Here is a 57,078-nt window from a genome sequence, read left to right as displayed (position 1 = left end):
GTCTACCACACTTCCAAAAATAGAAAGATAAGGATACATCTAACAGAGGAAGTGCTTAAAAAATTTTTTTTGAAAGACAAAAGACAGCTATAAACCCTGATATATCAATGTTTCCGGAGGGAGTCTCGCCCATTCCTAAAACCACCTAACTTATATTAAGAGACGGAACTAAGACATGAGAAGCAAAAAACTCTCTTGTACCAACTTTTCCGCCGCCTCTCACTATTTGTACTTCTCGAAATCGCCTGGATAATCTGGATAAGAACTATCTTACTTATAGTGGGGGCATTAAACTCCAGTGCTATAGTTAGTACATTTTAATCTTAAAATTCCAACACTTTAAGGTAGTTTCAAGCATCTTCTCGCATACAACAGTCACGCTAGATATCACTCAAAAGCGGTTATTTTTTTATGAAGCACCGCATAAGATGTTTCCGTTATCCTTATAAGATCAAGAAGGTCCGGGAAATTGCGAGACTCCTATGGGAGAACAGTACAGGGTGAGATCCCACAGGGCGTTAGCCCGAGGAAGCTCACCGTACGCCCATGGAAAGCGAGTGATTTCCCGGACCTTCAACCTCTATTTTTGTGGCGGAAACAGTCCATACATCTTGAAACTGAGTCTTCCACTAAAGGGAGCATATATGAATATCAACACGGAACTTTAACAAAGCCTATGTCTTAAGACTTGTTTTCTCGTACTACGAGTACATCACATAAAGCATATCTAGTGATATGTTCAGATACACTGCCGATGAAGAAGCGTTCCATTAGATTCAAACCTGTGGCGCCACATATGATAAGATCGGCATTGAATTTAGGTGCTACGTCTTTTGCGATTTTTACTTTAGGGGAACCATATTCAATACTTACGGTCACATTTTTCACGCCTGCATTTTCGGCTTTCTGCTGATATTCCTCTAGTAGTTCTTTTGCATATTTCTCCGCACGTACAGCAAGTGAACGATCATAAGCTTCCACCGTAGAGAAAGCTCTAGTATCAACAACATGAGATAAAACAAGCTGGGCGTCGTTACGATTAGCAATATCAATCGCCTTTTTAAAAGCTACCTCAGCAGTTTCAGAACCATCTACAGCAACCACAATGTTTTTATATTCAAATGTCATCACGAACACTCCCTTCCTTTTCTTACCTTTATTATATCACGACTACTTTCAAACAATTTCAACTTTTTTTTGAACCTTTCCGTAACTTTTCCCTTTCATGACAATTGGGTAAAGGACAAACAAAATGACGAATGTGAGAAAACCAGGTGAAGCGGATTGGGGTAGTAAGAAGTATGTGATTCCGCCGCACATGATCAATAAGAAAGCATAAGGGTTTAAGCTTTGTGAATCTTTTAAAAGGAGCAAACTTTCACTTGTCAACCGCATTCGTTTAACGACTAAGAAGTCACTTGAAATGATAGCTGAAATCGGTATAATCATTCCGCCTAGGATTGATATGAATGATTCTGCCTCACTTACAAGAGTGGGAAATCCGCTGCAAATCACCCCGAAGGTTCCAAACAGTACCGCGCTCTGAATTCTCGATAATCGGCTGAACGTATTAAGAAGACTATAGCCTCCTGTATAGGCATTACTAATGTTGATTGAAATCATAGAAATAATAGCGGTGGTTGTAATGATCGATATTAACAGCGGTGAGGTTGTTTGGTTAGTTGAAGAAATATAAGGATTGATGTGATTGAATAAAGATGCTGAGGCGCAGCCGATGACAGCGGTTATGATGAAACCTATGGTGTTACCAGTGAGCAGCCCGAAAAAACCATGCTTAGGTGATTTAGCATACCTTGTCATGTCAGCAGCTGCATTGACTCCAGATACGTATTGAACGAAAGCTAGACTTGCGTAAAGAAGCATCATAGATCCACTTGCGGATATGTTCATTTCAAGCGTCTCCTGTGAAAGAGTACGCCCACTTGTAGTAAAGTATATGTATAAAATGGTTCCTTCTCCAATCAATAATAGAGGAAGAAAAAGAGTTGTGGCTTTTTTAACGGCTTCAAATCCTATAATGGCTAGAATTACCATAAGCATGGCAAAAGGCACAGAAAAGAAATGAAATGGGATGTCTATTCCTGTTAAACGAAGCAGCAAATGTTGAATGACCATTGTTCCACCGATGGTTTGTACACTGAACCAGTATAAAGAAGTCAAAGTTCTAATCGGAGACGAAATGTACCTCGCACCTTTAGAGCCGAGCATCGTGCGTACTGCATATTGTGCAGGAACACCAAGCCTTGACCCGGGTAAAGAAAGCAAAGAAACGAGTATGAAACCTGCTATTGCCCCGAAACTAGTGGCTAGCACCCCTTCTGAAAAAGTGAGGCCACCGTCCATGACGGCGAGGGCAGGAATAAGAAAATTACCAGCGTTAGCGGCGATCGCAATTTGAATGATGGCGAACTGGTACCATGGCGTTGCCCTTTGCTCTTTGGGCACGGCTTCCAGACCGATGGTTTCTAATAAGCGCTTAGGATGTTTGGAGGAAGTATTCAACGTTTTTTTCACTACCTTTCTAACGAAATTAATTCTACATAAACAACCTACTAAAGTAAACACACAAAAGGGTCTGATAAAGGAGGACTTTCAATGCGGCACGCAATCATTACAGCAGGAGCAAAAGGGTTAGGAAGAAAAGTGACAGAGGGTTTCTTAGAAAGAGGAAATTCGGTTACGATCACTTATTTGACAGACCGTACTAAAGTGGAAGATCTCATATCAAGTTACGAAGATATAAAGGAACGTATTCATGCTGTTCAAGTCGACGTTACTGATGCGGACGATTTAGAGCGGTTGGTCAACGAGACGATAGAACGATTCGGAAGAGTGGATTATTTGATCAACAATGCAGGTCCTTACATTTTTGAAAGGAAAAAGCTTGCTGACTATTCTACAGACGAATGGAATTCGATGATTCGTGGAAACCTAGACTCAGCGTTCCACTTATTGAGACTAACTCTCCCTTACATGAGAAAACAAAAATTCGGACGTATCATTCATTATGGTTTTCAAGGTGCTGACTCAGCGTCTGGATGGATTTATCGTTCGGCGTTCGCGGCGGCCAAAGTCGGTTTAGTCTCATTAACTAAGAGCATTGCATTTGAAGAAGCCGAATACGGGATCACTTCCAATATGATCTGTCCTGGCAATATTACAGGTGATATGAAAGAAGCATCAATTGATATAGGAAAAACATTAAAAGACCCAGATACGCCCATAGGCCGTCCGGGTACTGGGGGAGATATTGCGCGGACTATATTCTTCCTTTGTGAAGAAGACTCGGACATGATTACAGGAACGATCTATGAAGTGACTGGTGGTTTGGACGTCATTCATCGTCACCGGTAGAATCAGATGTGAGGAGATAGAACAAAGTACAGTTTTTTCTGTGGATGGGAACTTTTATAGTTTGGTGGTATAGTTGAACTATAAGGACTAAAGTCTAATACCGGTGTTTATTTGGAGGGTGTAAGCATATGAAAATCGGAATACCTATCGAAGTGAAAAATAATGAAAATCGTGTCGCTATGACCCCTGCGGGAGTAATGACTTTAACGAAGGCAGGCCATGAGGTGTTCATAGAAAAAGGGGCGGGTCTCGGTTCGGGTTTCGCAGATTTACACTACGAAGAAGCAGGCGCAGTAATTGTCGGTACTGCTAAAGAAGCGTGGGGTCAGGAAATGGTCATGAAAGTAAAAGAACCTCTCCCACAAGAATATGAGTATTTTTACGAAGGGCTTATTTTGTTTACTTACTTGCATCTGGCGCCGGAACCAGAGTTGACAAAAGCGCTGATTGACCGTAAAGTTGCAGCCATTGCTTATGAAACAGTCCAGCTTTCAAATGGTTCTCTTCCTTTATTGACTCCAATGAGTGAAGTGGCTGGTAAGATGGCTTCTCAAATCGGAGCGCAAATCCTTGAAAAACCTCATGGAGGACGTGGGGTATTATTAGCGGGTATTCCTGGAGTTCAGAGAGGTAAAGTGACCGTCCTCGGAGGAGGAGTAGTAGGAACGAATGCTGCAAAAATCGCGGTTGGATTAGGTGCCGACGTGACAATTATCGACTTAAATCCACAGCGGCTGCGTCAATTGGATGATCTTTTCGGCAAAGATATAAACACGCTGATGTCTAACCCTATGAACATTCAAGAATCACTAAAAAATTCCGACCTTGTCATAGGTGCTGTACTTATACCTGGAGCTAAAGCTCCTAAAATCGTTACGGAAGAAATGGTAAAAGAAATGCCTGAAGGGGCGGTCATAGTCGATGTGGCTATTGATCAGGGAGGTATTTTCGAAACAACTGACCGGATTACGACTCATGATAATCCCACCTATGAAAAACACGGTGTTCTTCACTATTCCGTAGCCAATATGCCTGGCGCTGTACCTAGAACTTCCACGATCGGTTTAACGAATGTAACTGTACCATATGCCTTGCAGTTAGCTGATAAAGGGCTGAAACGCTCTTGTTTAGAAAATGAGGCTTTATTAAAAGGAATCAATACATTAGACGGTTTCGTCACTTACCAAGCCGTAGCTGAAGCTCATCAGTTGGATTATGCAGCAGCTGCAGATCTTCTCAATAAATAAAACAGCAGAATGTTGAGTGTTCTGCTGTTTTTATCTTTTGTTTTTTTGTTAAAATAAAAAAAATGAAACAAATCAGATGAATAATCCGTATAGACAGGTACACAGGATCAAGAGAAAGGAGAGGTGGACACTTGGGATTTTTTTCGAAGCTGTTTTCAAATAAAGATGCTAAACAACCTGAAGTGCAGGAACGAACAGCACTTAACATTCAGGTAGGAGATATTATCACATATGATCTTGTGGATTATGAGGTGGTTGGAAAAATCACATATCGCGACGGTGGGTACGAGTGGTTCTCCTACCAGCTGCTAGAGGGAAGCAACATTAAATGGCTGGCTTCTGAGATGGACGAGGAGTTAGAACTCGGTATCTATGAAACCGTCAAACTGCCTATGAATACTTTTCCTGCTCAAATCGTTTATAATGAAAGTACGTACCATAAAGATGAGGAGGGTGAAGCGTATGTAGTCGGGGAAGGCCGAAGTCAGAACGTCAACGGCCGTACTATACGCTACGCCGAGTATATCGCAGAAGATGAAGAAACTTATCTGTCGCTGGAGTCATGGGGCAGTGAGATTGAAGTAAGTTACGGATATGATATTGACGAGTTTGAGCTCAAAATCATTGCAGGTTCCAAATAATAAGGAGGAATGAATCATGTTTAAATTTTTTAACCGAGTAAAAACTGTAGTAGGTGCAGAATTGAATTCAATGCTGGATAAAGCGGAAGACCCGGTGAAAATGCTGGAACAATTCATGAGGGATATGGAGAACGATATACGTGACGCCGAAACAGCCGTGGCGAAGCAGATTGCCAACGAGAAAATGCTGAAACGCAAGTATGATGATGCGCAAGCGCTGGCGGACAAGCGGATGAAACAAGCTGAGAAAGCCATGGAAGCTGGTAATGAGGATCTGGCCCGCCGTGCTTTAGAAGACAAAAACAGTCAGCAGCAGCAGGCAGACCAATTTAAAACTTCTTATGAGCGTGCTGAACAAGATTCGGCTAATCTTCGTAAAAAACTGGATGAAATGAAGAAAGAATACCAGGAAATGAAATTGAAGAAGGATTCTCTTAAAGCAAGAGCAGAATCTGCTCAAACACGTACGAAGATGAATCGTACCATGTCCAGCATCGGAAGTGATGAATCACGCCAAGGATTTGATCGTATGGAAGAGCGAGTGATGCAGTATGAAGCGGAAGCTGAGACTAGCGAAGACCTATCGCAGTCCAACCGTTCTTTAGATGATGAATTTGAAGAAATAGATAAAAATGATAGTGTAGATGATGAATTGGCAGAACTTAAAAAGAAAATGAATAAAGAGTAACGGCTTCGGTTGTGCCTGACGATTGGTCAGGCACAATTCATTTTTTTATGAAAGGAGGAGCTGAAGTTGAAGGATTATGTTGGATTGTTCATAGTCATCATCATCGCGATTGTCGTTGCTTATAATTCCTTCGGCAACTTCGGGAACGGTTCAAGAGGAATGTCAGGTTCAAATGCGCAAGATACATATGAAGAATTGCCCGATGAACCCTCAAGGAGCGAAGTGCTTGCTGCAATTGAAGACTCGGAGGCCACATCAATTCGTTCCGTTATTAGAGACAGCTTCCCACTTCTTGATACGGTAGAAACCAATGATGGAGATTCAGAAATTTATATGACTCAGGAGTTGACGCTACCGGAAACCGCAGAGCAATTAGAGAAAAAAATTGACCCAGAAGACATCAGTGATCGTGAGGAAGGAAAACAAGTATTATTTTATCCTAACGAGTTTGTGATTTTACAAGAAAGCGACGAGGAACCTGGGTTGGTTTTCATTGAAGTTGCGAGTGATGAATTTGTGAGAAATAATTATTCACCTAGCTTCTTCCAGGGGCTTGTGGCCTATTCACTGTTAAATAGCATGTTAGGTTCGAACAATTGGGCCAGCCAAAGAGAATCTCGCTGTCAAGCAAGCGGTGATTGCTACGGTGGTTACGGAATGTATGGAGGATCAAATTCAGGATCCGGTTCATTCAGAGGGTCCAATAATCGAGGCGGAGGTCCCGGCTCAGGAAAATAGAGGAGGCTATATTTATGGAACCACTTTTAGCTACAGTTGGGTATTTTGCAGTTGGAATATTAGTAGTCGTTATCGGGTTGTTCATATTTGAATTACTAACAAGGCAGTACAAAGATTGGGACGAAGTGAAAGCTGGAAATCAAGCAGTGGCTATGTCGATTGCTGGTAAAATAATCGGGATATGTATTATTCTTTCCTTCGCAATTTATCACAGCTATTCCATTATGGATACTCTTTTGTGGGGAATTTGCGGGGTTGTGTTGCAAATGGTTGCATACTTGCTGTTTGAATTATTTACGAGAAAGTTTTCAGTAGAGACTCAATTGAAGAGTAACAATACAGCTGTAGGTATAATATCTATGGGTGTATCTATAGGATTAGCTTTTGTTATAGGTGCAGCCATTACATAAGCTTCTTATCTGAAAGCCACTATGCCTATTACATAGTGGCTTTTCAAGTGTATGAGATACAGAGACTAACGGAGTGAAAGCAATGGAAACAGAAGGAATTAAAAGAAGCCACCTCATTTATTGGGCATCCGGGATTGTATCAATCTGCGGGATTATATTTGAGGTTTTGTTTGGAGCTTTAGGCTCTTATATATTAGGCGACGGAGTCAAACAGTACACTATAACCATCAGTCTGTTCTTAACAGGTATGGGGATAGGGGCAAGCATCAGCGAGAAAGTGATGAAGCAACTGATCGTTACTTTCATTTGGATCGAATTCATGGTGGCTTTTATCGGAGGTTTTTCAAGCTTCATGATGTTTGGGATGACCGCCTACGCCCCTGATGGAACGGACGCTTTATTCTTATATATGGTCACCTTCACCATCGGGGCGCTCACAGGCTTGGAACTTCCCATTTTAATCAGAAAAGCGAACGAAATAGGGGTAGAGCTTAGCCGCAGTACGGCAAGAGTTCTTTTTTCAGATTATGCCGGCGGTTTAATCGGTGGATTGCTATTTGCCTTTTATTTACGTCCGCAAATGGGTATGGTGAAAAGCGCATTCCTTGTCGGGTGTATTAATCTGGCTGTCGCCGCTATTGTACTTTATTTATTTCGCTCTGAAATAAAGCGTATGGCTGTTCACGTTTCTGCAGCAGTTTTTATCGGGGTTTTACTTATTGGCGGTTTATTCTTTGGGGAAGAAGTGGCCTTTTCATTCGAACAGAAACTTTATAAGGATCCAATTGTTCATAGCGAAGAAAGTAATTATCAGAAAGTGATATTAACCCGTGATCAAGACGATACAAGGCTGTTTCTGGATGGTTCTCTTCAGTTCAGCTCAATAGATGAACATCGATATCATGAAACTCTGGTCCTTCCAGCTATGGAAGCTGCTGAACAAAAAGAAAGTGTGCTTATTCTTGGTGGGGGAGACGGAATTGCTGCTCACGAAGTGCTGCGTTACGAAGAAGTTGATCACGTATCGCTTGTAGACTTGGACCCCGCAGTCACGGATCTGGCAGCTAATAATCGTCACTTAAGAGAGCTCAATCATGGTGCTTTAGGTGATGAACGGGTTGAAGTAATTAATGAGGATGCTTTTCAGTTTTTGGAAGAGTCCAATGATCTGTACGATGTCGTCATTATAGACCTGCCCGACCCTAATAATGAAAGCCTGAATAAGCTCTATACCCGGGAATTCTATTCATTAGTAAGAAATCATCTCACACCCGAAGGCGTTTCGATGATTCAGGGGACGAGTCCGGTCTTTGCAAGAGAAGTTTATTGGACGATCGACACTACGATTAGAGATACAGGGCTCTACGTAGAGAATTTCCACGTGGATATTCCGAGCTTTGGCAATTGGGGATTTTTGATGGCGAGTCGTGAACCAGTTGCAGTGGAAGATATCGAAATTACGAAAGATACAGAATTTTTAACAGATGAACTGCTTCAGTCAATGACTGTGTTTGGAAAAGATGAAGATAGGGAAATTGTTAATCGTAACGGCGAGTCTGTTTCTTTATCACCGAATACATTGATTCATCCTAACCTTATTCAAAAATATGAACAGGCTTGGCAAAATTATTAATATTTTGAAGGAGTGGTAGAGTGCAAGTATCATTTCACGGGCATTCAGTAGTAAAGGTTGAAGCAAATGGAAAAACGATTTTAATCGATCCGTTCATTTCGGATAATGGAAACACTGATTTAAGTGCAGATGATGTACATGCGGATGTTATTTTGTTGACTCATGGTCATAACGATCATGTGGGAGATACATTTGATATAGCTAAACGCTGTGATTCTCAAATAGTAGCCCCTTTTGAATTAGCAACTTATTTAGGGAATAAGGGGTTGAATGCCCACCCGATGTATATCGGTGGGAGCCATTCATTCGACTTTGGTACAGTTAAATTAACTCAGGCTTTCCATGGTTCTTCTTACGAGGAGGAAGATGGCACGACTATCTATACGGGAATGCCCACGGGGATTTTACTTACAATCGACGGAAAAACCATTTATCATGCAGGGGATACGGGTCTCTTTAGTGATTTGAAAATGATCGGGGAACAAAACTCCATTGACCTTGCTTTCTTGCCGATAGGAGATAACTTCACGATGGGTCCAGAGGATGCTCTTCTTGCAGCTGAATGGGTTAGAGCGAAACAGGTAGTCCCAATCCACTACAACACGTTTGATTTAATTAAACAAGACGGAGAAGCCTTTGCTGAAAAAGTTACTCCAGGAGAAGGGAAAGCGTTACAGCCCGGAGATGTGATAGAACTATAATCAGCATAAAAAGTCCACGACATACTCGTGGGCTTTTTTTTATGCTTTGTTTTTATTGTGAGGAATAATTGCAGGATAACTGTATCACTTGTATAATAACAATAACAGTGTAAATTACTAGTACAGTTGGAAAGAATGGTGAATTTAATTGGCTACCAAACATGAACAGATCCTTGAGCACATTGATTCATTATCTGTTGGAAGCAAAATTTCAGTCAGAGGAATCGCGAAAGCCTTAAATGTGAGTGAAGGGACGGCCTACAGAGCGATAAAGGAAGCTGAGAATCAGCATTTAGTAAGTACGATTGAACGTGTAGGAACAATTCGTATCGAAAAAAAGAAAAAAGAGAATATCGAACGACTGACTTTTGCTGAAATTACAAAAGTGGTAGATGGACAAGTTATGGGAGGAAGAGAAGGTCTGCACAAGACGCTTAATAAGTTCGTTGTTGGGGCAATGAAGCTCGAAGCGATGATGCGTTATACGGAAGCGGGTTCATTACTAATTGTGGGTAACCGAACAAATGCCCATGAACTGGCAGTGAAAGAAGGCGCTGCCGTATTAGTGACTGGCGGATTCGACACTTCTGATAAAGTGAAGAAGCTGGCAGATGAAAAGAAGCTTCCTGTAATTTCGACTAGTTACGATACATTTACTGTAGCGACAATGATCAACCGTGCGATTTACGATCAATTGATCAAGAAAGAGATTGTTCTAGTTGATGATATTTACACCCCATTAGAAGAAGCGAGTTTTTTAAAGACGAGTGAAAACGTCTCTCGCTGGCATGAATTAAATGAGGAAACACAGCATAGTCGTTATCCAGTAATTGATGCCAATAAACGTGTAGTAGGAATGGTGACGTCCAAAGACGTGATCAATCAAGAACCAACCGTTAAAATAGAAAAAGTGATGACGAAAAATCCGATGACCGTTCAGACTCGAACCTCTCTTACAAATGCAGCGCACATGATGGTTTGGGAAGGTATTGAACTGATGCCCGTCGTGGATCAGGCCCACAAGCTGCAAGGTATCGTCTCTCGGCAGGATGTATTGAAAGCATTACAGAATTTGCAGCGTCAGCCGCAAATCGGGGAAACAATCGATGATTTAGTCTCTAACCAACTTCAATTAAGCGAAGAGGACATAGAAGATTTCACTTTGGAAACAACCGTAACGCCACAAATGACGAATCAATTAGGAACCCTTTCATATGGAGTGTTTACTTCTCTCATAACGGAAGCGTCCAGTCGTTTACTTAGTAAACACAAAAAAGGAAATTTAGTAGTTGAAAACATATCTTTATTATTCATTAAACCTGTCCAGCTCGAAAGTGTAATTGAAATCAAACCACAATTGCTGGAGATTGGAAGGAAATTCGCCAAGGTAGACGTAGAAGTTCACCACAATAAATCGATTGTTGGCAAAGCTTTGTTGATGGCCCAATTAATTGACCGATAAGGAAAAACAAAAAACCGCTGAAATCAGCGGCTTTTTTGACGGAGTTTTGCATATTCGTTCTTATAATGTCTGCTCGCCTTAAATCCTAGACGAAATTGAAAAACGCCTAGTATTAAGAATAAAATACCTATGAATAGGGACAATCTAGTTTCATAAAAAAGGTACTGATTGATGCCGAATACGAAAATGAAAACACCTAAGAATATCTTTGCCTTGCTGTTCAAATATTCTTGTGTCAAAGGATCTTTCGTCCTGAGAACCATGACCTTATAGTAGATATAAAGAACGAAAGAAACAAGTATAGCAATTGGAAAAAGTATCATATGTATCTGCTCCTGCTTAAAAAATATTGTACGCTGTCCATTGTAGCTTGTTTTATTATGTTTTACTACCTGTACTTCTTAAATTGTGTGATAATAGGAAGAAGATTTGTAAAAGAGAGGGATCGTTATCAAATGTCTATTGCACAAATAGGTGAAGCAATTAATAATTTCGACACAATTATTATCCATCGCCATGTCAGGCCTGATCCTGATGCATATGGATCGCAGGGCGGACTGGCAGAATTGATTCGCCACAACTATCCGCATAAAAAAGTCTATGTTACGGGCAAAAGTGAAGAGTCTCTGAGATTCTTATTAGAGATGGATGAATTGGAAAACGAGCATTACCGGGGAGCGTTAGTCATTGTCTGTGACACAGCGAACCAAGCCCGGATTGATGACCAACGTTACTCTGAAGGATCTCTGTTAATCAAAATAGATCACCACCCTGATGTTGATGGGTACGGGGATATTAATTGGGTAGACACAACGTCCAGTTCTACTTGTGAAATGATTTTTCAGTTGTTTAAACAGAACAAGAAACTTGAGTTGAATAATAAAGCAGCTCGTCTTCTGTACGCAGGAATTGTCGGGGACACGGGAAGATTTTTGTTTCCCAGTACTACAAAAGCAACACTGAAAGCAGCTGCCGAACTTGTCACCTATGATTTTAACCGGCCCGACTTATATGACAATATGTATAGCACGCCTTTGAAAGTTGCCAAATTAAAGGGGTATGTATTGCAGAACTTTACCGTAAACCCAGAAGGGTACAGTACCATCAGACTTTCTAAAGAAGTCCTTGAAGAATATGATGTGACTTCCACTGAAACAAGTGCACTGGTAGGTCTGCTTGGTGATATAGAAGGAATACTTGCATGGGCGTTTTTTGTAGAAGAAGAGGATACGATTCGGGTGCGTCTTCGCTCAAAAGGACCAGTGATCAATGGTATTGCTGCTAATCACAATGGAGGGGGGCATCCTATGGCGTCGGGAGCTTCGGCGGAAACATGGGAGGAAACCGAAGTGATTGCCAATGAATTGAGGGAAGTTTGTGTGAAGTATTCAGAATCACTTTAAACTCCCCCTTAAGAATCCAACGATATAGATAAAAGCAGAGTGACCTGAGTCGTAATGATTAACCGTTCAACAGTAAGTTTATATTTAAAATCTTCTACTTCAAATGATTTATTCTCTACTGTAGAAATGATAAGGTCACTTTGCTGTGCTATATCTTCTATATTTTCGCCTGTAATGCTTTGCAACTGGTCTTTGACCATAGAGGAGAGCTGATGTTGAGTCAATTTATCGATTTGAAGTTCTTTGGCATTAGAGAAATTCGGTTGGACTTCCTGAATCGTCAACACTTGCTTCTTTTCTTTATCAGCTTCTTTCTCCGAGTCCAGCAGGCCTTCATATTTAGCTTCCAATGCACTCAAATCAGAAGACAATTGGATGTTTTCTTCTTCGAAATGTTCATGGAGCTGATCGTTCATAAAAACAAAAAGCACATACCCTGCGATAGCTCCTAAAATGAACCCCGCATAAAAACGCCTCCACTCTCTCCTTCGTAATTGCGGAGGAATGTACAATTAAACTACCTCCTCACCTAGCAGCAATTCAAATATGAAAAGGGCGGCTTGTACTCCTCCCATGGCTGCTACTATGATCATAACCTGCTTGAATAGATCGAAAGTCGAGCCCTCGAATATCCCCCGTTCAAAATTGCTTATGGCATCGAACGTCCCGCCAATCGCAGCCACAATAGCCCAAATTCTTAATCCTTTAGCTATTCGAAACATGGAAGTCAATGGAGCTTCTCCAGTTAAGAAACTTCCAATACTTCCGATCAATGTACCACCCATAATGACACCGAAAGCGATAAAGAAGCAGTGAATCATTGAAACCACTAATCGTTCTTCCATTTTGTCCCTCTTTTCTATGAATGTGGACACCTATATATTAACCAAGCTATTCGGAATGTTGTGGTTATATGCAGGAGGCTTTTATCCACTGTAAGAATTCCATATAATGATATACAAGAAAGAGGTGATTGATATGTCTTATACTCACTTACAAGTACATAGCGGCTATAGTTTGATGAAAAGTACCATTAAAATCCCTTCTCTCGTCAAAAAAGCAAAGTCATTAGGCTTTACATCTCTTGCGTTGACAGATGAAGGAGTGATGAGTGGAGCTGTTTCATTTTATCAAGCGTGCAGGGAGGAAGGAATCAAGCCTATTATAGGTATGAGACTTTCAGTTACATATAAAAATGAAGAATTTCCTCTCACATTATTGGCAAAAAATAAACAAGGCTACCAGGCTCTCTTGCAATTGAGCAGCCAGCTTCAATTGCTGAGTGAGCCATTAGAGATGAACAATATAAAAGATGCGGCTCCTCATGTAGCTGCTGTTCTTACGGTTTCGGACACGTCGTGGGCGAGTTCGATTTTTCATCAGACATTTGAACGAATGGAAGAAGAAATGAAAGATTGGACGTCTGTTTTTCGAGATTTTTACTTAGGAGTAAAAGATTACGGGGGCCAATTTGAAAGGCAGCTTCATAAGCCTTTAAAAGAGTGGAGTGAAAGACACAGCATACCTGTGACAGTAATGAACGATGTCAGGTATTTGCTTCAAGAAGATGCGGAGGCTTTTCGGGCTCTGCGTGCGATAGATCAAAGCACCCAAAGTGATTGGAAAGATGACACATTTGAACAGCATCAATATTTGAAATCACCTGAAGAAATGAAGGTCTATTTTAACGATTTCTGGCCTGAAGTTTTAAAAGCTAACGAGCGGATCGTAGACCTCTGTAATGTGTCTATTGATATTGATCAGCAGCTACTTCCTAATTTCCCTTTAAATGGTTCTCAAAATGCAGATGAGTTTTTAAAGAAAATATGTTTTGAGAAATTGAATGAAAAATACAGCGACCAATTTTACGAAGCCAAATCCAGACTTGAAGATGAATTAGCTGTCATTATGAATATGAAGTTCAGTGATTATTTCCTGATCGTCTGGGACTTTGTAGAATACGCGAGAAATAAGGGTATAAAGGCTGGTCCTGGGCGAGGGTCTGCTGCAGGATCCATTGTCAGTTATTTGCTCGGTATCACCCGGATCGATCCGCTAGCGTATGGTCTTCTCTTCGAAAGGTTTCTTAATCCTGAGAGGATAACAATGCCGGATATAGATATCGATTTTCCGGATGACCGTAGAGACGAAGTAATTGAATATGTTGCCGGTAAGTATGGTAAAGAGCATGTCGCGCAGATTTGTACGTTCGGTACATTCGCTACAAGAAGTGTATTACGGGAATTATTTAAAGTATTTCAGGTAGACGAAAGCGATAGAGAGTTTATTTTAAAACATATCCCGAGTGGTGCATCTCAACCTTTAAAAGAAGTCGTGAAAAACTCCCACCCTCTCAAGGAATACATCCGCTCCTCAGCGCAGCTTCAAAAAGTATTTCAAGTAGCGGCTAAGCTTGAAGGCCTGCCAAGGCATGTCTCGACACATGCTGCAGGGGTAGTCATCAGTGAACAGCCATTATCCCAATATACAGCCTTGATGCAAGGCCAGGATCACGTTCATCTAACTCAGATGGCTATGGGCGATTTAGAGGCAATCGGACTGTTGAAAATGGATTTCTTAGGACTGAGAAATTTATCTCTGATTCGAAAAATCGAAGATAAAATCAGAAAATATAAAGATAAAAGCTTTACTAGTGATGCCATTACGTTAAATGACAAAAAAACGTTTACCTTATTGCAAAAAGGCTGGAGTAACGGAGTCTTTCAACTGGAATCTCAGGGTATGAAAGGTGTTCTGAAAAGGTTGAAGCCGACACATTTTGAAGATGTAGTCGCAGTTAATGCCTTATACAGACCCGGACCTATGGAGTATATCCCGTTATATATCAAAAGAAAACATGGAGAAGAAGCCGTTCAATATCCTCATCCTGATGTGAAACCGATTTTAGAGAATACGTTCGGTGTCCTTGTATATCAGGAACAGATTATGCAGGTGGCTCAGAAAATAGCTGGTTATTCTTTAGGAGAAGCTGATTTATTAAGAAGAGCAGTGAGCAAAAAACAAAAGAGCATTTTAGAACATCAGCAACAGCAATTCGTGCAAAGATCGATTAAGAACGGGTACGAAGAGCAAGTGGCAGATCAGCTTTTTGAATGGATCGTCAGGTTTTCAAATTACGGTTTTAATAGAAGTCATGCTGTAGCATACAGTGTAATTTCCTACCAGCTTGCTTATTTAAAAGCTCATTTTCCTGCTATTTTTATCGCAGAACTTATGAACTCCACGGTAGGGGATCGTGAAAAAATAGCTGTTTTTATTAGAGAAGCAAAGGAATTTGGCTTAAAGGTAAAGCCTCCTTCAGTCAATCAAAGTTTTTCTTATGCTATTGATGAGAGTGGAAGTATAAGAATCGGTTTCCTGTCTATTAAAGGAGTAGGTTACCAGGCTGCCCAGGCCATTATAGAAGAACGCATGAACGGGCCATATAAACATTTGAACGATTTTTGTTTGCGTGTACCATCTAAAGAGATTTCAAGAGCAACGATTGAATCCTTGATCATGGCAGGTGCCTTTGATGAACTACAGCAAAACCGGGCCAGTTTGCTAGCCAGTATCGACCAGGCCTTAGAACAAGGAGAACTATTCAAAGAATTCCAAGATCAGCCAGGATTGTTCAGCTCAGACTTAGAGCTAGAGGGAGAGCTGGCGGTCATGGATCCGTTCCCCGCCTTAAAACAGCTATCGATGGAAAAGGATGTTCTTGGAACATATCTTTCAAGCCATCCATTGGAAGAACATCGAAAAGAATTGAATACCCAAGGCTACATGACGCTATCGGAAAGTTTGGAAAAAGGCTCGCTTCCTCGATCGAAAACAGCAGCTGTGGTTGATGAAATCAAAGAGATTAGAACGAAGCGCGGCGATCCGATGTCATTTTTGACGTTGAGTGATGAAACGAATGAAGTGGATGCCGTTTTATTTCCAGAGGCTCACAGAGAAGCGAAAAAATGGCTGAACGAAAATCAACTGGCATTGATTGAAGGAAAAGTAGAAGATAGAAATGGTAAAAAACAGTGGGTTATCAATAAGATTTATCCGTTCAATGAAGAAGACTTTCCAACTCAAGAAGCAAAAAGGTTGTTTATAAAAACTTCAATAGAGGAGAAGCAAGAAGTTATTGCAAGGCTCAGGAAGTTAGCTGCGTATTTCCCGGGTAATACACCGGTCATCATTTTCACTTCGGAAGATCGGAAGACTGTCCAGTTAGATGAATTATTTGCTTTATCGGCTTCTGAAAGCTGTCTAGATAAACTTTATGAATTTTTCGGTGAGGCATCTGTAGTACTAAGGGATGCGCGACAAAATCACTAGTTTTCAAAATTCTAAGGCCAGTTTTTTGATAATCTTTACACAGCTTTTTCATCTGTTATAATTAAGAAGTTAATGGTGGTCAGACCACCGGTATCGGCCTATTTCAACCGTTTTAAAGGAGCGTGGACCTGTGTCAAATTTGCGAGATGAAGCACTGCATATACATCGTGCTAATAAAGGAAAACTAGAAACAGTTTCAAAAGTACCTGTAAGAAATGCCAAAGATCTAAGTCTGGCTTATTCTCCAGGAGTAGCTGAACCTTGTAAGGAAATATACGATCACAAAGATACAGTCTATGATTACACAATGAAAGGGAATATGGTGGCGGTAGTCAGCGATGGCTCAGCCGTACTGGGTCTTGGAAACATAGGTCCTGAGGCTGCTTTACCTGTAATGGAGGGCAAGGCCGCGTTATTTAAAAGTTTTGCTGGAGTGGATGCTTTTCCTATCTGTTTGAATACGAGGGATATCGATCAAATTGTACAAACTGTAAAGTTGATGGAGCCTACTTTCGGGGGCGTAAATCTAGAAGATATTGCTGCCCCGAACTGTTTTATCATAGAAGATCGATTGAAAAAAGAAACGAACATTCCTATTTTTCACGACGATCAGCATGGCACAGCGATTGTAACAGTTGCAGGCTTGATGAATGCTCTTAAAGTGACTGGGAAATCTTTCTCTGAAATCAAAGTAGTAGCCAATGGGGCCGGAGCCGCTGGAATAGCTATCATAAAACTTCTTTACCACTTCGGAGTCAGGGACATTATAATGTGTGATTCAAAAGGAGCGATTTATGAAGGACGTCCTTCTGGAATGAACGATGTCAAAGACGAAATTGCTAAAATCACTAATAAACACAAACAAGAAGGGAACCTGTCGGAAGTGATGGAAGGAACCGACGTATTCATAGGTGTTTCTGTAGGGGGGCTGTTGTCTAAAGAGATGGTTTCAAGTATGAATGAGGATTCCATCATATTCGCAATGGCGAATCCTGAACCGGAGATTATGCCTGAGGATGCAAAAGAAGCTGGCGCAAGGGTAGTTGGGACTGGCCGCTCGGATTTTCCTAACCAGGTGAACAATGTTCTCGCGTTTCCTGGAATTTTCCGCGGGGCACTTGACGTTAGAGCTACGCGCATAAATGAGAAGATGAAAATCGCAGCTGCAGAAGCGATCGCTGAGCTCGTAAGTGAAGAGGAATTAAATGAAGATTACGTGATTCCAGCGCCTTTTGATACGAGAGTGGCACCAGCTGTGGCTGCTGCTGTAGCTAAAGCTGCTATGGAATCAGGAGTGGCAAGACACCACGTTGATCCTGAAGAAGTGGCTGAAAGAACTAGAAACCTTACGTTAATAGATGAACAATGAAGAAGCTTAGAGAAAAGCCTTGATAAGGCTTTTCTCTTTAGTGTTTAGTCAGTTCAAAGGGGGGACTCTATGACCCATACTTTCAATGAAAAGGTATATGAAAGTGTATTAGAGCAAATAAAAGCTTATATTGAAGATAAAAGGTTGAAACCGGGTGATAAGCTTCCTTCAGAGAGAATGCTCAGCGAACTGCTTCAAGTAGGCAGATCTTCGATTCGCGAAGCACTGCGTGCTCTTGAGCTGCTAGGTTTAATAGAGACCAGGCGCGGTGAAGGGACGTATATGAGAGCCTACCGCCCTTACCATATGGTTGGATTACTATCTAAATTCTTACTAAACGATACGAGAACAAGAAGTGAATTACTGACCGCTAAACAAATGCTTGAGAAAGAAATTCTTATTATATCTGTCAGCCATTTAAAAAGTGAACAAATGTATCATGCTATTTCTTTATTGCCAATCGGTGTAATTGATGAACAGAAGAGCGAGAAGCATCAGCAGTTATTTAATTATTTATTTGAAAAGAGTGATCATCCCTTACTTCTATCGATGTGGCAATTTATAATTGGGTTCACTTATACCATCCACGAAATCACATATGATAATGCATGGTATCGAGAACTGGAATCAGCACTGCTGGATCAATCCCGAGAAAAAATTAACGAATTATTTATATATAAATGAACAAAATGAAAATCGACAACCTTTGATAACATACGCGGGAAGTATTTTGTATGATGACATAGAATTAGACAAGAGCCTTGTCCTAAAGGAGGAATCACCTTGCTAAGAGATTTTTTCAGCAAGAAAAAGCGCTACGCTTCTATACCCAGCCAAGAAGCTAAGCAGGATGTACCAGAAGGGCTGATGCAAAAATGCCCTAGCTGCCAGAAGATTTTTTATAGAAAAGAGTTAATAAGAAACATGAACGTTTGTCCACACTGCGATCACCATCATAAAATGAGTGCGTTCGAACGTATAGAACAATTATTTGATGAAAACTCCTTTGAGGAATGGGACAAGGATATGATTTCATCGAATCCGCTTCAGTTTCCAGATTACGAAGAAAAAATGGAAAAAGACCGTTTGAAATCAGGTCTAAATGAAGCTGTAGTGACTGGAAAAGCGTCCCTAGAAGGAATGGAAGCGGCTGTAGCTATTATGGATGCACGGTTCCGGATGGGCAGCATGGGTTCAGTAGTCGGTGAAAAAATCACGAACGCGGTTGAAAACGCCAGAAAATCTAATATCCCATTCATTATTTTCACTGCTTCTGGAGGAGCGAGGATGCAGGAGGGCGTTCTCAGTTTAATGCAGATGGGAAAGACTTCTGTAGCTTTACAGCGTCTAAATAGAAGCGGGGGATTATTCATATCCGTCATGACCCATCCAACTACTGGTGGTGTATCGGCCAGCTTCGCATCCGTAGGCGACTATAACTTTGCAGAACCGGGGGCGTTAATAGGTTTTGCAGGGCGCAGAATCATTGAACAAACGATACGTGAAAAACTTCCTGAGGATTTCCAAACCGCAGAGTTTCTACTTCAGCACGGTCAGCTGGACAAAGTCGTTCACCGGCACGAAATGAAAGAAACCCTTTCGACTGTTCTTAGTATTCATAAGGAAGGAGGAGAGCGGGGATGAAACATGTGTTAGACTTTGAAAAGCCAGTGATCGAACTTCGAGAGAAAATCACTGAACTAAAGAGGCTCACTGAAGAAAGTGAAATGGATCTCAGTGAAGAGATCGTTACATTGGAACAGAGGCTCGAGAAGCTTGAAACGGATGTCTATGATCAAATGGAGCCGTGGGACCGGGTTCAGATGGCTCGCCATCCGGAACGTCCTACGACCTTAGATTATATTGATTACTTGTTCACGAATTTCCTGGAGCTTCATGGAGATCGCTTATATGGTGACGATGAAGCCATCGTATCTGGCATTGCCAAGTTTCATGGGAAGCCTGTCACTGTAATCGGGCACCAAAGAGGAAAAGATACAAAAGAAAACATTAGGCGTAATTTTGGCATGCCTCACCCCGAAGGATATAGAAAAGCTTTACGGCTGATGAAACAGGCAGACAAGTTCAACCGTCCTGTTATCACTTTCATTGATACTAAAGGAGCATATCCTGGGAGAGCTGCTGAAGAAAGAGGTCAAAGTGAAGCGATTGCCAGAAATTTAGTGGAAATGGCTGGTTTGACTGTTCCGGTCATCTGTGTCGTAATTGGTGAAGGCGGCAGCGGAGGAGCCCTTGGATTAGGGATTGGTGATCGAATATTTATGCTTGAAAACTCTACGTACTCCGTAATATCTCCAGAAGGGGCAGCTGCTCTCCTGTGGAAGGATTCTAACTTAGCACAGCGTGCCGCAGAAACGATGAAAATTACTGCTAAGGACCTGAAGGAGCTTCAAGTCATAGACGAAGTCATACCTGAAATTAGAGGAGGCGCTCACCGAGATGTCAAGCAGCAGGCGTTGAATATAGAAAAAGTGATTACGGCTGCTCTTGACGAGCTGACCCAGAAGAATGAAGACGATCTGTTAGAAGAGCGCTTTGAAAAATATAAAATTATTGGCGATTATACGTCTCTTGATATATAATAATACACGGAAAAATGAATCGTCCGTGATGAAGAAAGTCGCACACTTAAAAAGTGCGACTTTAGTCATTTTATTAGGGTGATGACGCTTTCATGAGGCGATGGTATTGTTTCAATCTCCCCTTAAATGGGCACATTGGGGAGTAAGTATAACTTTTGGGGTGATAACAATGAAAAAAATAGGAGTACTTACGAGTGGTGGAGACGCACCCGGTATGAATGCTGCTATTCGTGCCGTTGTTAGAAAAGCAATCTATCACGGTATGGAAGTTTACGGAGTGAAACATGGGTACCAAGGTTTGATCGATGGGAGTATCGAAAAAATGGAACTTGGTTCTGTAGGAGATATTATCCAGCGAGGCGGTACGGTGCTGTATTCTGCACGTTGTGAGGAATTCAAGACGGAAGAAGGTCAGCAAAAAGGGATCGATCAATTGAGAAAGCATGGTATTGAAGGTTTGATAGTCATTGGAGGAGATGGCAGTTTCAGAGGGGCGAAGAAGCTGACTGAAAAAGGCTATCCTTGTATCGGAGTGCCGGGTACCATTGATAATGATATTCCCGGGACAGACTATACTATCGGTTTTGATACTGCTTTAAATACAATTACAGATGCGATTGATAAAATTCGTGATACGGCAACTTCTCATGAGCGTACGTATGTTATCGAAGTAATGGGGCGCGATGCAGGTGATTTAGCCTTATGGTCAGGGTTGGCTGATGGAGCAGAAAGCATCATTGTTCCAGAGATGGCAGAAGAATTCGATGAAGTCATCGAACGGCTTAAACGAGGCCATGATCGGGGCAAGAAACACAGCATCATTATTGTTGCTGAAGGTGTAACGAGCGCTGTAGACTTTAGTAAGAGAGTAAAAGAAGCTACTGATCTTGAAACGAGAGTCACTGTACTTGGACATACGCAAAGAGGCGGTTCACCGTCCGCAAGTGATCGTGTACTGGCTAGTCGTTTAGGAGCTTACGCAGTGGATTTGATTCTTGAAGGTAAAGCAGGATGCATGGTAGGCATAGAAAAAAATAAACTTGTCGACCATGACATCATAGAAGTTCTGAATCGAAAACATTCTATTGATTTAGACATGTACCGTTTATCTAAAGAACTTTCCATTTAACATTAATTAGTTTTTGCAATATAGGAGGAAATAGAATGATTAGAAAAACAAAAATAGTAAGTACGATTGGACCAGCTTCTGAGTCTGTAGAAATGTTAACAAGCTTGATTGAGTCAGGCATGAATGTGGCTCGCCTTAATTTCTCCCACGGAGATTTTGAAGAGCATGGCGCACGGATTAAAAATATTCGTGAAGCAGCTTCATCTACGGGTCAAACGGTAGCTATCCTATTGGATACTAAAGGGCCTGAAATCCGTACAGGCAGTCTTAAAGATGGAGAAGCTTATCTTGAAAAAGGAAGCACAGTCAATATTTCAATGGAAGAAATTGAAGGAGATGCTGAACGCTTTTCAGTTACATTCCCTGGACTGATTGATGATGTGCACCCTGGCTCAAAAATTCTTCTCGATGATGGGCTTGTTGAACTTCAAGTAGAGGAAATTTTGAAAGAACAAAATGAGATCAAAACTACAGTTCTAAACAACGGACTTCTTAAAAATAAAAAGGGTGTAAACGTACCGAATGTAAGTGTGAATCTTCCTGGTATCACTGAAAAAGACGCGAAAGATATTGAGTTCGGTATTGAACAAGGCGTAGACTTTATTGCTGCATCCTTTGTACGCCGTGCTTCTGACGTGCTTGAAATCAAAGAATTGCTTGAAAAGCATAAAGCCGGACACATTCAAATCATTCCGAAGATCGAAAACCAAGAAGGTGTCGATAATATTGATGAAATTCTTGAAGTCAGTGATGGTTTGATGGTCGCACGAGGGGACCTTGGAGTGGAAATTCCTCCAGAAGATGTACCATTGGTACAAAAGGCTCTCATTCGTAAGTGCAATAAAGCAGGTAAGCCAGTAATCACAGCTACACAGATGTTGGATTCCATGCAGCGTAACCCGCGCCCTACTCGTGCAGAAGCGTCTGACGTAGCTAATGCTATTTTTGATGGTACGGACGCAATTATGCTTTCAGGAGAAACGGCTGCTGGAGATTACCCTAAAGAAGCTGTTCAAACGATGAGTAATATCGCTACTAAAACAGAAACCGGGTTAAATTATCAAGCCATTCTTAGTGAACGTTCTAAGCATAGCGATATGACGATTACAGATGCAATCAGCCAGTCAGTCACACACACGGCAATCAATTTAAAGGTCAATGCTGTAGTGACACCTACAGAAAGCGGCCATACTGCTCGCATGATTTCTAAATATCGTCCTCAGGCACCTATTGTCGCGATTACATCAAGTGAGCGAGTAAATCGTATGCTATCGCTTGTATGGGGTGTTTACGCTGTAATGGGACCTGAATCTGAATCCACAGATGACATGCTCGACGTAGCTGTGGATCGCGGCTTGGCTTCTGGCATAGTTTCCAGAGGGGATCGTGTAATCATCACTGGAGGAGTACCTGTCGGTGAGAGCGGCACGACGAACCTTATGAAGGTACACATTATCGGAGACGTGCTGTTAAAAGGACAAGGCGTCGGAAGAAAAAGTGCCTACGGCAAAGCAGTCGTTGCTAAAAATGCAGAGGATGCAATCGATCGTCTGAAAGAAGGAAATATTCTAGTGACGTACGGTACAGAGCGTGACATGATGCCGGCTATTGAAAAAGCATCTGGAATCATCACCCAGGAAGGTGGTCTGACATCCCACGCAGCGGTAGTCGGCCTTAGCCTTGGTATTCCTGTAATCGTTGGTGTGGAAGATGCTTTCAAGAAAATCGATGATGGCATGGATATAACAATGGATAGTACACGCGGAGATATTTATGATGGACACGCAAGCGTCCTATAAATTTTATTGAAAAGGACAGAATATTGAACTTCTGACCTCAGGCTGACGAGAGATACGAATTTTCTCGTCAGCCTGTTTTTTGTCTTAAGACGATAAAATTTTAAGTTTCTATTCTTAGGAATGGAGATTGAAGTTCAGGGAACTAGCCTGGCAAGGGCGTACGGTGAACTTTAAGTAGAAAAGCCAACTGCCCTGTTTTTCTAGTTAACTTCTCCGAGTGCGCTCAATAACTCTCAGCTATCTATAACACGGCTTTTTAAAAGAAGTTAATGATGAGAAGTGTTTTACTGTCCCTTTTCTTAGCTTCTTGGCTGTTTTTTCTCTATAATGGAGAAAGGATTTAAGTAGAAAGGAAGATTATATGTTTCGCTGGTTGTTACTTTTAATATTAATTGTACCAGCTTTAGAAATTGGAATTCTGATCTGGGCAGGGAATTTAGTCGGTCCGTGGTGGGTGATTATACTCATTCTACTAACAGGGGTGATAGGTGCTTGGCTGGCAAAGCAGCAGGGCTTGGAAACGATAAGGAAAGTCCAGGATTCGATGGCGCAGCAACAGGCACCAGGAGATGCATTAATTGATGGTGCCTGTATATTAGTAGGGGGAGCGGTTCTGTTAACCCCTGGTTTCATAACAGACGCTATAGGGTTTCTTCTGTTGATTCCTGCAACAAGAGCTCCATTAAAGCGAGTAATCCGAAGAGTAATCGCCAAAATGATGGATCGTAATACAATAACTATCTATCGTAAATAAAAGGCTTGCCGCATGTCTGTCAGGTTGTAACACTTTGTCTTGCTGTTTTAAATAGTGAAAATTCTCCACTTTAAAGAAGGTGGAGAATTTTTATTTTTATAGAGGTAGAGCTTTAAGTTAGAGGCTTTGGTAAAGATTCGTGTTGATATTGGTGAATAACTCCCTTATCACAACTAACATTCCACCTTTAACATAGCCAAGTTATAAAGGTTTTTATTTCCCTAAAATAAAAATCCATAGTTGACGAGAAAATCCAGAAGTATGAATAGCCTTGATTAAAGCAATGATAAGCGGGGTAAATAGTATAGTGAGACCGCCCCAAATTTGAAAACCTAGAAAAAGTCCAATTAAGAGCAGTAGAGGCGGGACTCCAAAATGGGAAGCTAAAATTTTCGGTTCGAAGATTTGTCTGGTGATTATAATGATCATGTATAGAGATGTGAGTTGTATGGTCAATGTGAAATCATTCGTAAAGAAAGTATATAAAATCCAGGGCACGAAAATAACTCCTGTCCCAATGTAAGGAACCAGGTCTACAGCCCCTGCGATGAGGGATAATGCTAAAGGGTGGGGAACCCTGAAGATCAATAATCCAAAGAACATAATAACAACTGTAATGGACATAAGCGTAAATTGTGCTTTACATAATTGTTTTATAGTCTCTTTGAAATTCGAACTGATGCTCATAATCGGGAAGCGAACATCACTTGAGAAGTTGGTATGAAAATAGAGAGAGATGGTTTCCCAGTCTTTACTTATGAAAAAAGTAGCGATGAATATGAAACCTAAAGCCATCAGGAAGATCGGTAAGCTGGCTACGCCTCCACTGAAAAATTGCAATATGGAATATAATATGGTGGTGCCGGCTTCTATGGCATGATCTTTTAAGTCATTGAGATATTTATAAAGCATGTCCCCCCACGCAGGGTTAATAGATCCTATCCAAACATCCAGCTGATGTATAACTTTTTCTAACCAACTTGTTATTTGAGTATGAAATACGTTGATAGCCTCACTATACTCTTGAAACTCGCTCTTAGAAAGACTTTGGAGCAAGTAGACGATTTTAGTGACAAACAACGTAGTCAGACTTATAAAGAACGTAGTTACAAGCCCTACCATCGAAAGTATAGCTATAGGTTTAGGAATTCTCAGCTTATTATGAAGCAGTTTTATATAGGGTTGAAGGAACCAGGCTAATCCCCAGGCTAAAATGAACGGAAATAATAGCTTCCATACAAAGTACAATGCCGTGATTAGTAAAACTGCACTCAATAAGACCAGCAGCAAACGATAAAGTTGATACTGGTTGAATCTGTTCATCGGTAACACTCCTCTGATAAATTTTAGATGAAATTGCTATAAATTGTTGGAAATTAACCGGTTTCAATTCACATTCAACTCAGAATACTTTATAATTGTCGGTGGGGAAGAAATCCAATTAACCAAGATACACGATTAGTAAAGCGTTTTCTCGGATTTCAGGAGGGAATGTAGCATTATTTCAAAAGGAGAGATCTTATGGCATCAACTAAAGGTTTAGAAGGAATTACAGCTACAGAGTCGACGATCAGTTCAATTATTGATGATAAGTTGACTTATGTAGGTTATGACATTGATGATCTAGCCAACCACTCCAGCTTTGAAGAAGTGGTTTACTTATTATGGAATCAGAAGCTTCCGACTGAAAATGAATTGAACAGCTTTAAATCAGAGCTGATCTCAAATATGGATATTCCAGGTGAAGTCATTGATCACCTTAAATCCTATGATTTATCGACAGTCCATCCGATGGCTGCTGTAAGAACGGCTGTGTCGATGCTGGGCTTGTTTGATTCTGAAGCAGATGAAATGGAAGAAGAAGCGAATAAGCGTAAAGCAGTGCGCCTTCAAGCGAAAATCGCTACGGTCGTTACTGCCTTCTCCCGCATTCGTAAAGGTCAAGAACCTGTTTCTCCAAAAAAGGATTTAAGCTTTGCAGCTAATTTCTTATATATGCTTAATGACAAAGAGCCTGAAAACGTAGAAATCGAAGCCATGAATAAAGCCTTGGTGCTGCATGCTGACCATGAGCTTAATGCTTCGACTTTTACAGCACGTGTATGCGTAGCTACCCTGTCTGATGTTTATTCAGGAGTTACCGCGGCTATTGGCGCACTTAAAGGACCGTTACATGGTGGAGCTAATGAACGTGTTATGCAGATGTTGACAGAAATCGATTCAGTAGATAATGCAGTTCCTGCCATTGAGAAAAAGCTTGAGAACAAAGAAAAAATCATGGGTATGGGCCACCGCGTTTATAAGAATGGTGATCCACGAGCAAAACATCTTAAAGAGATGTCACGTGAACTAACAGAACTTACTGGTCATTCTAAGTATTATGAGATGTCTATAAAAATCGAAGAATATATTAAAGAAAATAAAGGTCTGCCTGCAAATGTGGATTTCTATTCCGCTTCTGTCTATCATAGTCTTGGAATTGATCATGACCTGTTCACACCTATTTTCGCCGTAAGCCGAGTATCTGGATGGTTAGCTCATATTTTAGAGCAGTATGCAGACAATCGTTTAATCCGACCGCGTGCAGAATACGTCGGTCCTAAAGGGCAAACGTACACACCTATCGAAGACCGCTGATAATAAGACGGCAGGCATCAGTCTGCTCTCGCTTTTTATTGCAATTAATTTAACGTATGATGGAAGAGTAGGTTTTATCCCTACCCAATCTAGCAACCATTTTAGGAGGGTTTATTTTGGCACAATCTCAGAAAATATCAGTAGAACAGAACGGTAATTTAATTGTCCCCGATCGTCCGATCATTCCTTATATTGAAGGTGATGGAATAGGGCCGGACATTTGGGCTGCAGCCAGCCGAGTAATCGAAGCGGCAGTTGATAAAGCATACAATGGCCAAAAATCTATTGAATGGAAAGAAGTTCTTGCAGGTCAAAAAGCTTATGATTCTAAAGGAGAATGGCTGCCTGCTGAAACTCTAGATACTATTCGTGAATACAAAATCGCTATTAAAGGACCTTTGACTACTCCTATCGGTGGAGGAATCCGTTCACTGAACGTTGCACTTCGTCAGGAACTTGATCTCTTCACTTGTTTACGTCCAGTCCGTTACTTTGAAGGAGTACCTTCTCCCGTTAAGCGGCCAGAGGATACTAACATGGCTATTTTCCGTGAAAATACGGAGGATATATATGCAGGTATCGAATGGCAGGAAGGTACACCTGAGGTGAAGAAAGTAATCGACTTCTTACAAAATGAAATGGGTGTACATAACATTCGTTTCCCTGAAACTTCTGGAATCGGTGTCAAACCAGTATCAGCAGAAGGAACTAAGCGTTTAGTACGCGCAGCGATCGATTATGCAATAGCTGAAGGGCGCAGAAATGTAACGCTCGTTCACAAAGGAAACATCATGAAATTCACTGAAGGGTCATTTAAAAATTGGGGATATGAGGTTGCTGAAGAAGAATATGGCGATAAAGTATTCACATGGGCAGAATACGACCGCATTGTTGAAAAAGAAGGTAAAGATGCTGCAAATGCTGCTCAAGATAAAGCTGAATCAGAAGGTAAACTGATTGTTAAGGATGCCATTGCAGACATTTTCTTGCAGCAGATTCTTACACGTCCGAAAGAGTTTGATGTAGTTGCAACAATGAACTTGAATGGCGACTACATTTCTGACGCACTTGCTGCGCAAGTCGGAGGGATCGGAATTGCTCCTGGTGCCAACATCAACTCTGAATCAGGGCATGCTATCTTTGAAGCAACACACGGCACAGCACCTAAGTATGCTGGTCAAGATAAAGTGAACCCTTCTTCAGTCATCCTTTCCGGTGTGCTTATGCTTGAACATCTTGGATGGAGAGAAGCAGCAGATCTGATTTCTCAATCTATGGATAAAACGATCGGCAGCAAAGTGGTGACATATGACTTCGCACGTATGATGGACGGTGCTACTGAGGTCAAATGTTCTGAATTCGGTGATGCTCTAATCAAAAACATGGACTAAGAAAGGGGATCCCAATGGCCATTCGCAGAAGTAAAATTTCAGTGATTGGGAGCGGCTTTACCGGGGCTACAACAGCCCTTATGGTCGCCCAGAAAGAATTAGGCGACGTAGTTTTAGTCGATATTCCAGATATGGAAGATCCGACAAAAGGTAAAGCACTTGATATGTTGGAAGCTAGTCCAGTACAAGGGTTTGATGCTAAAGTAACTGGAACAGCTGATTATGAAGATACTAAAGGATCCGACCTCGTAATTATTACTGCAGGTATTGCACGTAAACCTGGCATGAGTAGAGATGACTTAGTAAACACCAACTCCAAAATCATGAAAAGTGTAACGAAAGAGATTGTGAAGTATTCTCCAGACTGTTACATCATTGTGCTGACAAACCCTGTGGATGCCATGACCTATTCAGTGTTCCAGGAAGCCGGTTTGCCTAAGAACCGAGTGATCGGCCAGTCTGGCGTGCTTGACACTGCTCGTTTCCGTACATTTGTAGCTGAAGAACTTAACGTATCGATAAAAGATGTTACTGGTTTCGTTCTAGGCGGACACGGAGACGATATGGTACCACTCGTGCGTTATTCATTCGCCGGCGGTATTCCTCTCGAAAAATTGATTTCAAAAGAACGTCTGGATGAAATTGTCCAGCGTACTAGAACCGGTGGTGGAGAAATAGTAGGTCTGTTAGGAAATGGAAGTGCCTATTATGCTCCAGCAGCTTCTCTTACACAAATGGCAGAAGCTATTCTTAAAGACCAGCGGCGTATTCTTCCTTCTATAGCTTACCTTGAAGGAGAATACGGGTACGAGGGAATTTATTTAGGTGTACCGACAATTCTCGGAGGAAATGGAATTGAAGAGATCATCGAGCTGGATTTAACAGAAGAAGAAAAAAAACAACTTGATCAATCAGCAGACTCTGTTAAAAAGGTTTTGAATGTATTAAACTAGAAATAGAAGGATTCGGGGGTATCCTCGAATCCTTTTTTGTAACAGTTATGAAAACGCTTTCTTTGGAGGTTGATAGAATGCTGGGTAAAAAGAGAAAGTTAGGCAGAAAGATTCAGGATTTAAAAGTTGGAGATACATTTACTTCTACCTCAACGATTGAGGACAGGGATTTACTTATGTACCTAGGTCTCACGGATGACGCGAATCCGTTGTACATTCAACATGATTACGCATCTGAGACACCTTATAAAAGGCCGGTCGTTCCTAGTGTTCTGCTATTTGGGAAGGTTTCCTCTATGATTTCAATGCACCTTCCAGGCCCGGGTAGTCATATTTTTAAACAAGATTTGGTTTATCCCAAACCGGTTCACCATTATACGGAAATGAAGATGACTATTGAAATTAGTATGATCCACAAAAAGGAGAATTTTATTGTTGTAAATGTAGTAGGTTATGATGAAGAAGGGGATGAAATAATAACAGGTAGGTTATCGGTACGTCCTCCTTACGAACCAAAGTCATTAAATGCCAGTTCGTTAGAAAATTTTTATTAGAATCCTGCCAGGTTTATATTTTGAAATTCGTACAATTATTGAGTAGTAAAGTTATATCATTACAACATTTGAAGGGAGAAATCATTTGTGATTTCTCCCTTTTTTATTGAAGACTCTGATTCGTCAAAAAGGAAGCACAACATATATTGCATAATAAAATTAAAACGGTACGTTTATTGTTAATAGCTTTGAGTATACTTGTTTTAGAAAAGTATTCCTGGAGTTTTTTTAGCAAAATTCAATAAAAGTGTAGGTATAAGGAAAACTCGATGGCAATATAATCGGTTTTTTATGTTATGAAATGTAAGATTGGTCGAGAAGTCACTTGTTTTCCTCTAAGAACCTTCTTGCTCTTAAGAGGATAATAGAAACATCTTATACGGTGCTTCATATAAAAAAACAACTGCTTTTGAGTCATTCCCCGCTGCACTGATCTACTTACCCAATCTCTCGAAATCAAGCATCCTGCCATATTGTCGAATAACTCACTTATCAATATCAACAACCACCTTTAACAAAACCAATATATTAAAATAATCTAATGTTATTTTTCTGTAAAAATTGTAAAGTTGCGTGTCAAACTGTAAACTACATTGTATGATTAAAGTGAAAAAATAATTGTTTGTGTAGGGGGATTACTGTGAAACAGAGAATTCTTATCGTTGACGATGAAGAATCAATCGTAACATTATTAAAGTATAATATAGATCAAGCAGGCTATGAGACTCATGTAGCTTATACGGGTAGTGATGCATTAGAGAAGGCATCCGCCACTAATTATGACATGATCGTCCTTGACGTCATGCTTCCTGGAATGGATGGGATGGAAGTATGTAAGCAGCTGCGTCAGAAACAAGTACAAACCCCCATTCTTATGTTGACTGCCAAGGATGATGAATTCGATAAAGTCCTTGGACTTGAGCTTGGAGCAGATGATTACTTAACAAAACCCTTCAGTCCAAGGGAGGTTGTGGCAAGGATCAAAGCGATTCTGCGGAGAATGGTAAGGGAACCTGTAGAAGATACAGCACAGTCCATACAAATAGCTGATCTTGTCATCTATCCTGAACAGTATGAAGCTACGATCAAAGAGAAAGCTCTGACGTTTACTCCAAAAGAATTTGAACTGCTTTATTATCTTGCGAAAAACATAGGACGTGTATTGTCGAGAGATCAGCTCTTAAGTGCCGTGTGGAACTATGATTTTGCAGGGGACACCCGTATCGTAGATGTCCATGTGAGTCACTTAAGAGAAAAAATTGAACCGGACACAAAAAAACCGGTCTATATTAAGACGATCCGCGGGCTCGGTTACAAAATGGAGTCTCCTAAATAAATGGGCTCAAATACTCGGCCTTTACTAACCTATACGATACTGGTCGTTATCGTAATGATTAGTTTAGGTATACTGCTGGCTCAACTGACACGCAGTTATTTCATTACCATTTTTGAAGAAAGAATTTCGGTGGAGAGTCAATACTTTGTCACGTTTCTGGAAGATTACTTAGAAGGGGAACAAGTAAACGGCCAATCCATCGACGAATTCAGTGCACAAATCAATACAAGTATGATTTTCGTTAATAACGAAAATGAGGTCGTCATAGATACTGTAGAAGCTAATGATGAAATATCAGAAGAGAAAAAACAGGAAATCCTGGGCTTGATCCAGCGTCAGGGTCAAGTTTCAAGGGAAGGGGTTTTACTGGATGACGTGTTTTATTATCCGATACCCCAAACAATCGGAGAATCTTCAGGCACTCTTGTCCTCTTATCACCCGTGGAGTCATTATCGAATATTACAAAAAACATTTGGTTAATTATCGGACTTACTCTGCTCCTTGGTCTTATTGCGATCTTTTTAATCGGTTTTAATATTTTTTCGAAATATATTAAACCTATACGATCCGCAGCAGGAGTAGCTGACGAATTAGCCAAAGGAAATTACAGAGCAAGGACATATGAGGGTCATTTTGGAGAAGCTGGTCAGCTGAGTCACTCTATAAATATACTTGCCCGAAACTTGCAGACCATGACCAGCACTAAAGGAATGCAGGAAAACCAATTAGAAGCCGTTATAAACAATATGGGGAGCGGTTTGATCCTTATTGATGAAAAAGGTTATATTTTATTAGTTAACCGTGCATTTCTTGACAGCTTCGGCGGAGAAAAAAGTAAATACGTCGGTTACCTCTATCATGAGTCTATCCCGTTTACGGCCATACATGAAACCGTACAGAATATTTATATGTTTGAAGAAACTGTTACCGAGTCATTTATAATGCCTGTCCATATTGATCAAAAACATTTAGAGGTGACAGGAGCTCCCATTTTTAGTGATAAGGGGAATTGGAAAGGGATCGTTCTCGTTTTCCATGACATTACGGAATTGAAAAAGCTCGAAAAGATGCGAAAAGATTTTGTAGCAAATGTTTCTCATGAATTGAAAACTCCGATTACTTCAATTAGAGGTTTTTCTGAAACGCTATTAGATGGAGCTATGAAAGATGAAGATATGCTGGAGCAGTTTCTGCAGATTATTTTGAAGGAAAGCGGGCGTTTGCAATCTCTCATTCAGGATTTATTAGAATTATCTAAAGTTGAGAGAGAAGATTTTCAACTTAACTTAGATAGAATCAATCTGAATCGATTATTAGAAGAGGTGCTTCCGCTAGCTGAACATCAAGCCGAACAAAAAAATATTACCCTCCATTCTCGTTTACAAGGAGAATCATGGATAGAAGGCGATGCCGGCCGTTTGAAACAGGTATTCATCAATCTGATAGCAAACGCCATCAATTATACGAGCGAGAACGGTGATGTGCACTTAACGCTTGAGGATCATAAGGAGCATGTTATAGTCAGCGTGAGTGATAATGGGGTTGGAATTCCTGAAGAAGAAATTCCGCGGATTTTTGAACGTTTCTATCGGGTGGATAAAGCGAGAAGCCGCAATTCGGGCGGGACCGGGCTCGGTTTGGCTATTGTGAAACATATTATAGAAGCTCATCACGGTCATATCGAGGTAGAGAGTGAAGTAGATAATGGAACTGTTTTCCATGTTAAACTATTTAAATAATTTACAAACTATTAACGTACTGTTTAATTATAGTTTACGTTATATTGTTAAAGTGTCTATGAAACCCTTTCATCCAAGGTGTTTTCTCTTTTATAGGCAGAAGCTTCCCTCGCTTCTGCCTTTTTTTATGCAGATTTTTTCTTCTTAGGTAGGAACATGGTAAAATGAAAGCAATGACGTTTTACGAAGTGGAGATGAATTTATGGCTGAGAAAATAGTATTAATTGATGGGAACAGTATAGCTTATCGTGCATTTTTTGCATTGCCTTTACTTAATAATGACAAGGGTGTTTACACAAACGCCGTTTATGGATTTACGACGATGTTATTAAAAATATTAGAAGAAGATAATCCTGACCGAATTCTTGTCGCGTTTGATGCGGGAAAAACGACATTCAGACATTCCACATATTCCGAATATAAAGGGGGAAGGCAGAAGACGCCTTCTGAACTCTCTGAGCAGTTTCCTGTGTTAAAGGAGCTTTTAGATGCTTTTGATATAAGATATTATCAGCTTGATCAATATGAGGCAGATGATATCATTGGCACGCTTGCTACACAGGCAGAAAAAGAAAAATTTGAAGTGAAGGTCATTTCCGGTGATAAGGATTTACTACAGCTTGTGTCCGACCACGTTAAAGTGAGCCTTACCAAAAAAGGGATTACCAATGTTGAAACCTATGATCCGCCTTTCATGGAAGAAAAAATGGGCATTAGACCGGATCAGGTCATTGATCTTAAAGCATTAATGGGGGACAGTTCAGACAATATTCCTGGTGTTCCGGGAGTTGGAGAAAAAACGGCTGTCAAGCTGCTTACACAATTTGATACATTGAGTAATGTATTTGAAAATCTTACTGAAGTCAGCGGTAAGAAATTAAAAGAAAAGCTCGAGAATCACAAAGATGACGCATTTATGAGCAAACAATTGGTTACTATTGAACGAGAAGCTCCTATAGAAATGAACTTGGCTGATATTTCTTACAAAGGGTTTGATAGTGGTAAGGTCACTCACGCTTTTAGAGATCTCGGTTTTCAGTCATTAATTGGACGTGTATCCTCAGAGCAAGAAGAAGCATCTGACCAAGCTGCTGCTGAAGAATGGGAAGCTCTTGATGTAACGGTGGTTGAGAATATACAAGAGGACATGTTTACGGGAAAAGAGGCTTTAGTAGTAGAGATGCTTCACGAGAATTATCATCAATCTCCTATTGTAGGCATTTCTATCGTGAATGATCAAAACCACTATTTCATATCTATCGAGGATGCTCAGAACTCTCCGCAGTTCAAGAAGTGGGCGGAAGATGAAAATAATGAAAAATGGGTATTCGATGCTAAGAGAACATTAGTAGGATTAAAAAGACATGATATTTCGATTAAAGGTATCACGTTCGACTTGCTGTTGGCTTCTTATCTTATTAATCCTTCAGAAAACAACCATGATATCCCATCGATCAGCCATAGAATGGGTGAGAAAGCTGTAAAATACGATGAGGAGATTTATGGCAAAGGGGCTAAGCTGAAAGTTCCAGATTCGAATGATGTTCTGTACGAGCATGTATCCAGGAAAGCGGAAGTTCTTTATAAATTAAAGCATTCCATGGAAGAGCAGCTTCAAGCTAATGAACAATATCAATTGTACAATGAGCTTGAAATGCCGCTTGCTTTAATTTTAGGTGAAATGGAACATTATGGTGTGAAAGTGGACACCGGCCGCTTAGAAGATATGCGGAGTGAGCTTGAAAGCAGACTGAACGATATTAAAACGGAGATCTTCGAATTGGCGGGAGAGGAATTCAATCTGAATTCTCCTAAACAATTAGGTCCTGTTTTATTTGAGAAGTTAGGGCTTCCTGTCATCAAGAAGACTAAAACCGGTTACTCAACTTCAGCTGATGTTTTAGAACAACTCCAGGATGACCATGAAATCATTGAGAAGATCCTGCTTTACCGTCAGCTTGGAAAATTGCAATCCACATATATTGAAGGATTGCTTAAAGTCGTAAACGAAGATACGAATAGAATTCATACACGATTCAATCAGGCGCTTACTCAAACCGGCCGGCTTAGTTCCATCGAACCTAACCTGCAAAATATTCCTATTCGTCTGGAGGAAGGAAGGAAAATCAGACAGGCTTTTATCCCTTCCAAGCAGGACTGGGTAATTTTTGCGAGTGACTATTCTCAAATTGAATTAAGGGTTCTCGCCCATATTGCGCAAGATAAAAAATTGATGGAAGCTTTTAAAGAGGGAAAAGACATCCATACTCAAACCGCCAGTGAGGTTTTTGATGTTCCCGGAAATGAAGTCACTTCTCAAATGCGCAGACATGCAAAAGCTGTCAACTTTGGTATTGTTTACGGGATCAGTGACTACGGCTTGTCTCAAAGTTTAGGGATAAGCAGAAAAGAAGCTAAATCATTTATTGATAAATATTTGGCCAGTTATCCTGGTGTAAAAGAATACATGGAAGAATCAGTGCGGGAAGCTAAGAGACTCGGATACGTGTCCACTTTTATGAATCGGAGAAGATACCTTCCTGAAATTACAAGCCGTAATTTCAACCAGCGGAGTTTCGCTGAACGGACGGCTATGAATACCCCCATACAGGGAAGTGCTGCTGATATTATCAAAAAAGCGATGATAGATTTGGACGAGCGGCTGAACAAAGAGAATTTAAAAGCTCGTATGCTTCTTCAAGTACATGATGAATTAATATTAGAAGCACCACAGGAAGAAATAGAAAAATTAAAAGAAATCGTATCAGAAGTCATGGAGCAAACTGTGGAATTGGATGTTCCTTTAGAAGTTGATTATTCCTACGGATCCACCTGGTATGATGCGAAGTAAGTGAGGGGATAAGCATGCCGGAACTTCCAGAAGTCGAAACGGTAAGGCAAACTTTAAAACAATTAATAATAAATAAAGAGATCGAGGAAGTCTCAATTTTTTGGAACAATATCATCAAGAACCCGGCAGACCCGGATGTTTTTAAATCTTTACTTCAAGGTCAAACGATCTTAGATATAAAGCGCAAAGGTAAATTTCTCGTATTTGAAATGGAAGATTTGTCCATGGTCTCGCATTTGCGTATGGAGGGGAAGTTTGGGGTGTATGACCACACTGTTCCAAAACCTAAGCATACCCACGTCATATTCCATTTCAAAGACGGGTCTGAACTGAGATATAACGATGTACGTAAATTCGGTACGATGCATTTATTTGAAAAAGGAACGGAGTGGGCTAGTAAACCTTTGAATCAATTAGGTCCTGATCCATTCGATCCAGCTTTTACGGAGGAATATTTTTATGAAAAGCTAAAAAGAACCACCCGGAACATTAAAGCTGTACTTCTTGATCAAGCGGTCGTGGCAGGGTTAGGAAATATATATGTAGATGAAGCACTTTACCGGGCACGCGTTCATCCTGAAAGGCAGGCTGACCAGCTCACTTTAGAAGAAGTAAAACGTGTGAGAGAAGCGAGTACGTCAACGATAGTTGCAGCTGTTGAACAAGGCGGCACTACGATTCGCTCCTACCTGAATGGACAAGGAGAAATGGGGATGTTCCAACAGCAGCTCCAGGTTTATGGCAAAGAGAATACAGACTGCCAGAGCTGTGGGAGCCCTATTATCAAATTGAAAGTGAGCGGTCGCGGCACTCATGTTTGTCCTATCTGTCAAAAATAACACACTCTAGTCAGTCGCCCATATACTATCTCACAATGATCATCATTAAGGTGGGATGGATATGGGGACCATGCTTTTTACATTATTGTTCGTCATTGCTGTGAGTTTGGATAGCTTTGGGATCGGCTGCATGATTGGACTGAAAAAAATACAATTATCCATAAAAGCAGTGGGCGCGATTGCATTCCTATCTGGCCTTTGTTTTCTTTTATCAGCTAGTATCGGGCACTTGCTGCTGCCTTTTGTGGATGCTCACCTGTTTGAATCACTTGGGGCTATGGCTTTCATACTGCTCGGATTGTTTTTCATTTGGTCGAACTACAGGAAACCAGCAGAAAAGGAGCAGGATAATATCTGGACCCAGCCGGCCCGGATTCTTCAATCTCCTGAAGCGGCAGATGTGGATCATTCAGGGGGGATTCATGGGAAGGAAGTTTGGCTGTTAGGTCTTGCTCTTTCACTCGATACAATAGGGGCTGGGGTGAGTGGTGTTTTTATCGGAATACCTCCCTTTTTTACGGCTGGGCTCATCTTTCTCATGACAAGCGCAATGTTATATGGAGGGTTGAAAAGCGGTGCGAAGCTGAGTCGTAAACTAGATTATCTCTCCGCTTTGCCCGGCTTTTTGCTAATTATCATAGGATTAATCAAACTCGTTTAGGAGGTTCACCATGGGACTGGTTATCGGGCTCACTGGGAGCATTGCCACAGGTAAAAGCACAATTTCAAAAATGATAAAATCGTTTCAAATCCCTGTCGTAGATGCGGATATTATTTCAAGAGAAGTAGTTGAAATAGGAAAGCCGGCTTATCTGAAGATTGTAGAGGTTTTCGGTGAAGGAGTACTTAACGAAGACGGTACATTAAACCGTAAGAGCTTAGGCAACATCGTTTTTAAAGATAAAGATAAACGAGGTCAACTAAATGGAATCGTCCATCCAGAAGTTCGTAAAGAAATGGTGCGGCAAAGGGATGAGTACCTTAATAATGGCGAAAGAGCCGTTGTTTTGGATATTCCTCTTCTGTTTGAAAGCAAGCTAAACAGTTACGCTGATCGAACATTAGTAGTATACGTAGATGAAGATACACAGCTTAAGCGCCTAATGGACCGCGATGGTTCATCCGAGGAAGAAGCCAATTACCGTATCAACTCTCAAATTTCCATTAAGGAGAAAGCGCACCTGGCCGATGCGGTAATTGATAATTCAGGAACGTTAGAAAGCAGTCGCACACAACTGCAAGAAGTATTGAGAGAATGGGGAGTCTTAAATGAACCTGACCTTACATAAAATAGGTCAGGTTATTATTTTGGGAAATTAGTAAACTAATCCACAAAAACGCTTACAATGTGTTATACTATTTTTGAAAATTCATTTTAAAGTATATCATATTAGGGGGCTTGCCTTATGGAGAAAACAAGAATCGCCATCAATGGTCTGGGAAGAATCGGGAGAATGGTCTTCAGAAAAGCGGTCTTAGACGAGTCAATTGAACTTGTGGCTGTGAACGCAAGTTATCCTGCTGAGACAATTGCTCATATGATAAAATATGACAGCGTCCACGGGCGCTTTGAGGGTGAAATAGAAGCAACTGAAAATGGGATCATCATAAATGGAAGGAAAGTGGTTCTCTGCTCCACAAGGGATCCCCTGGACCTGCCATGGAATAAGCTGAATGTAGATATAGTGATAGAAGCTACCGGCAAATTCAAAACTAAGGACGAAGCCTCACTTCATATACAGTCAGGTGCAAAAAAAGTAATTATTACTGCTCCTGGAAAATCAGTAGACGCTACCATAGTGATGGGAGTCAATGAGCACATGTATGATGCTGATGAGCATGACATCATCTCAAATGCCTCGTGTACAACGAATTGTCTGGCTCCTGTAGTCAAAGTTTTGGAAGATGAGTTCGGGATTGAAAATGGATTGATGACTACTGTACATTCATTTACAAACGACCAAAAAAATCTCGATAACCCTCATAAGGATCTGCGTCGCGCGAGAGGATGTACTCAATCGATCATACCTACCTCTACAGGTGCTGCTAAAGCTCTGGGAGAAGTGATCCCTTCTATGCAAGGGAAATTGAATGGCATGGCCCTGCGCGTACCTACACCGAACGTTTCATTAGTCGATTTAGTCGTAGACTTGAAATCAGATGTTACGAAGGAAGATGTGAACGCAGCTTTTCGAGCGGTCGGGGAAAATGAGATGAACGGAATCCTTGAATATAGTGATGAACCACTTGTTTCCATCGATTATACGACTTCACCAGCGTCTGCCATTATTGACGGTTTGTCTACGCAGGTGATGGGCGACCGAAAAGTGAAAGTATTAGCCTGGTACGACAATGAGTGGGGATATTCATGCAGAGTTGTTGATCTAGCTAAATATGTCGGCAATCTTCTAAAACATGAAACTGCAGCAAAGGTATCTTAAATAGTAGCAATTCTTCCCAATGTATTTTATAATGGGCATCACCCTTTCCTTTTGAAAATGTTTCTTGCAAAAAAGTGATAAACCGTATATACTTTTTTTGACCTTCTGAATACTGTCCATTTCATGACTGCTCAAAGGGTTAGGACCTCTCAGGACTAACTTTCCCCCGTGGCAGTACATGTCTGTATATTTAGAAGGGCATTTAGTCACTGTACAAAAAGGGGGATCCTTAGAAATGGATACAATGGGAAGACATGTAATTGCTGAACTATGGGATTGTAATGAAGATAAATTAAATGATATGAGTTATATTGAACAGGTTTTTGTAGATGCTGCTTTAAAAGCAGGTGCTGAAGTACGTGAAGTGGCATTTCATAAATTTGCGCCACATGGTGTGAGCGGAGTGGTTATTATTTCTGAGTCGCACTTGACAATTCATAGTTTTCCAGAGCATGGATATGCGAGTATAGATGTGTACACGTGTGGAGATCGTATAGATCCAAATGTCGCTGCGCACTTTATCGTGGAGGCTTTAGAAGCAGGAAGAAATGAAACCGTAGAAGTACCAAGAGGAATGGGTCCTGTAGAAGTTCATCAGTCCAGAGCATTATAAAATACTAAAAAATCACACAGTGCTGCTGTGTGATTTTTTAGTATTTCTCTGCCTTTCTTTTCTTTTTATCAAAACATGTTAAAATAAAAACAGATCATGTCGAATTTTTTGTAAGGGGTAATGTCGGTGAAAGCATTTATTTCCAAGTATTTTAGTAATCATTCCGAAACTAGTGAAAAACATAAAGATCCAGCGCTTGAAACACGGTATTATAAAGCGAAACGCGATGAAGTTTTTAAGGCGGTGGAAGAATTGTTTCCTTCCCCTTCTGAAAAAGTTGCGGTTTCAAAAGAACGCGGTGAAATTACAATTAAATACAAAGGGAAAAGGAAGGCTTTTATTGTAGCGACGATCATCATGGTGAAGCCTTTTCAAACCGCCGTTGATTTTTCTGTGACTACAGACTCAGGGGGACCTATTGATTTAGGGTTCAGTCACCAATTGATTCAAGAATCCTATAAAAAGCTGGATCAGCAGTTTGTTAAATATGATCCCTCGAATTAATTTATGAAAGATATGAATTTAAGTGGAGTTGATTTGTTTGAAATGTCCTAATTGCCACTATAAAAGCACTCGTGTACTTGATTCAAGACCTATAGAGGATGGCCATGCCATCAGGCGCAGAAGAGAGTGTGAACAATGTGATTTCCGGTATACGACGTTTGAACGAGTGGAAGAAGTACCACTGATTGTTGTAAAAAAAGAAGGCACACGTGAAGAGTTCAGTCGCGAAAAGCTGATGCGCGGTCTCATTCGTGCTTGCGAGAAGCGTCCTGTGGCCGCCGAGGAACTAGAAGGTGTCACATTGGATATCGAAAAAGAGTTACGTAACCGGGGAGTTTCGGAAGTGGGAAGTAAAGATATCGGTGAAATGGTCATGGGGAGACTTTCCTCTATTGATGAAGTAGCCTATGTGAGGTTTGCTTCTGTGTACAGACAGTTTAAAGATATCAACGTTTTCATTGATGAGCTTAAAGAATTAATTAAACACGAAGATAAAGGATGAGCCCGATCGGCTCATTTTCTTTTGCAGCCAGTTTACATATTTTAAGAAAGGAGGCAAAGGTTCATGGATTCTGCAGTCGGAAAATTACTGCCAGTAGATGGATTCCTTATTTCTAGAAAAGGCGTTTTTCCTCAAAATGCGCAATGGGCGCTGACTCATTTGTATCAGCCCGTGATTGGTCAATTAGCTGTTTCTCTTTATCAATTTTTATGTACTGAACAGGAAACAAGTAATGGTGATGACCTGCAAACACATCACACATTGATGACTTACCTGTCTACACCTTTAGATAAGATTTATGAGGCAAGGCAAAAGCTTGAAGCTATCGGACTGCTGCGTACATTTTTGAAAAATGAGGAAGAAAAAGTTTATATCTATGAGATCCGTCCTCCTTTCGCTGCTGAAGAGTTTATTAGTGATACGTTTTTATCATTGCTTCTTCAACATGAAATAGGTATAGATAAATTTAAACAGCTTAAGAAGCGTCTTATGCGGGAATCTATTTCTTATGAAGGGTTTACTGATATAACAGAATCATTCGATAAAATTTTTCATCATAACTTCCCCGCGGCCGTGCAGAGCGAAGGTCCTAAAAATCAGGAAGAACCTCGAGTTGACAATGTACGAAAAGGACCTGTTTTGATGAATCACCGAATTGATTTCAATTGGCTGCATGAAGCTTTAACACAGCGCATGTATCCTGCGGATAAAATCTTATCGGGTATGAATCGAAAAGTCATCATCCAGCTAGCTTCTCTCTACAATTTATCTTCGACAGAAATTGAACGCGCATTGACATGGGCGATCAATGAAGATAATGAGTTGAATTTAGAGGAATTTAAATCGGCTTGTCATGACTTTATGAAAAGTCACTCTCAAGTTAATGCTAATGTTCTTAATCAACGTGAGAGAATCGCTGATGATTCAACAGAAACGAAGAGCAAGGAAGACCAATTTGTCCAGTTATTGGAGCAGATATCACCTAAAGAGCTGCTGGAAGACCTATCTAATGGTCATCAAGCAGCCGATCAAGATATGAAGATGATCAGAGATGTGATGACCGAACAAGGGGTATCACCAGGGGTTATGAACGTGCTTGTTCACTATGTTTTGCTGAAAACAGACATGAAACTTTCAAAACCATACCTTGAGAAGATAGCCAGTCACTGGGCTAGAAAAAATGTGACTACTGTGAGACAGGCGATGAATCTAGCTAAAGCTGAGCATCAGAAATATCAGCAGTGGGGTCAGCAGAAAAATCAATATCGAAAAAAGAGTACGGAAGTTATCCCGGAATGGTTCAAAAAGCAGGATGAGAAAAGAGAACAAGAGCAAACCAAGTCTCAGTCCTTTGATTCCACAGAGTTAGAAAAAAGGATCCGTATGCTTTCGAACAAAGAAAACGGAATGTAAAGGGTGGTGACCGAGATGGAACCCATACAGAAATCATTGCAGCGCTGGATGAAAGATAATAAAAATTTTCAACAGCGTTTCGCTCAAATGAAACGTGAAGTTTTACAAGATGAAAATATTCAGTCCTTAATTTCGGACCACCCTTCGCTAACGAGGGAAGCTGTAGAAAAACAGCTTATGAAATTTTATGAATATCAATCCCAGTCTAAAAAATGCGAAAAATGTCCTTCAAGGGATGGGTGTATTAACATATTAAAAGGTTATGCTCCCGAAGCTTTTGTTGAAGGTTCCGAATTAAAAATGGCATATCATAAATGCCCTAGACAAATACAGCATGAAGAGAGCAGAAAGCAAGAATCTATGATCAATAGTCTTCATATACCTCGTGAAATACTGGAAGCCACTATTGATCGGTTAGATTTTCAAGACCCAGATCGAGGAGAAGCAGTCGAGAAGACGGTCCGGTATTTAGAAGGTATCACCGATGAACTGCCGAGTAAGGGTCTTTATTACCATGGACCATTCGGCGTTGGGAAAACATATTTTCTAGGTGTTTTAGCTAATGAATTGAGTAAAAAGAACATTTCTTCCATGTTGATCTATATGCCTGAATTTGTAAGAGAAATGAAGGCTTCCATCAAAGATGATTCCATGAACAGTAAGATAGAGGCTTTCAAAAAAACACCAGTACTTATGCTCGATGATATTGGAGCGGAATCTCAATCCGCCTGGTTCAGAGATGAAGTGCTCGGGTCTATTTTACAGTATAGAATGATGGAGAGGCTTCCTGTGTTTTTCACATCAAATTACAATTTAGGTGAGCTTGAAAAAGTGTTGATGACAAGCAATAGAGGCGATGTCGAACAAGTAAAAGCTCAGCGGATTACTGAAAGAATACGCCAACTCAGCACTGTCATTTCTATGGGCGGAAGAAACCGAAGGGGATAGGGCGAGCTTTTAGCATGATTTTTTATCACTTCACATATATATAAACTACAAGATGCTTTAAGACCATGTAAGGTGGTGATTAAATAAAGCTTGATATGTTGTGGTGAGGAGGAAGTGATGTTGGTTTGTGTGCAATTCTCCAATCGAAAAGAAGCATTAATATTTTATCAATATCTTTTTGACAACTGCTCCAATTCCAGAATCGAGTTGAACGGGGAAATAAAAGATAAAGGAAACAAGTGGAGCGTCACTATCACTGAAGACTATTCCTTTCCTGATATTAGTCAGGCGGTATATACTATCATACGCCAGCGAAAACTGCAGGCTTGGATGGAAGGGGTTCTCAGGCATCGTTTTTATTACGATGATCCTAGAGAAATAGAACAAGTCATCAAGCTTTCCTCAAAGTTGATGGAAGAACCGCCAGACGGTGTCTCGCTTCCCCGTGTAGATTTAAAAGCCGAGCTTTTTGTAAAGCGGAAAGTCATGGATTTTGAATTTAGCGATTTTGATGATCTGTCCGCTTCTTGCCTGGAATATGTTTATCAAGATCTTTTAGAGTTTACCGGAAAACTCTTAGATGAATATAAACTGGAGGAAGCTCATCAGATGATGGTTGATTCCTGGAGACGGCAAGTGAAAAATAAAAAAAGTGCGGTGACTCTATTGCATGTAACCTGTGAGGGTCAATTGGAATATTATTTCCCTGAGGGCAATAAAGTAGGACGAGCTGAACTTCTTAGTTTTTTACAATCAAATCCAGATACGATGATTCAGACGTTACCATCAGAGTTAGGGATACTGCCTGCTCTCATCTATTCACCAGATGAGTTGATGATTTATTCAGATAAACAGGGAGAAGCCAAACTAGAATTGTTGATGAATATCTTTGAAGAGAAAGCAGTCTGGAAGCCTTTGTCGTTTTTTCCTTTTCATAAAGCTTGATTTCTTTATTGAATGCCGCTATAATACCTACATATTCAATAGTAAAGCTTGGATGAGGACAAGAACATGAAGTGACGCTTGATAAGAGAGAGGAGTCATCGGCTGAAAACTCCTTCTGGACGGCTTGAATGTTTACCACCTCGGAGCTCTGTTCGTGAACGTGAACTAGTAATGAACAGCGTCAAATCTGCGTTAAAGATGAACGAAGCCGCAATTCGATTGCGGGAATTATGGGTGGAACCGCGAGTCTCAACGCTCGTCCCATAGCTGATATCAGCTATGGGACGAGCGTTTTTTAATTTATTTTACTATATTAAGGAGTGGAACAAATGTCTGAAGTAATGAATATACAATTCCCTGACGGAAATAAGAAAGAGTTTTCCGTAGGCACTACTGGTGAGGAGATCGCTCATTCTATTTCTCCGGGTTTGAAGAAACAAGCGTTAGCTGTAAAATTAGACGGTGAACCTTATGACTTAAGACGTCCGATTGAACAGGATGGGTCTATTGAAATCCTGACGTATAAGAATCCTGAAGGTTTAGAAGTGCTGCGCCACTCATCGGCTCATTTAATGGCACAAGCCATCAAACGTTTATATGGTGAGGTCAAGCTTGGTGTCGGGCCTGTTATAGAAAATGGCTTTTACTATGATATCGACCTGGACGTATCGTTGACACCTGAGGATCTGCCGAAAATCGAAAAGGAAATGCAGCGGATTGTTGATGAGAATTTAGAAATTGAACGAATTGAACTTTCTAGAGAAGAAGCCATTGAAAAATTCAAAGAGCTTGGGGATGATTTGAAACTCGAGCTTATCGAGGATATTCCTGAAGGCGAAACTTTGACAATTTATAAGCAGGGAGAATTCTTCGATCTATGTCGTGGGGTACACGTACCACAGACTAGCAAGATCAAGATATTTAAGCTACTGAATATCTCAGGTGCCTATTGGCGAGGTGACAGTAATAACAAAATGCTGCAGCGTATTTACGGAACTGCCTTTGAAAAGCAGGCACATTTGGACGAACATCTTCGTCTACTTGAAGAAGCTAAAGAACGAGACCACCGTAAACTTGGCAAAGAGTTAGGATTATTTACAGTCAATCAAAAAGTCGGCCAAGGACTGCCTCTCTGGCTGCCTAAAGGAGCGACCATCCGTCGCAACATCGAACGTTATATTGTAGATACAGAGGAGCGCTTAGGATATGATCATGTGTATACTCCAGTATTAGGGAGTGTAGACCTTTATAAGACTAGTGGCCACTGGGACCATTATAAGGACGATATGTTCCCGACACTTGAAATGGATAATGAAGATCTCGTACTACGTCCTATGAATTGCCCTCACCACATGATGGTCTATAAAAATGAATTTTACAGCTATCGTAATTTGCCAGTAAGAATCGCTGAGCTCGGAACGATGCACCGCCATGAAATGTCAGGAGCGCTAGCTGGTTTGCAGCGCGTGCGTGCCATGACGTTGAACGATGCCCACATTTTCGCCCGTCCAGACCAGTTGAAGGATGAGTTTAAACGAGTAGTTCGTCTTGTACAAGAGGTTTATCGTGATTTTGGCATTAACGATTATTATTTCCGTTTGTCCTACCGTGATCCTGCAGACACTGAGAAATACGTCGATAATGACGAAATGTGGGATAAAGCTCAGGCTATGCTTAAAGAAACAATGGAAGATATGGAACTTGATTACGTAGAGGCTGAAGGAGAAGCGGCATTCTACGGACCTAAATTGGATGTTCAAGTTAAGACAGCCCTCGGGAAAGATGAAACATTATCGACTGTTCAGCTTGATTTCCACTTGCCGGAGCGCTTCGACTTGACTTATGTAGGCGAGGATGGAAAAGACCATCGTCCTGTCGTAATCCACCGGGGCGTTGTCTCTACTATGGAACGATTTGTCGCTTTTCTTATTGAAGAGTACAAAGGCGCTTTTCCTACTTGGTTAGCACCTGTGCAGGCTAAGATCATTCCTGTCTCTGCAGATGTTCACCTGGATTATGCGAAAAAATTGAAAGATCAGCTTCGTGAAGCTGGAGTGAGAGTGGAAGTGGATGAACGTAATGAAAAAATCGGGTACAAAATCCGTGAAACTCAAACCCAAAAAGTTCCATTTGCCCTGGTTGTGGGTGACAAAGAAATTGAAGCAGATGCTGTAAATGTAAGGCGTTATAGTGAGCAGAATTCGGAGACAAAGTCAGTTGAGACGTTTATTCAGGAAATTCGTAACGAAATTGACCAAAAGCTCTTGAATAAGTAAGCCTGAAGGTATTATTAAAATGAGAAAAATACGAAGTGATAATTAAAGCAAGGGTCTTATAGAACAGAGGATTCAATGATAAAGATTCTATTCCAATATTATGGGCTTCGTTATCAAAATGGAAAATAGGGTGGCCGGGAAACAACTCGCTTTCCTGCGGGGGACCTGGCTGGCAAGCTTCCTCGGGCTTTGCCCTGTGGGGTCTCGTTTAGCCCATTTTCCCGCGGGAGTCTCGTCGTTTCCCACCACCTCAAATCCAAATGGAAAGAACGAACCCTTTGTCACAGATTAATCGACCCATAAGATTTGTGAACTGGTTTAAGGGTCTAGACTAATATACGGGTAAGAGATGGGAATATAGACAGTATGGTGAGTTCCGGCAGGGCGTTAGTCTGATGAAGCTCACCGTACGCCTATGGAAAGCGAGTGATTTCCCGGACCTTCGACCTTCATTCATAGAAACGGAAACTTCCAAAATATATCGAAGCTTTGGGCCAGCTACTTTCTTTCGAAAACCTATTGATTTTTGTGTTAAGGTCATATATCATCTAAAAGGTAGCAAAAAGACATCTTAGTGATGATTGACACAAACTAGTAAGCATGATATTATAATTTAGGTAACTGAATGAACGGATCTAGAGACAAGAAGAAGCACCCGCTTCTCACCTGATCGACGCTAATGAGCAGTTGGCAGGTTAATTTTCCTTTTAACTTTTAGGAGACGTGTGGGTGCATTTATGTACCGGCACTTTTTTTATGGAGTGAAATCCACTTGTCGATGACAGATCTTATATAAAGTTTCTAAAATATGTTGGAGGTGGCTAGTTATTAGCAAGGATAACAATAACATTAATGAAAAAATTCGTGCACGTGAAGTACGCCTCATTGATGTAAACGGTGAACAGCTAGGTGTTAAATCTAAAAATGAAGCACTAGATATTGCAGCAAATGCAAATCTTGATCTTGTAATGGTTGCGCCTAATGCGAAACCTCCGGTCTGCCGAATCATGGATTACGGTAAATATCGTTACGAGCAGCAGAAGAAAGAAAAAGAAGCTCGTAAGAATCAAACAACGATTAAGATCAAGGAAGTACGCTTGAGCCCAGGTATTGAAGAGCATGATTTCAATACGAAGCTGCGTAATGCCCGCAAGTTTCTATCAAAAGGCGATAAAGTGAAAGCATCTGTCCGCTTCCGTGGACGTGCGATTACTCACAAAGAACTAGGACAAAAAGTTCTGGACCGCCTGGCCGAAGAGTGTAAAGATGTTGCTACAATTGAGACCAGACCTAAAATGGAAGGTCGTAACATGTTCATGATGCTTGCTCCTGTTACTGAGAAGTAAGCGAAATTAGCTGAAGGAGGAAATTGTAATGCCTAAAATGAAAACCCACAAAGGTTCTCAAAAACGTTTTAAGAAAACAGGTAGCGGAAATGTGAAACGCTCACACGCTTTCACTAGCCACTTGTTCGCTAATAAATCTACAAAACAAAAGCGCAAATTGCGTAAAGCTACCTTGGTATCTGCCGGAGACTTCCGTCGTATTAAGCACATGCTTCCCAAAAAATAAAGTAGAATAACGATTCATATAGGAGGGAATTCCAATGCCACGAGTAAAAGGTGGAACAGTGACACGCAAACGTCGTAATCGTGTCCTTAAACTAGCAAAAGGTTATTATGGTTCAAAGCACGCTCTATTTAAAACAGCAAAACAGCAGGTGATGAAGTCAGGTCAGTACGCTTACCGTGACCGTCGTCAGAAAAAACGTGAATTCCGTAAGCTTTGGATTGCACGTATTAATGCTGCAGCTCGTTTGAATGATATTTCATACAGCCGTCTTATGCACGGTCTTAAGCTTGCCGGTATCGAAGTGAACCGCAAAATGCTTGCTGACCTAGCTGTCAATGACGCTAAAGGTTTTGCAAGTCTAGCAGATCAAGCGAAATCTGCTCTAAAATAATAAGTGAAAAAGCCATTTCCGATCGGTAGGAAATGGCTTTTTTTTATATGGAGACACAATGGAGGTTATCAAATTGATGGTCTATTTTCTTCTCATTAACATTTTGTTGTTTTTTGTCATGGGGTATGATAAACGCCAGGCGAAGAAAAGGAAGCGAAGAATCAGCGAAAAGAACTTATGGGTACTGGCTTTGATTGGTGGAGCTTTAGGCGGGGCGATTGGTATGCAGATGTACCGCCATAAAACCAAACACTCTTTGTTCAAGTACGGATGGCCTGCACTTGCTGCTATCCAGCTCGTCATCTTGTCTGTTCTATTTTCAAGTGTATTTACATAGGATGTAGGCAGGAGGTGCGAGAAGCATGAGTGAAGCATCATCTGCACTGCTATCATGGATTGAACATCAAGGCATATGGGCTCCACTTTTATTTATTTTGATTCATCTGCTGCGGCCGTTCTTTTTTCTTCCTGTCATGGTTATCTGCATTATAGGAGGAGTGCTGTTCGGGCCGGTGGCAGGGACGGCTTATTCTGTCATCGGCACGCTATTATCCAGTTTTCTTTTTTATCGAATGATTCGTTTTGTTCCTTCAGGTTTCAAAAAGCTGCAGCAAATGTACAGCCGCTGGAGTCGAAGACGCGTGAAACTGACAGTCAAACAAGTAGCCGTACTGAGGCTTATTCCTTTTATCCATTTTCATTTGTTATCCTATTGTTTGATTGAAATCAGTGCAGACTTTAAAGAATACGCAAAATCCTCCCTGGTAGCCAATTTTCCATTGGCCTTCGTTTATACGTCGATGGGTCAGTGGATTACGTTATTTTCATTTCCGGTGATTATAGGACTTGTCAGTTTGTTGCTGGGAATTTGTTATTTGCTTCGAAGAAAATATGAGGTTTTCGTTTGGCATGAGTTTTTTCACATGAATGAAGGCCGCACATAATGCGGCCTTCATTCATGTTCGTCCCCATCTTTAATAGGAAGGACATTTAATCGGTTAAGTGGGTATTTCCATTCGATTTTTGAAAACGGATAACGCATCAGTATTTCCTCTTCAAGAAAATAAATGTCGTTTCTTTCCAAACCTTTAAGCAGCTCCGGGCGCTGGGCGGACACATTTATTGTTAATACTTCAAAGGAATCTTCTGTTGCTCCTAAATATTTCTCCCCTTCAAATAACATTCCTCGATACGTAATCAGAAAATTCTTCTTCGTATTTTCCGGGTCGTCATAAAAATAAAATTCTTTTCGTTCTTGAGCGGCATCCAATTTTCTTTTTGGATCAATAATAAACTTGTAAGCCGTGTATATAAGAAAAGCAAAAGCTATCAGCAGAAGGATACGTAATAATATGATAATCACCATCGCGATCGTCTCCCTGTTTATCCATTGTAATTTGTATACGTTTCAGCGTGCTATTTTGTTTCAAAAAATGATACATTTAATATAGATGATAGAAGAGGAGAGTTATATTTATGGACTGGCAGTCATTTTACGAAAAACAGAGCGAATTAGATGCTCACATCATGGAGACTCAGAAAATGAAGGAAGTGTCAGTGATCGATGATAAGATCCTGGCTTTGCTTGTTGAAGTAGGGGAACTTGCCAATGAAACAAGGTGCTTTAAATTTTGGAGCGCCAAACCTTCAAGTGAGAAGTCAGTAATCTTAGAGGAGTATGTGGATGGACTCCATTTTATATTATCGTTAGGGTTGGATTTGCAATTTTACTACAAAGAAGCTTCTCTGTCTCTGAAAAAACGAGAAACAGATGCTTTCTTAGATATATTTACTTCTATTGAGCATTTTAAACAGGAAAAAAGTGAAGCATCCTATCAACACCTGTTTCAATCCTATCTAGAGCTTGGAAATACTTTAGGGTTCAGTGAAAAAGATTTGCAGACAGCTTATCAAAAGAAAAATGAAGTTAATTTTCAACGGCAGGATGAAGGGTATTAAAAGAAGGCGAATTTTTGTTAATTGATCGATAAAACTATATAATGATAAGTAGAGAAAATAAGGAGGCAATTACATATGGCTAAAAAAGATGAAACTTTACAGATGTTAAAGGATCTTACGGATGCTAAAGGTATTCCAGGTAATGAAAGAGAAGCAAGAGAAGTGATGAGCCGTTATATCTCTCCATTTGCGGATGAAGTGTATACGGATAACCTCGGAAGCTTAGTTGCTAAAAAAACCGGGAACAAAAAAGGCCCGAGAGTTATGGTGGCCGGTCACCTTGATGAGGTCGGCTTTATGGTGACTCGAATTGACGATAACGGCTATATATATTTTCAACCGGTAGGCGGCTGGTGGAGCCAGGTCATGCTTGCCCAGCGTGTTACGATTATGACGCGCAATGGTGATTTGACAGGCATTATCGGTTCTAAACCACCTCATATCCTGCCTGCAGAACAGCGCAAAAAAGCTGTAGATATCAAAGACATGTTTATCGACATTGGAGCTTCCAGCAAGGAAGAAGCGAAGGAATTCGGCGTAACTCCTGGAGACTCAATCGTGCCATACTTCGAATTCACACAAATGAAGAATGAAAAGATGCTTCTCGCTAAAGCATGGGATAACCGCATTGGCTGCGCTATTGCCATCGAAGTGTTGAAGAAGCTTAAAGGTGAAAAACATCCGAATATTGTTTATGGTGTAGGGACTGTTCAAGAGGAAGTCGGCTTACGTGGTGCTCGTACTTCAGCTAATTTAATCAATCCTGATATCGCTTTTGGTGTAGATGTAGGTATTGCTGGCGACACGCCTGGGGTTTCCGATCGCGACGCTTCAAGTAAAATGGGTGATGGGCCGCAAATCATCCTTTACGACGCTTCTATGGTTTCCCATAAAGGACTGCGTGATTTTGTCGTAGATACGGCAGACACCCATTCAATTCCATATCAATTCGATTCTTTAGCTGGAGGCGGTACAGACTCAGGCGCTATCCACTTAAGCCACAACGGTGTACCAGCTCTTTCTATAACGGTAGCTACTCGTTACATCCATTCTCATGCCGCTATGCTTCATCGCGATGATTTTGAAAACGCAGTGAATTTGATTGTGGAAGTCATCAAAGGGCTGGATGATAAAAAAGTAAAAGAGATCACTTTTAACTAATCATCAATAGTCTTGCTTTCATAGGCTAAGTAGACCAGTGCATGAGATAAAACAAATAAAATAATCAAAAGAAATCGAGTATGAAACCGCATTGGTTTTATACTCGATTTCTTATTTCTAAGTATCCGTTTAGTGAACTGACATAAGGATTGTGTAGGAGAAGGGGTCTTTTAGAACGACCCGCTTTCCTCAGAAGTCTAAAGACCCTCGCGATATAAAGCTTTTCGTAACCAATTTTTCCAAATTTACTTAGTAAGTTAAATATCAAAGACGAGTCTGCGATAAAAAGCGAATGAATCTCATAATACGCAAAAAAGCTCAGAGCCTTTTAGCAACTCTCAGCTTTTTTGCGTATTATTTCCGGGTCTGTTAACCAATTGTTATTTCAATTAGTTATTACAGGTTTTTTCTTAAATAAAAACTAACTCATCCGTTACTCGGCTAAGCTTTTTTCAAGTGTATCAAGCATCTCTTGACGATCTTGCTCATTAGATTCTTTCCAGAGCATTTCAAAGAATACACCTAAGCCAGGCAGCATCTTTTCTTCGCCTCTTTGAAGAGCGTCATCAATGGTTGCTTCTAGTTGATCGGCGTTATGGCCGGACACGTTAGATAGAATGGCTTGTCTTAAATTTAAATTCATCGTTCATTACCTCCAATTAATAGTATATTTTAGTTTGACCAATTGTGAATAAGCTATGTATGATGGAGAAGAAAAACAATAAAAGAGGTTCGCCATGCTGACATCGTTATATAATCCAAAAGTGAAAGAATGGAAAAAACTACAAAAGAGAAAATATAGAAGGAAAAACGGCAGATTTATTGTTGAAGGAAGGCACTTAGTTGAAGAAGCGTTAAGCAGTGACTGGGATGTAGAGGAGATCATTCTTCGAGAAGGCTCCAGCCTTGACCTTATAGAGGATGTACCTGCCACTTATGTGAGCCATCAAGTATTTCAGGAGATTGCGGAAACCGAAACACCGCAAGGAATGGCTGCGATCGTCAACTATAAAGAATTTCCTTACAGGCAGCAGGATTTTTCTTTACTAATTGATTCCGTACAGGATCCGGGAAATCTGGGCACATTAATCCGAACGGCAGACGCGGCAGGGTTCAGCCAGGTCATTATAGGTGAAGGTTCTGTAGATCCCTTTAATGAGAAAGTTCTTCGTTCGACTCAAGGATCACTGTTTCATCTGCCAATTATTCAAGGGAATTTAGAGCAATATGTGGAAGCCATCAACAGTGAAGGAGTACCATTATATGCGGCTGCTCTTGAAGGAGCAGTACCTTATAAGAAGTTTGAGCCAAAGGGACGGGCAGCTATTATTGTGGGAAATGAAGGTCAGGGAATCCGTAAAGAATTGCTTGATTCGGTTGATGATAAAGTGTATATTCCCATTTATGGACAAGCTGAGTCATTGAATGTAGCCATTGCCGCAGCGATTCTCATGTATCATTTCAAAGGATAGGCTTGCATTGCACGTCGACTTTCTCTATAATTATCAACAGTTATAAGAAAAAAAGCTATGAAAGAGCAAAGTAAATGAATGCAAAAACGATTAAGGGAAGAAATGCCTTAGACTGGAAGCATTTCTATCGTGGCAGTCATTGAATTTTCACTCTGGAGCTGACGCAGAAGCGTCCGGATCCTAGTCCGTTATCTAATGATCTAAGTGGGCACTTCGTGTGTCAACAAGGGTGGTACCGCGAAACGAATATCCAAGTCTCGTCCCTTTTTACAGGGATGAGGCTTTTTTTATTTTATTATAAGGAGGAAGCTTTTTATGAAGGAACGTTTGCAAGAGTTGAAAGAAGAAGCGTTACGTAAAGTAGACGCGGCAGATGGTATTCAGCAGTTAAAGGATGTAAGGGTTGAATATTTAGGGAAGAAAGGCCCGATTACAGAAGTTCTGCGCGGGATGGGGAAATTGTCCAAAGAAGAGCGTCCTGTCATCGGCCAGCTTGCTAATGAAGTCAGGGAAGATATTGCGCAAGCGATCGAAGTGAAGCAGACAGGTTTAGAGGAAGCCGCTCTTGAGGAGCAGCTGGAAGCAGAAAGCTTAGACGTTACGTTGCCGGGCCGTCCAGTTCAAGTTGGAGGTCCGCATCTACTGACAAGTATCGTAGAAGAAATTGAAGATCTTTTCATCGGCATGGGATTTGAAATTAAAGAAGGTCCAGAAGTAGAAAGTGATTATTACAATTTCGAGGCGCTCAACTTGCCGAAGGGGCATCCGGCACGTGATATGCAGGATTCATTCTATGTTACAGAAGAATTGTTGATGAGAACCCATACTTCCCCAGTTCAAGCTCGCACAATGGGGCTGAAAAATGGTTCAGAACCTGTGAAGATGATTTGCCCGGGAAAAGTTTACCGCCGCGATACAGACGATGCTACTCACTCCCACCAATTCACTCAAATTGAAGGGCTGCTAGTGGACAAAGATGTTCGTATGAGTGATTTAAAAGGTGTACTTAATGCGTTTGCTAAGCAAATGTTCGGCGCTGAACGAGATATAAGATTGCGGCCGAGCTTTTTTCCATTCACTGAACCTTCTGTAGAAATGGATATTTCCTGTAAGGTTTGTGGAGGAGCAGGCTGTTCTGTCTGTAAAGGAACGGGCTGGATTGAAATACTGGGAGCAGGTATGGTTCATCCGAACGTGCTTGAAATGGCCGGTTATGATCCTAAAGAATATTCTGGATTTGCTTTTGGAATGGGTCCTGAACGTATCGCTATGTTGAAATATGGAGTAGATGATATCAGGAATTTCTATATAAATGATCAGCGTTTCTTAAAACAATATCATAAGGCGTAAGGAGGAATAGAGCATGCTAGTATCATTAAATTGGTTAAACGATTATATAAATGTACGTGACTACGAGCCTGACGAGTTCGCTGAGATTATTACAAAAACGGGGATTGAAGTGGAAAGCGTAGAGCCAGTAGCTGAAAAAGCTACCGGGGTGGTCGTTGGTCATGTAGTATCCTGCGAACAGCACCCTAATGCTGATAAATTATCCCTCTGTCAAATCGATGTAGGCGAAGGCGTTTTGCAAATCGTGTGCGGAGCTCCGAATATAGCTGAAGGACAGAAAGTGGCTGTAGCTGCTCCAGGAGCGGTTTTACCGGGTAATTTCAAAATTAAGAAAACAAAACTTCGTGGAGAAGAATCGAATGGAATGGTTTGTTCCCTTCAAGAACTTGGTGTCGACGAGAAAGATGTTCCAAAAGAATACCAGGACGGAATATATGTATTTCCTGAAGATGTCCAAGCGGGCGACGATGCCATTTCTTTACTGAATTTAGACGATATCATCATAGAGCTGGGACTTACTCCGAACCGTGCTGATTGTTTAAGTATGGCAGGCGTAGCTTATGAAGTAGCAGCAGCCTTAGGCCGCGAGTACGAATTAACCGCTGAAAAGGTGGAAGAAGGATCTGAAAAAGCTGAATCGCTAGTCAGTGTAGAAGTGGAGGATCCAGAAGCCAATCCTTATTATGGCGCTTTTATACTCAAAGACGTCACCGTAGGACCTTCACCTCTGTGGATTCAAAATCGTTTAACAGCTGCCGGCATTCGCCCAATCAACAATGTAGTTGATATTACGAACTACGTGTTACTTGAATATGGTCAGCCACTGCACGCTTTTGACTTCGACCGTTTCGGTTCTGCCAAAGTAATAACTCGCCGTGCGCGTGATGGAGAAAAAATTACAACTCTTGATGATCAGGAGCGTGTCTTAACGCGCGACCATTTAGTCATTACGAATGGTGATAAGGCACATGCTATTGCCGGTGTCATGGGTGGAGCAGAATCCGAAGTTCAGAAAGATACAAACACGATTTTGTTAGAAGCGGCTTATTTCAATCCAGCTAACGTAAGACAATCAGCTAAAGACCATGGTCTTCGCAGTGAGGCCAGTACTCGCTTTGAAAAAGGGGTAGATCCTGGACGTGTCGAGCGAGCTGGTCTTCGTGCGAGTGAATTGTTGAGAGAATACGCAGGAGCTACAGTATTACAAGGTGTAGTTAGTTACGATCAGCTTGATCGTTCCGAAAAGACAATCGAAGTAAATACGACAAAGATCAATGACCGCTTAGGTACTGAAATAACTAGGGAGGAAATAGCCTCTATTCTCGAGCGTCTGCAATTCCCATACGAGCAGTCAGACGAAGACTTCACGATTTCTATACCGACGCGCCGCGGAGACGTTGAGCGCTTTGAAGATGTGCTCGAAGAAGTAGCTCGTATATATGGCTATGACAATTTACCTTATACACTCCCAAGTGGTGCATCACAAGCAGGTGGGCTTTCATTAGAACAGCAGTTGAAGCGTCGCGTGAAAGCTTACTTCGAAGGGGCAGGGCTTGATGAGACGATTACGTATTCCCTGACGAGTGAGAAGCAGTCGACTATGCTAGTGAGTAAGGAGGTTGCTCAACAAGCTGCCGCACCTGTAAAGCTTGCCATGCCTATGAGTGAAGATCACAGTCACTTAAGGTTAAGTGTTGTTCCTGAATTGCTTCAATCCTTAGCTTATAACGTAGCTCGAAAGCAGCATAACATTGCTTATTACGAATTAGGAACGGTGTTTATAAGTGAGGAATCAGAAGTAACGAAGCAGCCACATGAAATGCTGAGAGCTTCTGGCGCGCTGACTGGTGAATGGTTGTCCCATCCATGGCAGCAGGAAAAGAAAACCGTCGACTTCTTTGTTGTAAAAGGAATTGTCGAGGGACTGAGTGACCTCTTAGATATTCCTATGACGTTCGAAAAAGCTAAAATCGAGGGTATGCACCCGGGCCGTACGGCAAATATCATGGCTGATGGCAAAATCATTGGTTTTATAGGACAGGTTCATCCTAAGCTTCAAAAGGAATGGGGACTTAAAGAAACTTATGTATTCGACTTGAATGCTGAGAAGCTTTTTGAACTATACGAGAAGGAAGAAGCCTTTGAAGCGATTCCTCGATTCCCGAGTGTAAGTCGTGATATTGCTTTAGTTGTAGATGAAGACGTTCCAGCAGGAGATATTAAAGAAACAATACTTGAAGCAGGTTCCCCTTTAGTGAAACAGGTACTTGTGTTTGACCTTTATCAGGGAGAACATCTGTCTGCAGGTAAAAAATCATTAGCCTACAATCTGCTTTACCTCGATCCAGAGCGGACATTAAAGGATGAAGAAGTAGAATCTGCTCATGAAAATATTCTGCAATCCGTAAAAGAACGACATGCAGCTGAGTTAAGAGGATAATATTCATTATCAGAGAGCTTCAGAAAAGAGTTCTACTGACCCTCTTTTACCAGCATAACTTTTAAACAGCTGTGCATGGAGAAGCTGTCGGGAAATCCTCTCGACAGCTTATTTTTTTTGAGAAGGTACGTCCATTCAAAAAAATGCCGTTAACCTTAGCTAGGTTAACGGCATTTTAAAATATCTTATATGTTGTGAAATTGTTTCACGGAAAAAAACCTGGACTTTACAAGGCAAAAGTATAATCTATTTCACAAGCTTTTTAGCTTTTTCCTTATTGGCAAAATGAATCTTGGCTATATCTCTTAATTTAGTTTCACCATAAACTTCAATAATTTTTGCGGCAGCTTGATCTACTTTAGCGGAAGCTCCTTTTGGTATAGGCAGGCCAGTATCCATTTCTAATTGGTTCATCGCTTTGACGAAGGCTGAACGTGCGATGATAGAACCAACCGCTACTGCAATGGAGTAACTTTCCGCTTTCGTCATAAAATAGACATGTTCCT

General features: G+C 40.9%; 55 protein-coding genes and 2 other annotated features (1 of these 57 cut by a window edge). Of the genes, 46 read left to right on the top strand and 9 right to left on the bottom strand.

What is annotated here, in order from left to right:
- Positions 1–681: 681 nt before the first annotated feature.
- Positions 682–1,128, bottom strand: a complete 447-nt coding sequence (locus tag LF817_RS04400; RefSeq protein WP_253934549.1) for a universal stress protein — start codon at positions 1,126–1,128, stop codon at positions 682–684.
- Between the two features lie 48 nt (positions 1,129–1,176).
- Positions 1,177–2,523 (bottom strand): cytosine permease, encoded by a 1,347-nt coding sequence (locus LF817_RS04395; RefSeq protein WP_253934548.1) that lies wholly within the window; start codon positions 2,521–2,523, stop codon positions 1,177–1,179.
- A 93-nt stretch (positions 2,524–2,616) separates the two neighbouring features.
- On the opposite strand from LF817_RS04395, the gene LF817_RS04390 reads away from it, so the two are divergent.
- From LF817_RS04390 to LF817_RS04350, 9 genes are all read left to right on the top strand, one after another.
- Positions 2,617–3,375, top strand: a complete 759-nt coding sequence (locus LF817_RS04390; RefSeq protein ID WP_253934547.1) for an SDR family oxidoreductase — start codon at positions 2,617–2,619, stop codon at positions 3,373–3,375.
- 128 nt (positions 3,376–3,503) lie between these two features.
- Positions 3,504–4,622, top strand: a complete 1,119-nt coding sequence (gene ald / locus LF817_RS04385; RefSeq protein WP_253934546.1) for an alanine dehydrogenase — start codon at positions 3,504–3,506, stop codon at positions 4,620–4,622.
- Between the two features lie 131 nt (positions 4,623–4,753).
- The gene (locus LF817_RS04380) at positions 4,754–5,263 is read left to right on the top strand and encodes a DUF4178 domain-containing protein (protein WP_253934545.1); all 510 of its coding nucleotides are present in this window, start codon (positions 4,754–4,756) and stop codon (positions 5,261–5,263) included.
- A 16-nt stretch (positions 5,264–5,279) separates the two neighbouring features.
- Entirely contained in the window at positions 5,280–5,951 is a 672-nt protein-coding gene (locus LF817_RS04375) for a PspA/IM30 family protein (protein WP_253934544.1), read from the top strand.
- Between the two features lie 66 nt (positions 5,952–6,017).
- A complete protein-coding gene (locus LF817_RS04370; protein WP_253934543.1) occupies positions 6,018–6,689 on the top strand; it encodes a DUF4247 domain-containing protein in 672 nt (223 codons plus the stop codon).
- A gap of 14 nt (positions 6,690–6,703) precedes the next feature.
- On the top strand, positions 6,704–7,099 hold the full coding sequence (locus LF817_RS04365) for a DUF350 domain-containing protein (protein ID WP_253934542.1): 396 nt from the start codon (positions 6,704–6,706) through the stop codon (positions 7,097–7,099).
- A gap of 82 nt (positions 7,100–7,181) precedes the next feature.
- Positions 7,182–8,732: a polyamine aminopropyltransferase gene (locus LF817_RS04360; RefSeq protein WP_253934541.1), complete on the top strand. Its 1,551-nt coding sequence runs from the start codon at positions 7,182–7,184 to the stop codon at positions 8,730–8,732.
- Positions 8,733–8,752: 20 nt separating this feature from the next.
- Positions 8,753–9,433, top strand: coding sequence for a metal-dependent hydrolase (locus tag LF817_RS04355; RefSeq protein WP_253934540.1), 681 nt, complete (start codon positions 8,753–8,755; stop codon positions 9,431–9,433).
- A gap of 148 nt (positions 9,434–9,581) precedes the next feature.
- The gene (locus LF817_RS04350; RefSeq protein ID WP_253934539.1) at positions 9,582–10,895 is read left to right on the top strand and encodes a DRTGG domain-containing protein; all 1,314 of its coding nucleotides are present in this window, start codon (positions 9,582–9,584) and stop codon (positions 10,893–10,895) included.
- 23 nt (positions 10,896–10,918) lie between these two features.
- Here the strand turns inward: LF817_RS04350 and LF817_RS04345 are convergent, their stop codons facing one another.
- The gene (locus tag LF817_RS04345) at positions 10,919–11,218 is read right to left on the bottom strand and encodes a YtpI family protein (RefSeq protein WP_253934538.1); all 300 of its coding nucleotides are present in this window, start codon (positions 11,216–11,218) and stop codon (positions 10,919–10,921) included.
- Between the two features lie 132 nt (positions 11,219–11,350).
- Between LF817_RS04345 and LF817_RS04340 the strand changes: the two genes are divergently transcribed.
- Positions 11,351–12,298, top strand: coding sequence for a DHH family phosphoesterase (locus LF817_RS04340; protein WP_253934537.1), 948 nt, complete (start codon positions 11,351–11,353; stop codon positions 12,296–12,298).
- Positions 12,299–12,306: 8 nt separating this feature from the next.
- Here the strand turns inward: LF817_RS04340 and ytrI are convergent, their stop codons facing one another.
- Both ytrI and ytrH read right to left on the bottom strand, forming a co-directional pair.
- Entirely contained in the window at positions 12,307–12,810 is a 504-nt protein-coding gene (ytrI, locus tag LF817_RS04335) for a sporulation membrane protein YtrI (protein ID WP_253934536.1), read from the bottom strand.
- On the bottom strand, positions 12,811–13,143 hold the full coding sequence (gene ytrH, locus LF817_RS04330) for a sporulation membrane protein YtrH (RefSeq protein WP_253934535.1): 333 nt from the start codon (positions 13,141–13,143) through the stop codon (positions 12,811–12,813).
- A gap of 133 nt (positions 13,144–13,276) precedes the next feature.
- Here ytrH and dnaE point away from each other — a divergent pair, with 133 nt between their 5' ends.
- From dnaE to LF817_RS04290, 8 genes are all read left to right on the top strand, one after another.
- Positions 13,277–16,630, top strand: a complete 3,354-nt coding sequence (gene dnaE, locus LF817_RS04325) for a DNA polymerase III subunit alpha (protein ID WP_253934534.1) — start codon at positions 13,277–13,279, stop codon at positions 16,628–16,630.
- A 130-nt stretch (positions 16,631–16,760) separates the two neighbouring features.
- A complete protein-coding gene (ystJ, locus tag LF817_RS04320) occupies positions 16,761–17,999 on the top strand; it encodes an NADP-dependent malic enzyme (protein WP_253934533.1) in 1,239 nt (412 codons plus the stop codon).
- 69 nt (positions 18,000–18,068) lie between these two features.
- Entirely contained in the window at positions 18,069–18,683 is a 615-nt protein-coding gene (locus tag LF817_RS04315; RefSeq protein ID WP_253934532.1) for a FadR/GntR family transcriptional regulator, read from the top strand.
- Between the two features lie 99 nt (positions 18,684–18,782).
- Positions 18,783–19,643 (top strand): acetyl-CoA carboxylase, carboxyltransferase subunit beta, encoded by an 861-nt coding sequence (gene accD / locus LF817_RS04310; protein ID WP_253934531.1) that lies wholly within the window; start codon positions 18,783–18,785, stop codon positions 19,641–19,643.
- The gene (gene accA, locus LF817_RS04305) at positions 19,640–20,602 is read left to right on the top strand and encodes an acetyl-CoA carboxylase carboxyl transferase subunit alpha (protein WP_253934530.1); all 963 of its coding nucleotides are present in this window, start codon (positions 19,640–19,642) and stop codon (positions 20,600–20,602) included. The genes accD and accA overlap by 4 nt, the downstream gene beginning before the upstream one ends.
- Before the next feature lie 169 nt (positions 20,603–20,771).
- Positions 20,772–21,731 (top strand): 6-phosphofructokinase, encoded by a 960-nt coding sequence (pfkA, locus tag LF817_RS04300; RefSeq protein ID WP_253934529.1) that lies wholly within the window; start codon positions 20,772–20,774, stop codon positions 21,729–21,731.
- 38 nt (positions 21,732–21,769) lie between these two features.
- A complete protein-coding gene (gene pyk, locus LF817_RS04295) occupies positions 21,770–23,530 on the top strand; it encodes a pyruvate kinase (RefSeq protein WP_253934565.1) in 1,761 nt (586 codons plus the stop codon).
- Positions 23,531–23,891: 361 nt separating this feature from the next.
- Positions 23,892–24,284: an FxsA family protein gene (locus LF817_RS04290; protein ID WP_253934528.1), complete on the top strand. Its 393-nt coding sequence runs from the start codon at positions 23,892–23,894 to the stop codon at positions 24,282–24,284.
- Positions 24,285–24,497: 213 nt separating this feature from the next.
- Here the strand turns inward: LF817_RS04290 and ytvI are convergent, their stop codons facing one another.
- Positions 24,498–25,607 (bottom strand): sporulation integral membrane protein YtvI, encoded by a 1,110-nt coding sequence (ytvI, locus tag LF817_RS04285; protein WP_253934527.1) that lies wholly within the window; start codon positions 25,605–25,607, stop codon positions 24,498–24,500.
- Between the two features lie 198 nt (positions 25,608–25,805).
- Between ytvI and citZ the strand changes: the two genes are divergently transcribed.
- The 23 genes from citZ to LF817_RS04170 all read left to right on the top strand — a co-directional run bounded on the left by citZ (position 25,806) and on the right by LF817_RS04170 (position 49,134).
- Positions 25,806–26,921 (top strand): citrate synthase, encoded by a 1,116-nt coding sequence (gene citZ, locus LF817_RS04280; protein WP_253934526.1) that lies wholly within the window; start codon positions 25,806–25,808, stop codon positions 26,919–26,921.
- A 116-nt stretch (positions 26,922–27,037) separates the two neighbouring features.
- Positions 27,038–28,312 (top strand): NADP-dependent isocitrate dehydrogenase, encoded by a 1,275-nt coding sequence (icd, locus tag LF817_RS04275; RefSeq protein WP_253934525.1) that lies wholly within the window; start codon positions 27,038–27,040, stop codon positions 28,310–28,312.
- A gap of 14 nt (positions 28,313–28,326) precedes the next feature.
- A complete protein-coding gene (mdh, locus tag LF817_RS04270; protein WP_253934524.1) occupies positions 28,327–29,265 on the top strand; it encodes a malate dehydrogenase in 939 nt (312 codons plus the stop codon).
- A 77-nt stretch (positions 29,266–29,342) separates the two neighbouring features.
- Positions 29,343–29,819 (top strand): MaoC family dehydratase, encoded by a 477-nt coding sequence (locus LF817_RS04265; protein WP_253934523.1) that lies wholly within the window; start codon positions 29,343–29,345, stop codon positions 29,817–29,819.
- Positions 29,820–30,459: 640 nt separating this feature from the next.
- Positions 30,460–31,155, top strand: coding sequence for a response regulator transcription factor (locus LF817_RS04260; protein ID WP_253934522.1), 696 nt, complete (start codon positions 30,460–30,462; stop codon positions 31,153–31,155).
- Complete coding sequence (gene pnpS, locus LF817_RS04255; protein ID WP_253934521.1) at positions 31,156–32,895, top strand: two-component system histidine kinase PnpS; 1,740 nt, start codon at positions 31,156–31,158, stop codon at positions 32,893–32,895. It abuts the gene before it with no gap.
- A gap of 202 nt (positions 32,896–33,097) precedes the next feature.
- Positions 33,098–35,746, top strand: coding sequence for a DNA polymerase I (polA, locus tag LF817_RS04250; RefSeq protein WP_253934520.1), 2,649 nt, complete (start codon positions 33,098–33,100; stop codon positions 35,744–35,746).
- Between the two features lie 14 nt (positions 35,747–35,760).
- A complete protein-coding gene (gene mutM, locus LF817_RS04245) occupies positions 35,761–36,585 on the top strand; it encodes a DNA-formamidopyrimidine glycosylase (protein WP_253934519.1) in 825 nt (274 codons plus the stop codon).
- 61 nt (positions 36,586–36,646) lie between these two features.
- The gene (locus LF817_RS04240) at positions 36,647–37,246 is read left to right on the top strand and encodes a manganese efflux pump (RefSeq protein ID WP_253934518.1); all 600 of its coding nucleotides are present in this window, start codon (positions 36,647–36,649) and stop codon (positions 37,244–37,246) included.
- A gap of 10 nt (positions 37,247–37,256) precedes the next feature.
- Positions 37,257–37,874, top strand: coding sequence for a dephospho-CoA kinase (coaE, locus tag LF817_RS04235; protein ID WP_253934517.1), 618 nt, complete (start codon positions 37,257–37,259; stop codon positions 37,872–37,874).
- Positions 37,875–37,991: 117 nt separating this feature from the next.
- On the top strand, positions 37,992–39,026 hold the full coding sequence (locus tag LF817_RS04230) for a glyceraldehyde-3-phosphate dehydrogenase (RefSeq protein WP_253934516.1): 1,035 nt from the start codon (positions 37,992–37,994) through the stop codon (positions 39,024–39,026).
- A gap of 235 nt (positions 39,027–39,261) precedes the next feature.
- On the top strand, positions 39,262–39,639 hold the full coding sequence (speD, locus tag LF817_RS04225) for an adenosylmethionine decarboxylase (RefSeq protein WP_253934515.1): 378 nt from the start codon (positions 39,262–39,264) through the stop codon (positions 39,637–39,639).
- A gap of 120 nt (positions 39,640–39,759) precedes the next feature.
- Positions 39,760–40,143, top strand: a complete 384-nt coding sequence (locus tag LF817_RS04220) for a cytosolic protein (RefSeq protein WP_256558180.1) — start codon at positions 39,760–39,762, stop codon at positions 40,141–40,143.
- 37 nt (positions 40,144–40,180) lie between these two features.
- Positions 40,181–40,645 (top strand): transcriptional regulator NrdR, encoded by a 465-nt coding sequence (nrdR, locus tag LF817_RS04215; protein WP_253934513.1) that lies wholly within the window; start codon positions 40,181–40,183, stop codon positions 40,643–40,645.
- Between the two features lie 63 nt (positions 40,646–40,708).
- Positions 40,709–42,058: a replication initiation and membrane attachment family protein gene (locus tag LF817_RS04210; RefSeq protein WP_253934512.1), complete on the top strand. Its 1,350-nt coding sequence runs from the start codon at positions 40,709–40,711 to the stop codon at positions 42,056–42,058.
- A gap of 15 nt (positions 42,059–42,073) precedes the next feature.
- Entirely contained in the window at positions 42,074–43,006 is a 933-nt protein-coding gene (dnaI, locus tag LF817_RS04205) for a primosomal protein DnaI (RefSeq protein ID WP_253934511.1), read from the top strand.
- A gap of 117 nt (positions 43,007–43,123) precedes the next feature.
- A complete protein-coding gene (gene ytxC / locus LF817_RS04200) occupies positions 43,124–43,951 on the top strand; it encodes a putative sporulation protein YtxC (RefSeq protein WP_253934510.1) in 828 nt (275 codons plus the stop codon).
- Positions 43,952–44,280: 329 nt separating this feature from the next.
- On the top strand, positions 44,281–46,227 hold the full coding sequence (gene thrS, locus LF817_RS04195; RefSeq protein WP_253934509.1) for a threonine--tRNA ligase: 1,947 nt from the start codon (positions 44,281–44,283) through the stop codon (positions 46,225–46,227).
- Between the two features lie 637 nt (positions 46,228–46,864).
- Positions 46,865–46,988 (top strand) — a sequence feature (ribosomal protein L20 leader region).
- Positions 46,989–47,033: 45 nt separating this feature from the next.
- Entirely contained in the window at positions 47,034–47,573 is a 540-nt protein-coding gene (gene infC, locus LF817_RS04190; protein WP_371924996.1) for a translation initiation factor IF-3, read from the top strand.
- Positions 47,574–47,601: 28 nt separating this feature from the next.
- The gene (gene rpmI / locus LF817_RS04185; protein ID WP_253934508.1) at positions 47,602–47,799 is read left to right on the top strand and encodes a 50S ribosomal protein L35; all 198 of its coding nucleotides are present in this window, start codon (positions 47,602–47,604) and stop codon (positions 47,797–47,799) included.
- Positions 47,800–47,833: 34 nt separating this feature from the next.
- Positions 47,834–48,190: a 50S ribosomal protein L20 gene (gene rplT, locus LF817_RS04180; protein WP_253934507.1), complete on the top strand. Its 357-nt coding sequence runs from the start codon at positions 47,834–47,836 to the stop codon at positions 48,188–48,190.
- 76 nt (positions 48,191–48,266) lie between these two features.
- Positions 48,267–48,527: a DUF1294 domain-containing protein gene (locus tag LF817_RS04175; RefSeq protein WP_253934563.1), complete on the top strand. Its 261-nt coding sequence runs from the start codon at positions 48,267–48,269 to the stop codon at positions 48,525–48,527.
- 25 nt (positions 48,528–48,552) lie between these two features.
- The gene (locus LF817_RS04170) at positions 48,553–49,134 is read left to right on the top strand and encodes a TVP38/TMEM64 family protein (RefSeq protein ID WP_253934506.1); all 582 of its coding nucleotides are present in this window, start codon (positions 48,553–48,555) and stop codon (positions 49,132–49,134) included.
- 8 nt (positions 49,135–49,142) lie between these two features.
- Here the strand turns inward: LF817_RS04170 and LF817_RS04165 are convergent, their stop codons facing one another.
- Complete coding sequence (locus LF817_RS04165; protein WP_256558178.1) at positions 49,143–49,556, bottom strand: sigma-w pathway protein ysdB; 414 nt, start codon at positions 49,554–49,556, stop codon at positions 49,143–49,145.
- A 110-nt stretch (positions 49,557–49,666) separates the two neighbouring features.
- Here LF817_RS04165 and LF817_RS04160 point away from each other — a divergent pair, with 110 nt between their 5' ends.
- Complete coding sequence (locus LF817_RS04160; protein ID WP_253934505.1) at positions 49,667–50,149, top strand: dUTP diphosphatase; 483 nt, start codon at positions 49,667–49,669, stop codon at positions 50,147–50,149.
- Between the two features lie 75 nt (positions 50,150–50,224).
- Entirely contained in the window at positions 50,225–51,310 is a 1,086-nt protein-coding gene (locus LF817_RS04155) for a M42 family metallopeptidase (protein ID WP_253934504.1), read from the top strand.
- A 433-nt stretch (positions 51,311–51,743) separates the two neighbouring features.
- Here LF817_RS04155 and sspI read toward each other — a convergent pair whose 3' ends face one another.
- Positions 51,744–51,953, bottom strand: coding sequence for a small acid-soluble spore protein SspI (sspI, locus tag LF817_RS04150; RefSeq protein ID WP_253934503.1), 210 nt, complete (start codon positions 51,951–51,953; stop codon positions 51,744–51,746).
- Positions 51,954–52,047: 94 nt separating this feature from the next.
- Between sspI and LF817_RS04145 the strand changes: the two genes are divergently transcribed.
- From LF817_RS04145 to pheT, 3 genes are all read left to right on the top strand, one after another.
- On the top strand, positions 52,048–52,782 hold the full coding sequence (locus tag LF817_RS04145; protein ID WP_253934502.1) for a TrmH family RNA methyltransferase: 735 nt from the start codon (positions 52,048–52,050) through the stop codon (positions 52,780–52,782).
- A 48-nt stretch (positions 52,783–52,830) separates the two neighbouring features.
- Positions 52,831–53,050, top strand: a binding site (T-box leader).
- A 47-nt stretch (positions 53,051–53,097) separates the two neighbouring features.
- Entirely contained in the window at positions 53,098–54,132 is a 1,035-nt protein-coding gene (pheS, locus tag LF817_RS04140) for a phenylalanine--tRNA ligase subunit alpha (RefSeq protein WP_253934501.1), read from the top strand.
- Positions 54,133–54,145: 13 nt separating this feature from the next.
- A complete protein-coding gene (gene pheT, locus LF817_RS04135; RefSeq protein WP_253934500.1) occupies positions 54,146–56,572 on the top strand; it encodes a phenylalanine--tRNA ligase subunit beta in 2,427 nt (808 codons plus the stop codon).
- Positions 56,573–56,818: 246 nt separating this feature from the next.
- Here the strand turns inward: pheT and rnhC are convergent, their stop codons facing one another.
- On the bottom strand, positions 56,819–57,078 hold the 3' end of the coding sequence (gene rnhC, locus LF817_RS04130; protein ID WP_253934499.1) for a ribonuclease HIII. The gene runs 673 nt beyond the window's last position; only the last 260 of its 933 coding nucleotides appear in the window; its start codon lies off the right edge, out of view — the gene reads right to left on this strand; it ends in the stop codon at positions 56,819–56,821.

This window comes from Halobacillus sp. A1 (assembly GCF_024189295.1).
Taxonomy (GTDB): domain Bacteria; phylum Bacillota; class Bacilli; order Bacillales; family Halobacillaceae; genus Halobacillus_A.
The sequence above is the reverse complement of the archived record's forward strand: the minus strand, read 5'-3'. Positions and strand labels throughout refer to the sequence as shown.

Bases quoted from the DNA above. Each gene is read 5' to 3' on its own strand.
- LF817_RS04400 (WP_253934549.1), bottom strand. From the start codon at position 1,128: ATGACATTTGAATATAAAAACATTGTGGTTGCTGTAGATGGTTCTGAA.
- LF817_RS04390 (WP_253934547.1), top strand. From the start codon at position 2,617: ATGCGGCACGCAATCATTACAGCAGGAGCAAAAGGGTTAGGAAGAAAA.
- ald (WP_253934546.1), top strand. From the start codon at position 3,504: ATGAAAATCGGAATACCTATCGAAGTGAAAAATAATGAAAATCGTGTC.
- LF817_RS04375 (WP_253934544.1), top strand. From the start codon at position 5,280: ATGTTTAAATTTTTTAACCGAGTAAAAACTGTAGTAGGTGCAGAATTG.
- LF817_RS04365 (WP_253934542.1), top strand. From the start codon at position 6,704: ATGGAACCACTTTTAGCTACAGTTGGGTATTTTGCAGTTGGAATATTA.
- LF817_RS04360 (WP_253934541.1), top strand. From the start codon at position 7,182: ATGGAAACAGAAGGAATTAAAAGAAGCCACCTCATTTATTGGGCATCC.
- LF817_RS04345 (WP_253934538.1), bottom strand. From the start codon at position 11,218: ATGATACTTTTTCCAATTGCTATACTTGTTTCTTTCGTTCTTTATATC.
- LF817_RS04340 (WP_253934537.1), top strand. From the start codon at position 11,351: ATGTCTATTGCACAAATAGGTGAAGCAATTAATAATTTCGACACAATT.
- ytrH (WP_253934535.1), bottom strand. From the start codon at position 13,143: ATGGAAGAACGATTAGTGGTTTCAATGATTCACTGCTTCTTTATCGCT.
- dnaE (WP_253934534.1), top strand. From the start codon at position 13,277: ATGTCTTATACTCACTTACAAGTACATAGCGGCTATAGTTTGATGAAA.
- LF817_RS04315 (WP_253934532.1), top strand. From the start codon at position 18,069: ATGACCCATACTTTCAATGAAAAGGTATATGAAAGTGTATTAGAGCAA.
- accA (WP_253934530.1), top strand. From the start codon at position 19,640: ATGAAACATGTGTTAGACTTTGAAAAGCCAGTGATCGAACTTCGAGAG.
- pfkA (WP_253934529.1), top strand. From the start codon at position 20,772: ATGAAAAAAATAGGAGTACTTACGAGTGGTGGAGACGCACCCGGTATG.
- LF817_RS04290 (WP_253934528.1), top strand. From the start codon at position 23,892: ATGTTTCGCTGGTTGTTACTTTTAATATTAATTGTACCAGCTTTAGAA.
- ytvI (WP_253934527.1), bottom strand. From the start codon at position 25,607: ATGAACAGATTCAACCAGTATCAACTTTATCGTTTGCTGCTGGTCTTA.
- citZ (WP_253934526.1), top strand. From the start codon at position 25,806: ATGGCATCAACTAAAGGTTTAGAAGGAATTACAGCTACAGAGTCGACG.
- mdh (WP_253934524.1), top strand. From the start codon at position 28,327: ATGGCCATTCGCAGAAGTAAAATTTCAGTGATTGGGAGCGGCTTTACC.
- LF817_RS04265 (WP_253934523.1), top strand. From the start codon at position 29,343: ATGCTGGGTAAAAAGAGAAAGTTAGGCAGAAAGATTCAGGATTTAAAA.
- pnpS (WP_253934521.1), top strand. From the start codon at position 31,156: ATGGGCTCAAATACTCGGCCTTTACTAACCTATACGATACTGGTCGTT.
- polA (WP_253934520.1), top strand. From the start codon at position 33,098: ATGGCTGAGAAAATAGTATTAATTGATGGGAACAGTATAGCTTATCGT.
- mutM (WP_253934519.1), top strand. From the start codon at position 35,761: ATGCCGGAACTTCCAGAAGTCGAAACGGTAAGGCAAACTTTAAAACAA.
- LF817_RS04240 (WP_253934518.1), top strand. From the start codon at position 36,647: ATGGGGACCATGCTTTTTACATTATTGTTCGTCATTGCTGTGAGTTTG.
- coaE (WP_253934517.1), top strand. From the start codon at position 37,257: ATGGGACTGGTTATCGGGCTCACTGGGAGCATTGCCACAGGTAAAAGC.
- LF817_RS04230 (WP_253934516.1), top strand. From the start codon at position 37,992: ATGGAGAAAACAAGAATCGCCATCAATGGTCTGGGAAGAATCGGGAGA.
- speD (WP_253934515.1), top strand. From the start codon at position 39,262: ATGGATACAATGGGAAGACATGTAATTGCTGAACTATGGGATTGTAAT.
- LF817_RS04220 (WP_256558180.1), top strand. From the start codon at position 39,760: ATGTCGGTGAAAGCATTTATTTCCAAGTATTTTAGTAATCATTCCGAA.
- LF817_RS04210 (WP_253934512.1), top strand. From the start codon at position 40,709: ATGGATTCTGCAGTCGGAAAATTACTGCCAGTAGATGGATTCCTTATT.
- dnaI (WP_253934511.1), top strand. From the start codon at position 42,074: ATGGAACCCATACAGAAATCATTGCAGCGCTGGATGAAAGATAATAAA.
- ytxC (WP_253934510.1), top strand. From the start codon at position 43,124: ATGTTGGTTTGTGTGCAATTCTCCAATCGAAAAGAAGCATTAATATTT.
- thrS (WP_253934509.1), top strand. From the start codon at position 44,281: ATGTCTGAAGTAATGAATATACAATTCCCTGACGGAAATAAGAAAGAG.
- rpmI (WP_253934508.1), top strand. From the start codon at position 47,602: ATGCCTAAAATGAAAACCCACAAAGGTTCTCAAAAACGTTTTAAGAAA.
- rplT (WP_253934507.1), top strand. From the start codon at position 47,834: ATGCCACGAGTAAAAGGTGGAACAGTGACACGCAAACGTCGTAATCGT.
- LF817_RS04175 (WP_253934563.1), top strand. From the start codon at position 48,267: ATGGTCTATTTTCTTCTCATTAACATTTTGTTGTTTTTTGTCATGGGG.
- LF817_RS04170 (WP_253934506.1), top strand. From the start codon at position 48,553: ATGAGTGAAGCATCATCTGCACTGCTATCATGGATTGAACATCAAGGC.
- LF817_RS04165 (WP_256558178.1), bottom strand. From the start codon at position 49,556: ATGGTGATTATCATATTATTACGTATCCTTCTGCTGATAGCTTTTGCT.
- LF817_RS04160 (WP_253934505.1), top strand. From the start codon at position 49,667: ATGGACTGGCAGTCATTTTACGAAAAACAGAGCGAATTAGATGCTCAC.
- LF817_RS04155 (WP_253934504.1), top strand. From the start codon at position 50,225: ATGGCTAAAAAAGATGAAACTTTACAGATGTTAAAGGATCTTACGGAT.
- sspI (WP_253934503.1), bottom strand. From the start codon at position 51,953: ATGAATTTAAATTTAAGACAAGCCATTCTATCTAACGTGTCCGGCCAT.
- LF817_RS04145 (WP_253934502.1), top strand. From the start codon at position 52,048: ATGCTGACATCGTTATATAATCCAAAAGTGAAAGAATGGAAAAAACTA.
- pheS (WP_253934501.1), top strand. From the start codon at position 53,098: ATGAAGGAACGTTTGCAAGAGTTGAAAGAAGAAGCGTTACGTAAAGTA.
- pheT (WP_253934500.1), top strand. From the start codon at position 54,146: ATGCTAGTATCATTAAATTGGTTAAACGATTATATAAATGTACGTGAC.